We start from the raw sequence: 57671 nt of genomic DNA, 5'->3' as shown, positions 1-57671 counted from the left end.
GCGTTGACCACCAGCAGGTCGCAGCCCTTGCGGGCGAGCTTCGCGCGGCCGTGGTGCAGGACGTCGCCGTCGGCGTCGCCGGTCTCGGCGGCGAACCCGACGATCACCTGGCCGGGCCGCGGGGTGTCGTGCACCAGGCCGGCGAGGATGTCGGGGTTCTGCACCAGACGCAGCGGCGGCGGCTCGGCGCTCCCGCGCTTGATCTTGTCGGCGGCGGTGTCGACCGGCCGGAAGTCGGCGACGGCGGCCGCCATCACGACCGCGTCGGCGTCGGCTGCGGCCGACCGCACGGCGGCCTCCATGGCTCCGGCGGACCCGGCGGGCACGACCTCGACGCCGGCCGGCGCGACGAGATCGGCGGTGTGCCCGGCGACGAGGGTGACCCGCGCGCCACGCTGGGCCGCCACCCGGGCCAGGGCCCAGCCCTGCCGCCCGGACGACCGGTTGCCCAGGTAGCGGACCGGATCGAGGTTCTCGCGGGTGCCACCGGCGCTCACGACGACGTGCCTGCCCTCGAGATCACGGGGCAGCGCGTCGGGGCGCTCGAGCAGCAGCCGGGCGAGATCGAAGATCTCCGCCGGGTCGGGGAGCCGCCCCTTGCCGGTGTCGGCACCGGTCAGCCTGCCGGACGCGGGCTCCAGGACGACGGTGCCCCGGGACCGCAGCAGGGCCACGTTGTCCCGGGTGGCGGGGTGCTCCCACATCTCCGTGTGCATGGCCGGGGCGAGCAGCACCGGACATCGTGCGGTGAGCAGTGACGCGGTGAGCAGGTCGTCGGACCGGCCGTGCGCGAGGCGGGCCATCAGGTCCGCGGTGGCCGGCGCGACGACGACGAGATCGGCCCGCTGCCCCAGCGCGACGTGCGGGACCTCGTGCACGTCGGTGAACACACCGGTCGCGACCGGGCGCCCGGACAGCGCCTCGAACGTGGCTGCGCCGACGAACTCCAGCGCCGACTCGGTGGGGACCACGCGCACGGCGTGACCGGACTCGGTCAGCCGGCGCAGCAGCTCCGCGCTCTTGTAGGCGGCGATGCCGCCCGAGACGCCGAGCAGGACCTCCGGTGCCGTCTCGGGCATGGGTGGGTCTTACTCGCCCTCGGTGTGCTCGAGCATGCCGGCCTGGATCTCGCGCATGGCGATGGACAGCGGCTTCTCGCGGGCACCCGGCTCGACGAGCGGGCCGACGTACTCCAGCAGGCCCTCGCCGAGCTGGGAGTAGTACTCGTTGATCTGCCGGGCGCGCTTGGCCGCGTAGATGACCAGCGCGTACTTCGAGCTGACCTGGCCCAGCAGGTCGTCGATCGGCGGGTTGGTGATGCCCTCGGGGGCGGTGATGCCGGCGGTCGGCGTGCTCACAGAGAAGCTCCTGGAGAAGAGAGTGGTCCGGTGACGCCGTGGGACGTGCTCACGCCGCGTCTCGGTCGACCGCCAATGCTACCAACCGGCGGATCACGGCCTGCAGGTCGTCGTTCACGACGACCTCGTCGAACTCGTCCTGCGCGTCCATCTCCTCGATGGCGGTCCGCAGCCGGCGTTCCCGTTGCTCGGTGGTGTCGGTGCCGCGGTCGGTGAGCCGGCGGGCCAGCTCCTCCATCGACGGCGGCGCGACGAACACGGTGACGCACTCGGGCAGCACCCGCTTCACCGAGCGGGCGCCCTGCAGGTCGACCTCGACCAGCACCGGGCGCCCGCCGCCGAGTGCCTGCTCGACCGGCACCCGTGGCGTGCCGGAGCGCTGCAGCCCGCCGTGCACCTCGGCCCACTCGAGCAGGTCACCGCGCTCGATCAGCGCGTCGAACGTCTCGCGGGTGACGAAGTGGTAGTCACGGCCGTCGACCTCACCCGGCCGGGCCGGGCGGGTCGTCGCGGACACGCTGAACAGCAGCTCCGGCAGCGCCTCGCGCAGGCCCGCGACCACGCTGCTCTTCCCCACGCCGGACGGCCCGGCCAGCACGAGCAGGCGGCCACGGGCCGGCCGGTCGTCCTCGCCGGGGGGCGCGGTCGGCACGTCGGAGGAAGGTCCGGTCACGGGATGCGCCGGATCAGCTCGGGTAGCGCTCGAGGAGCGCCTTGCGCTGGCGGTCGCCGAGGCCACGCAGGCGACGGCTGCTCGCGATCTCCAGCTCCTCCATGATCTGCTGCGCGCGGACCTTGCCCACGTTCGGCAGGGCCTCGAGGAGCGCGGAGACCTTCATCTTGCCGAGGACCTCGTCGGTCTCGGCCTTCTTGAGCACCTCCTCCAGGGTGGTGCCCCCGCGCTTCAGGCGGTCCTTCAGCTCGGCCCGGGCCCGGCGGGCGGCCGCGGCCTTCTCCAGCGCTGCGGCGCGCTGTTCCTCGGTCAGCTGGGGAAGGGCCACGGTGTTCCTCCGTACGTACGTTTTCCGTGTCGTGCTGTGTTCTCGTCGCCGCCGCGGGGCGGCGACCGGGCGGTGGGACACCGACCCGTCCGGGGGACACCCCCGGATCCGAATCGAACGTACCCACGCCCTCCACAGCACCGTCAATGGGGGTCCCACCACCGGTTTCGCCGTCCCCGGGGTGATCATCGGCACGCTCTGTGACGCTTCTCGCGGTGCCGTCCGGCTCCCCCGGACGACGGGTCGGCGCAACGCACTCCCCCGGTCGGCCGAACCCGGCCCGCGGGGCTGCGCCCGAACGCCCGCCGGGTGCGCCCAGGACGCCGGCCGGGCGCGGGACGCCCGCGGCGCCCGGCCGGTCGGCACCGCGCCGGGTCGCCCACCGACGCGGAGGTGTCGTCCGGCTCGGGAGCGCCCGGGTCCCGGGCCGGTACGGGCCGTGGGGCCCGCGACGGCCTGTGCTCGGGCCCCGGACGCCCTGCACGGTGCCGGGAGCGCCGGTGGGCCGCTCAGCGCGATCCGGCGCGCCCCGGCGGCTCAGCGCGATCCCGGCGCGCCCCCGGCCCGCTCAGTGCGATCCGGCGCGCGCTGAGGCCAGCTCCTCCCCCAGCGTCCGTGCCGCGTCCTGCAGCGCCACCGGATCCGGACCGGCCCGCAGGACCGACCGTGCGGCGACCGGCAGGACCGGACCGGCGGTCCCGGCGAACCGGGCGACGACGTCGGCGGGGCTCGCGCCCTGCGCGCCGAGCCCGGGCACCAGCACCGGCCCGTTCACCCCGGACAGGTCCAGGCCGTGCTCCCTGGTCCCGCCGACGACGACGCCGACGTCCCCGCACGCCCCGGCCCCGGCCCCGGCCCCGGCGTTGCGGACACCGGCCGCGTCGACCACGGCCTGGGCGACCGTGCCGCCCCCGGGAGCGGTCGCCAGCTGCACCGGCGCCCCCTCCGGGTTGGAGGTGCGCGCCAGCACGAACACGCCGCGCGCGGCCTCCGCCGCCGCGACGAACGCCGGCTCCAGCGAGTCGAACCCGAGGTAGGGCGACAGGGTGAGCGCGTCCGCGCCGAGCGGGGCGCCGACCCGCAGGTAGGCGTCCGCGTAGCCGTCCATCGTGGACCCGATGTCACCGCGCTTGGCGTCGAGCAGGGTGAGTGTCGGTGTCCCGGCGAACCCCGCCAGCAGCCGTTCCAGGACCGCGACACCCGCCGCGCCGTGCCGCTCGAAGAACGCCGCCTGCGGCTTCACGACCGCGACCGTCCCGGCGAACCCGGCCAGGCAGGCGTCGGCGAAGGAGGCCAGCCCGTCGGCGTCGTCGGTCAGGCCCCACTGCGCGAGCAGCGCCGGGTGCGGGTCGATCCCCGCGCACAGCGGCCCGTGCGACGCGACGGCGTCGACGAGCCGCTGCCCGAACCCGGTCACTCGCCGGTCCGCAGGGCGGCGTGCGCCTGCTGCAGCGACCGCACGCCGAGCCCGCCGGAGGCGAGCGCCTCGATGCCCTGCACCGCCGCAGCGGCCCCCTGCACGGTGGTGACGCACGGGACACCGCGGGAGACCGCGGCGGCCCGGATCTCGTAGCCGTCGACACGCGGGCCCGGGTTCCCGACCGGGGTGTTGACGATCAGGTCGACGTCGCCCGCGAGGATCGTGTCGACGATCGTCGGATTCTCCGTGCTCGACCCCTCCGAGTGCTTGCGCACCACGGTGACCTCGATCCCGTTGCGGCGCAGCATCTCCGCCGTGCCCTCGGTGGCGAGCACCTCGAAGCCGATGTCGGCGAGCCGACGCACCGGGAACACCATGGCCCGCTTGTCGCGGTCGGCGATCGAGACGAACACCTTGCCCGAGGTAGGCAGCGAGCCGTAGGCGGCGGCCTGCGACTTCGCGAACGCCCGGCCGAACGCCGAGTCGAAGCCCATGACCTCACCGGTGGACTTCATCTCCGGGCCGAGCAGCGGGTCGACGCCCTGGCCCGCGGTGTTGCGGAACCGGTTGAAGGGCAGCACCGCCTCCTTGACCGCCACCGGCGAGTCGGCCGGGAGCGCCCCGCCGTCGCCGGCCGCCGGGAGCAGCCCCTCGGTGCGCAGCTCGGCGATCGTCGCGCCGAGCATGATCCGGGCCGCGGCCTTGGCCAGCGGCACCGAGGTCGCCTTCGACACGAACGGCACGGTCCGCGACGCCCGCGGGTTGGCCTCCAGCACGTAGAGCACGTCGCCGTGCAGGGCGTACTGCACGTTGAGCAGGCCCCGCACGCCGACGCCGTGCGCGATCGCCGCGGTCGCCTCCCGCACCTTCACCATCACCGAGGAGCCCAGGGTGATCGGCGGCAGCGTGCACGACGAGTCACCGGAGTGCACCCCGGCCTCCTCGATGTGCTCCATGACGCCGCCGAGGTAGACGTCCTCGCCGTCGCACAGGGCGTCGACGTCGATCTCGATGGCGTCGTCGAGGAACTTGTCGACCAGCACCGGGCGGTTCGACGAGATCGTGGTGGCGCGGGCGATGTAGCCGGCCAGCGACGACTCGTCGTAGACGATCTCCATGCCGCGCCCGCCGAGGACGTAGGACGGCCGCACCAGCACGGGGTAGCCGATCCGGGACGCGATCTCCCGGGCACCGTCGAAGCTGGTGGCCATCCCGAACTCCGGCGCGGGCAGGCCCGCCTTGCGGAGCACCTCGCCGAACTCGCCGCGGTCCTCGGCCAGGTCGATCGCCGCCGCCGACGTCCCGACGACCGGCACCCCGGCCTCGGTGAGCCGCTGCGCCAGCCCGAGCGGCGTCTGGCCGCCGAGCTGGACGATCACGCCCGCGACCGTGCCGGACTCCTGCTCGGCGTGCACGACCTCGAGGACGTCCTCGAAGGTCAGCGGCTCGAAGTAGAGACGGTCGGCGGTGTCGTAGTCGGTCGACACCGTCTCCGGGTTGCAGTTGACCATCACGGTCTCGAACCCGGCCTCGCGCAGCGCCATCACCGCGTGCACGCACGAGTAGTCGAACTCGATGCCCTGCCCGATCCGGTTCGGCCCGGAACCGAGGATGAGCACCTTCGGCCGCTCGGTCTGCGGGGCGATCTCCGACTCGGCCGCGGGATCGGTCTCGTAGGCCGAGTAGTGGTACGGGGTCTTCGCGGCGAACTCCGCGGCGCAGGTGTCGACGGTCTTGTAGACCGGCCGGATCCCGAGCCGGTGCCGCAGGCTCCGCACGCCGTCCTCGCCGGCGAACTCGGGCCGGACGGCGGCGAGCTGCCGGTCGGACAGGCCGTACCGCTTCGCCCGGCGCAGCAGCCCGGCGTCGAGCACCGGGGCCGCCTCCAGCTCGGCGCGGATCTCGCCGAGCAGCGCGATCTGGTCGACGAACCACGGGTCGATCCCGGACGCCTTGGCGACGTCGTCGACCGACTGGCCCGAGCGCAGCGCCCGCTCGACCTCGTAGATGCGGCCGTCGACCGGGGTCGTGTAGGAGGGCTCCCCCTCCGGGTCGGGCGTCGTCCAGAACCCGGCGCGGTCCCGCTCCATCGAGCGCAGCGCCTTGCCCAGCGCCTCGGGGAACGAGCGGCCGAGCGACATGGCCTCGCCGACCGACTTCATGGTCGTCGTCAGCTCGGGGTCGGCGCCGGGGAACTTCTCGAACGCGAACCGCGGGATCTTCACCGCGACGTAGTCCAGCGCGGGCTCGAACGCCGCGAGGGTCTCGCCGGTGATGTCGTTGCGGATCTCGTCGAGCGTGTAGCCGACGGCCAGCCGGGCGGCGATCTTCGCGATCGGGAACCCGGTGGCCTTCGACGCCAGCGCCGACGACCGGGACACCCGCGGGTTCATCTCGATCACGACCAGGCGCCCGGTCTCCGGGTGGATCGCGAACTGGATGTTGCAGCCGCCGGTGTCGACCCCGACCGCGCGCAGCACGGCGATGCCGACGTCGCGCATGTGCTGGTACTCGCGGTCGGTCAGCGTCATCGCGGGCGCGACGGTGATCGAGTCACCGGTGTGCACGCCCATCGGGTCGAGGTTCTCGATCGAGCAGACGACGACCACGTTGTCGTGGTGGTCGCGCATGAGCTCGAGCTCGTACTCCTTCCAGCCGAGCACCGATTCCTCGATGAGGACCTCGGTGACCGGGGAGGCGTCGAGCCCGGCACCGGCCAGGCGGTCCAGCTCGTCGGACGAGTGCGCCATGCCCGAGCCGAGCCCGCCCATGGTGAACGACGGCCGGATGACCACCGGCAGCCCGAGCTCGCCCGCGGCGGCCCGGACCTCGTCCATCGAGTGGCAGACCCGGGACCGCGGCACGTCGCCGCCGACCTGGGTGACGATGTCCTTGAACTTCAGCCGGTCCTCGCCGCGCTCGATGGCCTCGACGTCGGCGCCGATCAGCTCGACGCCGTAGCGCTCCAGGACGCCGTTCTCGTGCAGGGCGATCGCGGTGTTCAGCGCGGTCTGCCCGCCCAGGGTCGCGAGGATCGCGTCCGGGCGCTCGGTGGCGATGACCTTCTCGACGAACTCGGGGGTGATCGGCTCGACGTAGGTGGCGTCGGCGAACTCCGGGTCGGTCATGATCGTCGCCGGGTTGGAGTTGACCAGCGAGACGCGGATCCCCTCGGCCTGCAGGACCCGGCACGCCTGGGTGCCGGAGTAGTCGAACTCGCAGGCCTGGCCGATGACGATCGGACCGGAGCCGATCACCATCACGTGCTGGATGTCGTCGCGGCGGGGCATCAGCGGTCCTCCTGCCGGGCCTGCTGGTCGTCCTGGTCGGACGAGGTGGTCGGGTCGGCCGGGGGTGGTGGCCAGGGTCGGTCGTCGACGGGGCCGGACCGGCCGGTCACCGGGTCGGCGTCCTCGGACGACCCGCCGGCGGGCGGGTCGGCGTCGTGGCGCAGGGCGTTCTCGACGTCGGAGAACGGTGCGGTGAGGGGGTCCGGGGTGCCGGGCCGCCCCACGGCGGGCATCCGGCCGGTCTCCGGCTCGGGATCCCCGGCCCGGTCCGGCACGGCCCGCGCACCGGCGGGCGGGGTGACCGGGAGCCGGGTGGTGTGGTCGGACCCGTCCGCGGTCCCGGTGTGCGGGCCCTCGGGGCTGCCGGGCTCGATCGGCGCGGCCGGCACCGCGGTGGCGGCCGGACGGTCCGGGTTCAGCTCCACCGACGGGCCCGCCGTCGCCGACGGCGGCGCGGCAGGCGAGGGCTGCGCGGTCTGCCCGGGTGCGGGGGCCGCTGCGCCTCCGGCGCCGGCCCGGGCGTCCGCCTCGGCCTCGTCCTCGGGCAGCACCTCGACCTCGGGGTACGGCGCGGGCTCGACGCCCTCGGGCCGCTGGCCGGCGACGCCGGCGTAGCCGACCGGGTGCTCCGCCATCAGCTGCACGAACCGGTCGAACAGGTCCGCGGCGTCGTGCGGGCCGGCTGCGGCCTCCGGGTGGTACTGCACCGAGAACGCCGGGAAGTCCAGCCCGGCCATGCCCTCGACGCAGCCGTCGTTCGGGCAGGTGTGGGTGATCTGCGCGCGGCCGTACGGGGTGTCGAACTCCTCGCCCGCCTCGCCGGCGACGGCGAAGCCGTGGTTCTGCGAGGTGATAGCGACCCGCCCGGTGGCGTGCTCGACGACCGGGATGTTGATGCCGCGGTGGCCGTAGCGCAGCTTGTAGGTGGAGCGGCCCAGCGCGCGGCCGAGGATCTGGTTGCCGAAGCAGATCCCGAACAGCGGGATCCGGCGCTCCAGCACCTGCTTCGCCAGCTCGACCGGGCCGTCGGCGGTGGCGGGGTCACCCGGGCCGTTGGCCAGGAAGAATCCGTCCGGGCGCAGCGACTCGACGGTCTCGATGGTGCTGGAGGCGGGCAGCACGTGCACCTCGATGCCGCGCGCCGCCATCATCCGCGGGGTGTTGAACTTGATCCCGACGTCGAGCGCGGCCACGACGAACCGCTTCTCCCCGACCGCGGGGACCACGTAGGTCTCGGCGGTGGTGACGGCGCCGTAGAGGTCGGCGCCCTCCATCTGCGGGCTCCCCTTCACCCGCTCGACGAGCTCGTCGTCGGGCGCCAGGGCGTCACCGGAGAAGATCCCGGCGCGCATCGCGCCCCGCTCGCGCAGGTGCCGGACCGCGGCGCGGGTGTCGATCCCCGCGACCCCGACGATCCCCTGCCCGCGCAGCGCGTCCTCCAGCGAGCCGGTGGACCGCCAGTTCGACGCCCGCCGGGCGGGGTCGCGCACGACGTAGCCGGCGACCTGGATGCCGGACGACTCGTCGTCGTCGTCGTTCCAGCCGGTGTTGCCGATCTGCGGTGCGGTCTGCAGCACGATCTGACGGTGGTACGACGGATCGGTCAGGGTCTCCTGGTAGCCGGTCATCCCGGTGGTGAAGACGGCCTCGCCGAGCGTCTCCCCGGTGGCGCCGTACGCCTCCCCGCGGAAGATCCGCCCGTCCTCGAGCACCAGTAGCGCGGTCATTCCCGAACCTTCCCGTCCTGCGCCGTGATCCGGCCACGCAGAACCGTCGCGACCACCGCTCCGGGCAGCCGCATTCCCTCGTACGGCGTGTTCGCCGCCTTGCTCGCCAGGTTCGCCCCCCGGACCGTCCACACCGCGTCCGGGTCGACGAGCGCGAACGACGCCGGCTCCCCCTCCGCGATCGGACGGCCCTGGTCGGGCAGTCTCCCGATCTCCGCGGGGCGCTCGGAGAGCACCCGCGCCACGCCGTGCCAGTCCAGCAGACCCGGCTCGACCATGGTCTCGATCAGCACCGACAGCGCCGTCTGCAGGCCCAGCATGCCCGGCTTCGCGGCCTGCCACTCGGTGTCCTTGTACTGCTGCGCGTGCGGGGCGTGGTCGGTGGCGACGACGTCGATCACGCCCTCGGCCAGCGCCTCCCGCATCGCGCGGGTGTCGTCCGCGGTGCGCAGCGGCGGGTTCACCTTGTTGACCGGGTCGTAGCTCGACAGCCGGCTGTCGGTGAGCAGCAGGTGGTGCGGGGTGACCTCGGCGGACACCTGCACGCCCTGCGCCTTCGCTGCGCGCAGCACCTCGATGGTGCGGGCGGTCGAGATGTGGCAGACGTGCAGCCGGGCGCCGGCCTCACGGGCCAGCGCGCAGTCCCGGGCGACGATCGTCTCCTCGGCGGTGGCGGGCCAGCCGGTCAGGCCGAGCCGGGCCGCTGCCGCGCCCTCGTGCGCCTGCGCGCCGCCGGTGAGCCGGTGGTCCTCGGCGTGCTGGGCGATCACGACGTCGAGCGCGGAGGCGTACTCCAGCGCCCGGCGCATGATCAGCGGGTCGTTCACGCAGCGGCCGTCGTCGGAGAACATCCGGACGCCGGCCCGCGAGTCGGTCATCGTGCCCAGCTCGGCGAGCTTCTCGCCGCCCAGCCCGACGGTGACGGCGCCGACCGGGTGGACGTCGACCAGCCCGATCTCGGCGCCGCGCCGCCACACGTGCTCGACGACGACGTCGGAGTCGGCGACCGGGTCGGTGTTCGGCATCGCGAACACCGCGGTGAACCCGCCCAGTGCCGCGGCGCGGCTGCCGGTCTCGATCGTCTCGGACTCCTCGCCACCGGGCTCGCGCAGGTGGACGTGCAGGTCGACGAGCCCCGGCAGCAGGACGGCGCCCTTCGCGTCGAGCACCTCGACGCCGTCGGGGGCGGTCAGGCCGGTCCCGACGGCCGAGACGACACCGTCGGCGACGAGCACGTCGACCGGGTCCTCGCCGTAGGGCCGGGCGTTGGTGATCAGCAGGTCGGTCATTCGGGAGCTCCGGCGAGAAGGTGGTAGAGGACGGCCATCCGCACGTGCACGCCGTTGCGCACCTGGTGCAGCACCGCGGAGGACGGGGCGTCGGCGACCGCGGGGGCGATCTCCATGCCGCGGATCATCGGGCCGGGGTGCAGGACCACGGCGTCGTCGCGCAGGAGCCTCGAGCGGTCCTCGGAGAGCCCGTAGCGCACCGCGTACTCCCGCGAGGACGGGAAGAACCCGCCGTGCATCCGCTCCGCCTGCACGCGCAGCATCATCACCGCGTCCAGCGCGGGCAGCTCCGCGTCCAGCTCGTGCGAGACCCGGCACGGCCAGGACTCGACGCCGGCCGGCAGCAGCGTCGGCGGCGCCACCAGCACCACCTCGGCGCCGAGGGTGGCGAGCAGCAGCACGTTGGACCGCGCGACCCGGGAGTGCAGGACGTCGCCGACGATCGCGACCCGGCGCCCGGCGATGCCGCCGAGCCGGTCCCGCAGCGTCGCGGCGTCGAGCAGGGCCTGGGTGGGGTGCTCGTGGGTGCCGTCGCCGGCGTTGACGATCGCGGTGGGCGTGCCGGTGACCTCACGGTCGGCGTCCACCCAGTGCGCCAGCCGGTGCGCCGCGCCCGACGCCGGGTGCCGGGCCACCACGCAGTCGGCGCCCATCGACGACAGCGTGAGGGCGGTGTCGCGCAACGACTCGCCCTTCGAGACCGACGAGCCGGACGCCGACACGTTCACGGTGTCCGCGCTCATCCACTTGCCGGCGATCTCGAACGACACCCGGGTGCGGGTGGAGTTCTCGTAGAACATCGTGATGACCGTGCGGCCGCGCAGCGTCGGCAGCTTGCGGACCTCGCGGCCCAGCAGGGCCTGCCGCAGCCGGTCCGCGGTGTCGAGCAGCGCCGTGGCCTCGCTCGCGTCGAGGTCGGCGGCCGAGAGCAGGTGCCTCACGCGGACTCCCCCTGACCGATCCACACACCGTCGCTGCCGTCGATCTCGGTGAGCGACAGCAGGATCTGCTCCGAGCGCGAGGTCGGGACGTTCTTGCCGACGTAGTCGGCGCGGATCGGCAGCTCGCGGTGCCCGCGGTCGACGAGCACGGCCAGCTGGACGATCCGCGGACGGCCCTCGTCGCGCAGGGCGTCCAGCGCGGCGCGGGTGGTGCGCCCGGACATCAGGACGTCGTCGACGAGCACGACCAGCTTGTCGTCCACACCGCCCTCGGGCATCGCGGTGGACTCCAGCGCGCGGGCCGGGCCGCGCCGCAGGTCGTCGCGGTAGAGGGTGGCGTCGACCGAGCCGACGGCCGGGGCGACGCCGGCGAAGTCGGTGATGGCGGCGGCCAGCCGGTGGGCGAGATGGACCCCGCGGGTCGGGACGCCGAGCAGGACGAGGTCGTCCGGCCGGTCGGTGCCGAACGCGGTCTTCTCGATGATCTGGTGCGCGATGCGCGCGACGGTGCGGGTGACGTCGGCGGCCGAGAGCAGTTCCCTGCCCGGGTCCTGCGCGCCGATGTCCCCGCGGCGGTTCTGCGCCACGAGAGCTTCTCCTTCCCCGCCTCACCGGACGGGTCTTAAAGGACGGTGTTGCACGGCCAACCTAGCAACCGCACCGGTGTGACGCGGCTCCGGCCGATCGGCGTCACAGCGGTGTCCGTCACCCGTCGGAGGTCACGGTCCGGTGACGATCCGCATCGGTCACACCCGCTGTCGCTCCTGTCACTGCGATACCCGGTTCTGCCCTTGCGCACCCACAGGGGCGGGTGGTGCACACGCCCGCCCACACCCAGCGCTACCGCTGACGAGGGATGCGGACTGCCCCGTTCGTGTGGGAAACCGCTCGTCAACCCCCCGAGCAGGGGGTCGAACTTGACCGCGCCGGACCGGACCCGGAAGATTACTCTCCGTATCAATCAGGGAACGTGCAGCGGGCATCGTGCACGGCGCCGCGGCGAGCGCGACGGACGGGGAACCGGACGCGCGAGCAGCCGCCCCGACCGGGAACCACCCACAGGGGCGACGGCAGGGCCACCTGCCGGTGCACCGGCGGTGACGACCGGTGGGGCCGCACGGACCGTAGGAACGAGGGGATCGATGGGCGACTACGCCAAGGCGCTCGGGGGAAAGCTCCGGGCGATCAGGCAGCAGCAGGGGCTGTCGCTGCACGGCGTCGAGCAGAAGTCGGGCGGCCGCTGGAAGGCCGTGGTCGTGGGCTCCTACGAGCGCGGCGACCGTGCCGTGACCGTGCAGAAGCTCGCCGAGCTCGCCGACTTCTACGGCGTGCCGGTGGCCGAGCTGCTGCCGGAGGGCCGGATCCCGTCCGGGAGCGAGCCCGCCACCAAGATCGTGATCAACCTGGAGCGGCTGCAACAGCTCCCCGCGGACAAGGTGGGCCCGCTGGCCCGCTACGCCGCGGCCATCCAGAGCCAGCGCGGCGACTACAACGGCAAGGTGCTCTCCATCCGTGCCGAGGACCTGCGCTCGCTCGCGATCATCTACGACATGTCCCCGGGTGAGCTGACCGACCAGCTCATCGACTGGGGTGTCCTGCCTCCCGAGGCACGCCCCGGGAACCCGGTGGGATGATGGGTCTGCGCCCGGCGCGTCCCAGGGGAAGGGTGACGCGCCCGGCGCCTCCACCGGCGGTGGCGGCCGGTGATCTGCACAGTCTCCCGGCCGCCGCCGACCGGCCCGTACGACGCGAGAGCCCGCATCCCGGTCCGGGGTGCGGGCTCTCGTCGTCGGGGTGTCGCTACAGCGTGGCGCGCAGGTGCTCGGCGATGTCGGAGATCTGCCCGAGGACACCGTTGACGTAGCGCGGTGAGTCGTCGGTCGACAGCGTCCGCGCCAGCTCGACCGCCTCGGTGATGGCGACCGGGTCGTCGACGTCGTCCACCCACAGGAGCTCGTAGACGCCGATCCGCAGCAGGCCGCGGTCGACCGCCGGCATCCGGTCGACGGTCCAGCCCTCGGCGTGCTCGGCGAGCAGCTGGTCGATCCGCTCGCGGTGCGTCGCGACGCCCTCGACGAGCCGGGCGGCGTAGTCCTGGACCGGCGGGGCGTCGTCGGTCTCGCGGCGGGCGGTGAGCACCTCCAGGGGTGCATCACCGCGCGCCTCGGCCTCGAAGAGGATGTCCAGGGCCCGCTTGCGGGCCTTGGTCCGTGCCCGCATCTCAGCTCGTGCGGCCGAGGTACCGGCCGTCCCGGGTGTCGACCTTCACCTTGGTGCCGGTCTCGAGGAACAGCGGGACCTGGATCTCGGCGCCGGTCTCCAGGGTGGCCGGCTTGGTGCCGCCGGTGGAGCGGTCGCCCTGCAGGCCCGGGTCGGTGTGCTCGATGATCAGCTCGACCGAGGTCGGCAGCTCGACGAACAGCGGCTCGCCCTCGTGCAGCGACACCTGGGCCGACGCGTTCTCCAGCAGGTACTTCGCGGCGTCACCGACGGCCTTCGCCGAGATCGGGATCTGGTCGAAGGTGTCGCCGTCCATGAAGACGAAGTCGGAGCCGTCGCGGTACAGGTAGGTCATGTCGCGGCGGTCGACGGTCGCGGTGTCGACCTTGGTCCCGGCGTTGAAGGTCTTGTCGACGACCTTGCCGGACATCACGTTCTTGAGGGTGGTGCGCACGAACGCACCGCCCTTGCCGGGCTTGACGTGCTGGAACGCCGTCACGGTCCACAGCTGGCCCTCGAGGTTCAGCACCAGGCCGTTCTTCAGGTCGTTCGTGGTCGCCACGTGCGCGTTCTCCTGATCGGGTGTCGGGTCCTGCGGTCGGGCACCGCCGACGGCCCGCGCCGGCGCGCCCACGGCCCGGCCGGCGGGGCGGGCGGCGCGTCGCGGGGGACGTCCCGGGTGCCTCGGGCGCACCCTCCCGCGCGGGCGGTGCGCACCTGTGTTGTCAAGGGTACCGGCACGCTGTTCACCTGCCCGTTCCGGGCCGCCTGCCAGGATGTGCCCATGACGGTGCGGGTGGTGGTGGCCGACGACCAGGCCGTGGTGCGTGCGGGGCTGCGGACGGTGCTGGCGGCGGCGCCGGACATCGAGGTCGTCGGCGAGGCGTCCGACGGCGGCGCGGCGGCCGAGCTGGCCGAGTCGCTGACCCCGGACGTGGTGCTGATGGACGTCCGGATGCCCGGCACCGACGGCATCGAGGGCACCCGGCGGATCCGGGCCCTGCGCGACCCCGGCATCCGGGTGCTGGTCGTGACGACGTTCGACCTGGACCGGCACGTGTACGACGCGCTGCGGGCCGGGGCGTCCGGCTTCGTGCTCAAGGACGTCGAGCCGGAGGACCTGCAGGTCGCGGTCCGCACGGTGCACGCGGGCCACGAGCTGTTCGCACCCTCGGTCACCCGGCGGCTGGTCGGGTCGTTCGTGCCCGCCGACCCGGAGCCCGGCGCCGGGCCCGCCGGTGCGCTGACCGAGCGCGAGCGTCAGGTGCTCGGCCTGGTGGCCGCCGGTCTGTCGAACGCCGAGATCGCGGCCCGGCTCGTCCTGGGCGGGACGACGGTCAAGACGCACGTGTCGAACCTGCTCACCAAGCTGGACCTGCGCGACCGGGTGCAGCTGGTGGTGTTCGCCTACGAGCACGGGCTGGTGGGGGCCGCCGGTGACGACGGCTGAGCCGCGCGACGACCGGCCCGGCCCGCTGCCGGGTACCCGGGCCGGCGACGCGGCGCTGGCCTCGGCGGTCCTGCTCACCGCGCTGATGGAGGTGCTGTCGACGCGGGTGCCCGGGGCGCCCGTACTCCCCGGCCTGCTCCCCGGGGCGGCCGGCACGGTCGCGGGGACGCTGACCGCGACGGCGCTGGCCGCGATCGTCCTGGTGCGCCGGTACCGGCCGCGCCGGGCGTACGCGCTGGTGGCGATCGTGTCCGTGGTCCAGTTCGCGATGATCGCCACCCCGACGACGTACGTGTGGCCGGTGCTCGCGTTCGCGGTCGCGCGGGCCCCCGGGCGCGCCGCCGCCGTGCTGGTGCTCGGCTGGGCCGGAGCGGTCGCCGGGTTCACCGCGGCCGGTGTGCCGATGTTCGGCGACCTCGGCACCGCCGCGGGCGCCGCCGTCGGTGGCGGCCTGGTCATCGCCGTGCTGGTGCTGGCGGGCGGGGCGGCCGGGCGCTACACCCGGGCCGCGGCGCGGCGGGAGGACCGGATCCGGGAGGAGACCGAGCGGGCCCGGCGCTCGGCGGCGCTGCGCACCGAACGGGCCCGGATCGCCGAGGAGATCGGCAGCGGCGTGCTGTCCGGGCTGCACCGGCTGGTCGGGCTGACCCGGCGGTGGGAGCCGGCCGGTGCCGGTGGGACCGTCCCCGTGGCGTCCGAGGCGGAGCTGCGGGCGCTCCGCGACCAGGCCCGGTCGGTGCTCGCCGCGATGCGGCGGGTGCTGGGGATCCTGCGCTCCCCCGACTCACCCGACCCCACCGACCCTGCCGACCCGCCCGGCTCCTCGGACTCCGGGACCGGCTCACCGGGCCCCGGAACCGGCTCACCGGGCCCCGCCGGCCAGGAGCCGCGTGCCCCGGACCGGCGGCGCGGATGGCCGCTGCCGGACCGGGCCGGGCTGGCCGCGCAGGCCGCGTTCCTCGTCGTCGCACTGCCGGCGGCGGCGCTGCCCGTGCCGCCGTCGCTCGACCCGGATCTCGCACGGTTGCTGGGGACCTTCGGGCTGCCGTTCGAGTCGCTCCCCGGGTTGCTGGTGGTCGCGCTGCAGTTCGCGCTGATCGCCTGGTGGCGCACCGCGCCCGTCCCGGCGGTGCTGATCGCCGGGGTGTGCACGGTCGTCACCGCCGGGCTCGGTGCCACCAACCTGTTCGCCGACACGTCCTGGCTGCTGCTCGTGTGGGGTGCCGCGGCGTACACCCGGCCCCGGTGGTCCGGGCCCGCCGTCACGGTGTCGACGCTGACCTGGCTGGCCGGTGCGATGACGTTCGGCTACGCGAGCGCCGTCGGCGGCACGGCGTGGCTGCTGTTCGCCTGCCTCGGCACGGTGCCGGTGTGGGTCGCGGGCGTGCTGGTGCGGCGGCACCGGCTGGAGACCGAGCAGCGGCACCGGGACCGCGCGGAGGCCGGTGACCGCGACGCCGTCACCGGGGAGCGGCTGCGGGTCGCCCGCGACCTGCACGACGTCGTCGCCCACCACGTCAGCGCGATCGCGGTGCAGGCCGGGGCGGCACGGATGGCCGCGGACCCCGCCGTCCGCGCGGAGGCCGTCGCGCACGTCGCCGAGTCGGGGCGCCGGGTCGCCGAGGCGTTGCCCGAGCTCGAGGGCCTCACGCCGGACCCGCACGGCGTCCCGCTGGACGCGGCCGGTGTCGCGGAGCTCGTCGGCCCGTCGCGGGTCGCCGGCCTGCCGGTCACCGTCTCCGTCGAGGGCACGCCGCCCGCCGACACCGGCGACGCGGAGCTGTTCGCCCAGCGCATCCTCACCGAGTCGCTGACCAACGCGCTCCGGCACGCGGGCCGGTCCGGGACCCGGGTGCGGGTCGTGCACCGGGAGCCGGTGCTGGAGGTCGAGATCTCCGACGACGGCCCGGTCCCCGGCCACCGGCCCGACGGCCAGGGCTCCGGCCTGGGCCTGGTCGGCATGCGCGAACGGGTCGAGCTGCTCGGCGGCACGCTGCACGCGGGCCCCGGCGACGGGGCCGGCTGGACGGTGCACGCCGTGCTCCCCCGGGCGCCGCTCGTCCGCGGGGACGAGGCCGCGCCCGCCCCGATCTCGTCCTCCGCGCCGATCCGGAGCGACCCCCTCGCCACCTAGCGTCGGTGCCACCGACGGAGCAGCCGGGAGGGGCGATGACGGACCTGCGTGACGGGACCGACGGCGGGGCGGCGACGAGGGGTGCCGCCCCGCCTCCGGGGACCGGACGGCCGGGCGGCCCGTCGGTCGGCTGGACCGAGCTGCTGGTCGCGGCCCCGCTGTACCTCGTGCTCAGCGGGCTCGCCGGGTTCACCCTGTTCCTGGTGGGCGGCATGGCCGTGCTCGGCGCGGCCGTGCCGTTGCTCGCGCTCACCGGTGCCGCCACGCTCCTGACCGCGTTCGCCGTGCTCGCGATCCGGGTGCGGTGGATGCCCGCGATCGGCCTGCGCGCGACGACGGCGCGGTGGCTGCTGGTGGGCGTCGCCGCCGGCCTGGTGGCGCGCGGCCTCGCCTTCGGGGTCGGCTGGGCGTACCAGGAGATCACCGGCGACCTGTCGGACCCGCAGGCGTTCCTGGGCGAGGCACTGGCGGGCGACGACCTGCTCGTCCTCGCCGGAGTGATGCTCGCCGGGGCGGTGCTGGTGCCGTTCGCCGAGGAGGTGCTGTTCCGCGGGATCGGCTACGGCGCGCTGCGCCGCTACGGCGTGGGGGTCGCGGCGCCGGCGAGCGCCGCGGTCTTCGCGATCGCGCACGGCGTCAACGTCGTCCTGGTGATCGCGTTCCTGCTCGGCGTGGTCTGCGCGCTGCTCTACGAGCGGAGCCGCTCGATCTGGCCCGCCGTCGTGACGCACGCGGTGTTCAACGCGTCCGGCTTCGCGATCGCGACGCTGCTCCTGTGAGGGACACCGCTGCGGTGAGGGACACCGCGATGACCCTCGAGATCGACTCCCTGACCAAGCGGTACGGGTCGACCGTCGCGCTCGACGGCGTGACCCTCGACGTCCGCCCGGGCGAGATCCTGGGCTTCGTCGGGTCGAACGGCGCCGGCAAGACGACCACGATGCGGATCGCGCTCGGCGTGCTCGCCGCCGACGCCGGTGAGGTCCGCCTCGGCGGCAGGCCGGTGGACCTCGACGTCCGCCGCACCATCGGCTACATGCCCGAGGAGCGCGGGCTGTACCCGAAGATGAAGGTCGGCGAGCAGCTCGCCTACCTGGCCGAGCTGCACGGCGTCGGCCGGGCCGGCGCGCGGCGGGCCGTGCTCCGCTGGGCCGAACGGCTCGGGGTGGAGTCCCGCCTGGAGAGCACCGTCGACGCGCTCAGCCTCGGCAACCAGCAGCGGGTGCAGCTGGCGGCGGCGCTCGTCCACGATCCGGCCGTCCTCGTGCTGGACGAGCCGTTCTCCGGGCTGGACCCGGTGGCCGTCGACGTGATGAGCGAGGTGCTGCAGGAGAAGGCCCGGACGGGGGTGCCGGTGCTGTTCTCCAGCCACCAGCTCGACCTGGTGCAGCGCCTGTGCGACCGGGTCGGGATCATCGCGGCGGGCCGGATGCGGACGGTCGGGACGGTCGCGGCGGTACGCCGCGGCGGCGGGACCCGGCTGGAGGTCCACGCCCCGGCCGCCCCGCCGGGCTGGGCGGACGGCCTGCCCGGCGTCGTCGTCGACCGGTTCGCCGACGGCCGCACCACCCTGCTGCTCGACGACCGTGCGAACGACCAGGACGTCCTCGCCGCCGCGCTCGCCACCGGGCCGGTGCACGGGTTCACCGTCCGCACCCCGTCCCTGACCGATCTCTACCGGGAGGTCGTCGCATGAGGGGCCCGCTGCCCGCGTCCCGCGCCGTCGCGCTGGTCGCCCGTCGTGAGTTCCGCGCCCAGGTCGTGAAGAAGAGCTTCGTGATCAGCAACGTGATCGTGCTGCTGGTCATCGCCGGTGGCATCGTCGCGTTCGCCGTGTTCGGCGGCTCCGGCGACGACCGCCCGGCCGTCGGTGTGGCCGGCCCGCCGGCGCTCGCGGCGGCCGTCACCGCGGCCGGTGACCGGCTCGGGTTGCCGGTCGACGTGCGGCCGGTCGGCTCCGCCGACGCCGGGCGCGACGCCGTACTCGCCGGGGACCTCGACGTCGCGGTGGTCCCCACCGCCGACGGCGCCGTCGCGATCGTCACCGAGGAGGTGCCCGGACCGGTCCGGGCCGTGCTCGACGCCGCCCTGCAGCAGCAGGCCCGCGACACCGCGCTGACCGGGCTGGGCGTCGACCCGGCCGAGCTCGACCGGAGCACCGCACCGGCGGTGCTCACCGTCGACGCCGCGGACCCGCCCGACCCGGAGGCCGGGCAGCGGACCGCGCTGAGCTTCGTCGCGCTGTTCCTGCTGTTCGGGCAGATCCTCGGGTTCGGCACGTACGTGGCAATGGGCGTGGTCGAGGAGAAGTCCAGCCGCGTCGTCGAGCTGCTGCTGTCCACGATCAAGCCGCTGCACCTGCTGTGGGGGAAGATCGTCGGCATCGGCGCGGTCGGGCTGTTGCAGCTCGCGCTGTACGGCGTCGTCGGGCTGACCGCCGGGCTCGCCACCGGTGTGCTCACGCTGACGGCGACCGCGGTCGGGGTGTTCGCGAGCGTGCTCGGCTGGTTCGTGCTCGGGTTCGCGTTCTACTCGGTCCTCTACGCGGCCGCCGGGTCGATGGTCTCCCGCCAGGAGGACATCAACACGACCACCGGCCCGCTGATGCTGAGCCTGTTCCTGCTCTACGGCGCGGCGTTCTACTACGTGAGCTCGCCGGACGACACGCTGGTCACGGTGCTCTCCTGGATCCCACCGTTCTCGGCGATCCTGATGCCGCTGCGGATCGCCGACGGGTCGGCGACGGTCGTCCAGATCGTCGCGACCGTGCTGCTCATGCTGGCGGCGGTCGCCGCGCTGGCGTGGGCGAGCGCGCGGATCTACCACCGGTCGGTGCTGCGGATCGGCGCGGCGGTCCCGTGGCGGGAGGCGCTGGGCAGGAGCCGCTGATCAGACCTCGACGAGCTCGCGGGGCAGCGTCGTCAACGGTACGGCCGGCCCGCCGGCGACGACGTGCAGCGTGTCCTCGATCCGCACCCCGCCCCGGCCGTCCAGGTAGACCCCAGGCTCGACGGTGACGACCTGACCGGCGGCGATCCGGCCGGTCCCGGCCTTCGACAGCCAGGGCGGCTCGTGCACGGCGAGGCCGACGCCGTGCCCGAGCCCGTGCGGGAACTGCTCGCCGTACCCGGCCTTCCCGATCACCTCGCGGGCGGCGGCGTCGACGGCGGCGACGGACGCGCCGTCGGCCAGCGCGTCCCGCCCGGCCGCGGCGGCCGTGTCGACGAGTGCGTGCAGCTCGCGCTGCCACTCCGCGGCAGGGCCGAGGCAGAAGGTGCGGGTCGTGTCGGAGTGGTAGCCGTCCAGCGCCGCCCCGAAGTCGATCTTCACCAGATCCCCGCGCCGCATCGGCGTGCCGGTGGGCCGGTGGTGCGGGACGGCCGAGTGCGCCCCCGCGGCCAGGATCGTCTCGAACGACGGCCCGGCCGCACCGAGCCGCCGCATCCGGTCCTCCAGGTCGAGCGCCACCTCCCGCTCGGTGCGGCCGGCTGCCAGCCCGCCGGCGTCGAGCAGGTCGCGCAGGGCGGTGTCGGCCAGCTCGCAGGCGGCGCGGATCGCGGCGACCTCGCCGTCGTCCTTGACCGCGCGCAACCGCCCCGCCAGGCCGGGCGCGCGGCGCAGCAGGCGGCCGGGGACGGCGTCGCGGACGGCGGCGAGCCCGTCGACGGTCAGGGTCGCCGAGTCGTAGCCGAGCACCCGCCCGGCCGGGACCTGCGCCGCCGCGGCGGGCGCGCTCGGCCGGTCGATCACGACGGCGAGGCCCGGGCACTGCTCGGCCGCCTGGATCCGGTAGCGCCCGTCGGTGCAGAGCAGGTCCCCCGCAGGGTCGACGGCCACGACGGCGGCCGCGTTGGACCCGGTGAACCCGGTGAGGTGGCGGACGTCGAGCAGGTCGGTGACCAGCAGCGCGTCCAGCCCGGCGGTGCGCAGGAGCCCGCGCAGCGAGTCACGGCGGTCGGGGTGGCCCATGCGCCCGACCCTATGTCCTAGGGTCACGCGCATGGGCCTGTACTTCCGCCAGCTGCTCTCCGGGCAGGACTACGCCGTGGGCGACCCGGTGGCCACCCAGATGGTCAACTTCTCGTACCTCATCGGGGACACGGGGACGCGGGAGGCCGTCGTCGTCGACCCCGCCTACTCCCCCGACGAGCTGCTGGCCACCCTCGACGCCGACGGCATGCGGCTCACCGGAGTGCTGGCCACCCACCACCACCCCGACCACGTCGGCGGCTCGATGATGGGCTTCGACCTCGTCGGCGTCGCGGACCTGCTGGGGAAGAACCCGGTGCCGATCCACGTGCAGCGCCCGGAGGCCGACTACGTGACCCGGGTGACCGGACTGTCGGCGACCGACCTGACCGCGCACGACCACGACGACGTCATCGAGGTCGGCGACGTCGCGATCCGGCTGCTGCACACCCCCGGGCACACCCCGGGAAGCCAGTGCTTCCTGGTTCCCGACCCGGAGGGCGGCGACAAGCTCGTCGCCGGCGACACCCTGTTCCTCCAGGGCTGCGGGCGCACCGACTTCCCGGGCGGCGACGCCGCGCAGATGTACCACTCGTTGCAGCAGCTGGCGTCGCTCAAGGGCAACCCCACCGTCTACCCGGGGCACCGCTACTCGGACGCGCCGAGCGCCCCGCTCGACGACGTGCAGCGCACGAACATGGTCTACCGCGCCGGTTCGGCCGAGCAGTTCGTGGCGGCCTTCGGGCAGTGAGCCCCCGCGCGGTCGTGCTGGTCGAGGGGGCCAGCGACGCCGCCGCGATCGAGACCCTCGCCCGGCGGCGCGGGCGCCCGCCGGACGGCGTCGCGATCGTCGTGCTGCACGGCTACACGAACCTCCCGGCGGCGCTGCGGGCGCTCGCCCCGGCGGCCCCGGAGCGGGTCACCGTGCTGTGCGACGCCGGTGCCGAGGCGTGGGTGCAGCGCGCCCTCGCCCCCGGGATGCGCTGCCGGGTCTGCCGCGAGGACCTGGAGGACGAGATGATCCGCGCCCTCGGGGTGGAGCGGGTGCGTGGGCTGGTCGGTGAGCAGGGCGAGCTGCCCGGGCTGCGGACCCTGGAGCGCCAGCCCGCCCAGCGCGGACGGACCCCGGCGCAGCACCTGCACCGGTTCCTCGGGGTGCGGTCCGGGCGCAAGGCACGCTACGGGGCCGTGCTCGCGGCGGCACTGGACCTCGCCGCGCTGCCGGAGCCGCTGGGTGCGGCGCTGGACGACGTCGGTCTCTGAGGGCCCGCCCCGAGCCGCACCCGCCTCCCCTGGCCCTGCCACGACCAGGACTTTCGACCCGGTCGGGCGGATCGCCCGAGCGGGATCATCGGCGCCGACGGCGTCCGGCCACCCGCGCCGACGACCCGGGTGGCAGGACGACGACGAGCCGATGATCCCGAGCGGAGGAGCCGGACATGGTCGACGCGGCCGACAACACGGGTGGGGCGGCCCCGACCGCCCGCGGTACGGGGACCGAGACGTCGCGGCGGGTCCGCGCGCTGGTCGTGCTGCGCGGGGTGCTGCTCCTCGCGTTCGGCCTGGCGGTGCTGCTGATCCCGGGATTCGCACTGCTCGCCCTGATCTACGTCTTCGGCGCCTACGCGCTGGTCGACGGCATCACCGCGATCGTCCTGGGGATCCGGCACCGCGCGGAGCGCCCCGGCTGGGGCTGGACGGTGGCCCAGGGCGTCGTGTCGGTGCTCGCCGGTCTGATCGCGTTCGCGCTGCCCGCGGCCGCCGCGATGGCGATCCTGTTCGTGATCGCGTTCTGGGCGATCCTCGCCGGCATCGTCACCGCGATCTCGGCGAACGAGGTCCGCAAGCACGACGGACCGTGGGGCTGGATCGCGGTCCGGGCCGGGCTGAACGTGCTGATCGGCATCCTGCTGCTGGTGTGGCCGGCGACCGGCATCATGGCGCTGCTCTGGCTGTTCGGCCTGTTCGCGGTCGTCACCGGCATCGTGTTCGTGGTGCAGGCGTTCCGGTCGGAGTCGCACCCCGCGGTCGGCTGACGCGGTCCGGCCCGATGCTCGGCCGACCCGATGCTGCTCGGCCGGCCCGCCCTCGGTCGGCCTGCCCTCGGTCGGCCCGCGCTCGGCCGGCCCGCGCTCGGCCGGCCCGCGCTCGGCCGGCCCGCGCTCGGCCGGCCCGCGCTCGGCCGGCCCGCGCTCGGCCGGCCCGCGCTCGGCCGGCTCAGCCGGTGATCGCCGCGTAGGCGGTCTCCAGCAGGGCCGGGTCCGGGCCCTCCAGGCGGCCCGGCTTCGCCAGGCCGTCGAGCACGACGAACCGCAGCGTGCCCGCCCGGGACTTCTTGTCCCCGCGCATCGACGCGGTGAGCTCGGGCAGCACGCCCGGCTCGTACGCCGTCGGCAGGCCCACCAGCTCCAGCACCTCCCGGTGCAGGTCGGCGGTGGCGTCGTCGAGCCGCCCGGCCGCACGGGCGAGCTCGGCGGCGAAGACCAGGCCGACGGACACCGCGTTGCCGTGCCGCCACCGGTACTCCTCGCGCCGCTCGATCGCGTGGCCGAGGGTGTGGCCGTAGTTGAGGATCTCCCGCAGGTGGGACTCACGGAGGTCGGCGCCGACGACGTCGGCCTTCACCCGGATCGCCCGGCGCACCAGCTCGGTGAGCACCGGGCCGGCCGGGTCGAGCGCGGCGGCCGGGTCGGCTCGGACCCGGTCGAGGATCACGGGATCGGCGATGAAACCCGCCTTCCACACCTCGGCCGACCCCGCGACGAGCTCGGCGCGGGGCAGCGTCCGCAGCGTGTCGGTGTCCACGAGCACCGCCGACGGCTCGTGGAACGCCCCGACGAGGTTCTTCCCCGCCGCGGTGTTGATGCCGGTCTTGCCCCCGACCGCGGCGTCGACCATCGCGAGCAACGTGGTCGGGACGTGCACGACCGCGATGCCGCGCATCCAGGTCGCCGCGACGAACCCGGCGAGGTCGGTCACCGCTCCCCCGCCGAACCCGACGACGACGTCGGCGCGGGTCAGCGCAGCGTCGGCGCACGCCTGCCAGCAGGCGGCGAGCGAGTCGAGCGACTTGCCGGCCTCGGCGTCGGCGACCTCGATCGTGGTCGCGGTGATCCCGGCCGCGGCCAGCTCGTCGCGGGCGGCTCCGGCCCGGTCGGCCAGCGTCGGCGGGTGGACGACCAGCGCGCGGCCCGCCCCGGTCGCGGCGACGGTCCCCGCCAGGCGGGACGCCACGCCGGCACCGACGAGCACGGGGTAGCGCCGCTCGGCGTTCACGTCGATGCGGACGGCACCGTCGCTCTCGAGGACGCCGGAGGCGTCGGGGAGTTCGGTGGTCATCGGGCCTCCAGCCGGTCCTGCGGGCCGTCCGCCGTGTCGCCGGACCCGTCGTCGGGAGCGCCGAAGCCGGGGCTGGGCAGGGCGGAGTCCTGCCGCGGCGTCGGACGGTCGTGCGGGTCGGCCGAGGCCGGGTCGGCGTCGGCGGCCTCGCCGGGCAGCCCGAACGCCGTCAGCACCTCGGCCACGACCTGGTTCGGGCTGCGCCGCGCGGTCTGCACCCGGACGGTGGCGACCTCGGCGTAGAGCGGTGCCCGGTCGGCGAGCAGCGACCGGAACGTCGCCCGCGGGTTCACCCCGGCGAGCAGCGGCCGCGCCGTGGACATCCCGGTGCGGCGCATCCCGTCGGCGAGATCGACGTCCAGCGCGACGACCCGGTGCTCCCCCAGCAGTTCACGGGTCTCGGCCGCGAGAACCGATCCGCCGCCGAGGGCGAGCACCCCGTGCCCGGCGCGGAGCTGCTCGGCGACGACCTCGCGCTCCAGCGTCCGGAACGCGGCCTCGCCCTCCTGCACGAACATCTCGGCGATCGGCTTGCCGATGCGCTCGACGACGGCGGCGTCGGTGTCGGCGAACACCAGGCCGAGCCGCTCCGCGAGGAGGGTGCCGACGGTCGTCTTGCCCGAGCCGGGCGGGCCGACCAGGACGACCCAGGGGCGGCCCGCGTCGTCCGGGCCGGGGGCGCTCACCGGTCACCCGCCAGGTACGCGGCGACGTTGCGCCGGGTCTCGTCGATCGAGTCGCCGCCGAACTTCTCCAGCGCCGCCTGGGCCAGCACCAGCGCCACCATCGTCTCGACGACGACACCGGCCCGCGGGACGGCGCAGGCGTCGGAGCGCTGGTGGATGGCGGTGGCCTCCTCACCGGTCACGGTGTCGACGGTGCGCAGCGCGCGCGGCACGGTCGAGATCGGCTTCATCGCGACCCGGACGCGGACCGGCTCGCCGTTCGTCATGCCGCCCTCGATGCCCCCGGCGCGGTTGCTGAGCCGGGTGACGGGGACGGTGCCCGCGGGCCCCTCGCCGCGCGCTCCGGAGGGGACCATCTCGTCGTGCGCGACGGACCCGCGACGGTGGGCGGTGCGGAACCCGTCACCGATCTCGACGCCCTTCATGGCCTGGATCCCCATCAGGGCGGACGCGAGCCGGGCGTCGAGCCTGCGGTCCGCCTGCACGTAGGTACCGACGCCGACCGGCATCCCGTACGCGATGACCTCGATGACGCCGCCGAGGGTGTCGCCGTCGTCGTGGGCGGCGTCGATCTCGGCGGCCATGCGGGCGCCGGTCTCCTCGGTGAAGGCACGGACCGGGTTGGCGTCGATGCGCTCCAGGTCGTCGGGTCCGGGGAGCGGCTCGTCGTCGGGGGCGTCGACGGCGCCGATCCCGACGACGTGCGACACGATCCGGACACCGAGCGCCTGCTCGAGGAACGCCTTGGCGACGGTGCCGAGTACGACGCGGGCGGCCGTCTCCCGGGCGCTGGCGCGCTCCAGGACCGGGCGGGCCTCGTCGAAGCCGTACTTCGTCATGCCGGCGAGGTCGGCGTGCCCGGGGCGCGGCCGGGTGAGCGGCGCGTTGCGGGCACGGTGCGCGATGAGCTCCGGGTCGACCGGGTCGGCGGCCATCACCGTCTCCCACTTGGGCCACTCGGTGTTGGCGATCCGCACGGCGACCGGGCCGCCCTGGGTGAGACCGTGCCGGATCCCGCCGACGACCTCGAGCTCGTCGGCCTCGAACGCCATCCGCGGGCTCCGGCCGTAGCCGAGCTTCCGGCGGGCCAGCTCGGCCTGCAACTCCTTGGTGGTGACCCCGACACCGGCGACCATGCCCTCGAGCACGCCCACCAGCGCCGGACCGTGGGACTCCCCGGCGGTGATCCATCGCAGCACGGCGTCCATCCTCTCACCCGGGGTTCCGGGCCGACCGTCGGTACTCACGCCGCCGCACCCGCCCCGACCACCGCGAGTGCCGACGCGAGGAGGACCGGCCCGTGCGGGAGCCTGCTCCCCCAGCGGGCCCGCCCGACCGCCAGCGCGCACCCCGCCACGACGGCCGACAGGACCGCGGCGAGCAGGACCGCCGCCGGCAGCGCCGACCAGGCCGGACCGGTCACCGCGGCGCCGACCGGCAGCGCGAGCTTCACGTCACCGGCACCCATCGCCGGCGGTGAGACCAGGTGGACCGCCGCGTACGCGGCCCCGAGCAGCACCGCACCGGCCATGCCGCGCAGCACCGCGGCGGCACCGGCCGGCACGAGGGCGCCGACCACCAGCGGGAGCGCGGGCAGGGTCAGCGCGTTCGGCAGCCGCCTGCGCAGCAGGTCGGTCGCCGAGCCGGCGACGCCGAGCCAGGTCAGAGCCGCCAGCAGCGGCACCCACCGGGCCTCGACCAGGCCGGTGACGACGAGCGCCGCGACGACCGCCCACAGCGTGCCGGTCCCTGCCTCGCACCACGGCGGCTCGACCGGTGTGCCCCGGCGCATCCGCGAGAGCCCGAGGCGGGTGAGCGCTCCGGCGAGCGCACCGGCACCGGCGGCGAGGAGCGGGACGGTGAGGAGGGTGAGCAGGTCCATGCGTCCAGCCTGCGGGCTCCCGGCCGGATCGCACCCACGATCTCGTGGCCTGTGGACAACTCGGCCCGGGACCGGGCAGGCAGGATGGGGACCATGGGTTCCGGTGCGACGCAGGACGAGCGCGACGCGTCGGCGGTGATCCGCGCCGAGGTCGACCACGGCGTCGCCGAGCTGGTGCAGGACCCCGACCGCCCGCAGTCCTGGACGCTGCTGCTCGACGGGACGGCACAGTCGCACGTCGACCTGGCCGACCCGGAGCACCTGGAGTTCGAGTACGTCCGGCGGATCGCCCACGTCGTGGACCTGGCGGCGCCCCCGTCGGTGCCGCTGCGCGTGCTGCACCTCGGTGGTGGCGCGTGGACCCTGGCCCGGTACGTGGCGGCGACGCGTCCGGGGTCGGCACAGACGGTCGTCGAGCTCGACGCGGCGCTGGCCGAACTGGTCGCGCACCGCCTTCCCGGCCCCGGCGGGTCGGACGGCCTGGAGGTCGTCACCTCGGAGGCACGGGCGAGCCTGGCCCTGTTCCCCGCCGGCGGGTTCGACCTCGTCGTGCTCGACGTCTTCGCGGGTGCCCGCACACCCGCCCAGGTCACGACCGCGGAGTTCCTGCGGGAGGTGCGCCGGGTCCTGGCACCGACCGGGATCCATGTCGCCAACCTGGGCGACGGGGCACCGTGGCCGTTCCTGCCCGGGCAGGTCGCCACGGCCGGTGCGGCCTTCGCCGAGCTGGGCCTGATCGCGGCCCCGGACGTGCTGCGGGGTCGCCGGTTCGGCAACCTCGTGCTGGTCGGCTCGGACCGTGGTCTGCCGGTCCCCGGCCTGGTGCGCCGCGCCGCGGCGGACCCCTTCCCGGCCCGGGTCCTCGACGACGACGACACCCGCGCACTGGCCCGGGGCGTCGCCGTCGTCACGGACACGACGGCGACCCCGTCCCCGAAACCCCCCGCCGGCCTCTGGGGCCAGTGACCCCACAGACACACCGCGACCACCCACCGACCCCGCACCCGCCCCGCACCCGGCACCCGGCAGACGCTCACCAGATCCGGGGCCGCTCACCCGATCCGGCGAGCACCACCGCAATCGGCGAGCGTTCTCGCCCCGGGCCCGTGCCACCGGGTGAGCGAGTCCGCCGACCACTCTCACGGCCGAGCCAGGGCCCGGGCACCAGGCCGAGCGCTCACGGAATCCGAGCCCGCTCACCAGACCCGAGCCCGCTCACCCGATCCGGCAAGCACCACCGCAATCGGTGAGCGTCCTCGCCCCGAGGTCCGTGCCAGCGGGGGGAACGAATCCGCCGACCACCCACGGCCGGGCCGGACCGGCGCCCGGGCCAGGCGCTCACGGAACCCGAGCCCGCTCACCAGACCCGAGCCCGCTCACCCGATCCGGCGAGCACCACCGCAATCGGTGAGCGTCCTCGTTCCCCGGCCCGCGCCACCGGGTGAGCGAGTCCGCCGACCACCCACGGCTGGACCGGGGCCCGGCCCAGGCGCTCACGGAACCCGAGGTCGCTCACGAGATCCGCGCCCGCTCACCGGATCCGGTGAGCGTTCGCCGAATTCGTGAGCGTCCCTGGGCGGCCGGGGTGGGTGACGGAGCGGGGTGGTGACGGAGCGGCGGGGTCAGGCCACGGAGGGGTCGACCAGGACCTTCATCTTCCGGCCGGCGTGGAGGGCCTCGAACCCCTCCTCCACGACGTCGGCCATGGCGATCTTCTCCATCCAGCCGGTCGTGTCGTAGTGCCCGTTCGCCATGAGCTCGATGACGGCGCGGTAGTCCTCGTGGGTGTAGCAGAGCGAGCCCTGGATCCGGGACTCGCCCAGCACGAGGTTGAGCAGCGGCGTCACCAGCGGCGTCTCGTAGATCGCGACGCTGACCATCGGCCGTCCCGCGCCCAGGGAGTCGAGGGCGGTCGCGACGGCGGGGGCCACGCCGGCGGCGTCGTAGCAGGCGTCGGCGCCCCGCCCGTTCGTCAGGTCGGCGACGACCGCAGGCACGTCCACGGCGGTCGGGTCGAGGGTGTCGGCGCCGAGCCGCTCGATCGCCTGCCTGCGGGTCGGCGACGGCTCGACCACCCGGACGTTGTCGACGCCCGTCCCGCGCAGCGCGAACCACAGCCCGATCCCGATCGGGCCCGCGCCGAACACCAGTGCGGTCGCGCCCGGCTGCACGTCGCCGAGCTTCGCCGCGTGGTAGGCCACCGCCATCGGCTCGACGAGGGCGCCCATCTCCAGTGACACGTCGTCGGGGAGCTTGTGCAGCATGTGCGCCGGGACGACGGTCGACTCGGCCATGCCGCCGTCGGCCATCAGGCCGTGGAAGCCGATCGTCGCGCAGACGTTGTAGCGGCCCTCGCTGCACCGCGCGCAGGTCCCGCAGGTGTAGAGCGGCATCACCGCGACCCGGTCGCCGGTCTCGACGCCGTCGACCCCGGACCCGACCTCGACGACGGTGCCGGAGAACTCGTGGCCCAGGGTCAGCGGCAGCTCGCGGCCGGTCAGCGGGTGCTTCTCGCCGTTCGGGATGAAGATGGGGCCGGCGTAGTACTCGTGCAGGTCGGAACCGCAGATGCCGTTGAACCCGACCTTCAGCCGCACCTCCCCGGCGCCGACGGGTGCCTCGGGCACGTCGGTGATGTCGAGCTGTCCGGGGCCCCGGTAGACGACCGCACGCATGGCTGTTCCCTTCGCCGACGACTCTGTCGCCGACGGGTCTACCAACCCCCGAGGGTCCCGGTCACGGGTTGGGCGAGGGTTGCATGCGCATCCCGCGACCTGTCGGGCTCAGGACGGGGTCAGAACGCCCCGGCCGCCTGGGCCCGCGCGACGTTGCCGCGGTGCTCGTCGTAGGTGACGGCGAAGCAGGACGTGCCCTCGGTGGTGCACCGGACGAAGAACAGCCACTGCCCGGCCTCGGGGGCCTCCGCGGCGCGCAGGGCCGTCGTCGACACCGACGCGACGGGCGTCGGCGGCAGCCCGGTGTTGAGGTAGGTGTTGTAGGGGCCCGGCGTCCCGCGGGCCTCGGACGTGGTCCGCAGCGCCTGCACGTCCAGCGGGTAGTTGACCGTGGAGTCCATCTCCAGCCGCTGGTTCACCCCGAGCCGGTTCTCGATCACCCGGGCCACCTTCGGCATGTCCGGGGCGAGCGCCTCCTTCTCGACGATCGAGGCGAGGACCAGGGTGCGGTAGGCGTCCTCCCCGGTCAGGCCGCCCTCGTCGAGCCGCTGCCCGGAGATCGCGAGGACCTCCCGCAGCACGTCCTCGGGGCTGCCCCGCGGGTCGATGTCGTAGGGGCCCGGTGCGACGAGGCCCTCCATCCGGCGCTCCGGGGCGGCGGCGCGGAAACCGTCGTGCGCCCAGTCCGGGACGCCGATCGCCTCCGGGTCGGCCGACGCCATGGCGGCGCGCAGCTCGTCGACCCCGGTGCAGGTGGCCTCGCCGTCGGCCGCACCGAGACAGGTCGCTTGCGAGATCTGGGAGAGGACGCCCGGGCTCACCGCGCCGTTCGGGGCACGGGTGTCGTCGAGCTGCACCCCGCCCTTGACGTCCATGAAGCCGACCCGGCGGTCCGGGTCGACGAGCGCCTCCGCCGCGGCACCGCCCGACATCTGGGACCTCAGCTCGTAGTAGCCGGGCTGGACCCGCTGGACGGCCGGTTCGTCGGAGGCGGCGGAGACGAACGCCGCCCGCGACCGGACGACGTCCTGCTCGGCGAGGGACTCGCCGATGGCGCTGGTCGAGTCGCCCGCCTCCACCCGGACGACGACCGACCCGCTGCCACCGCCGGCGTAGTCGTCCGGCCCGAGCAGGTAGAGGGACCCGGCGACGAGCACGGCGCCCGCCAGGAGGGCCGAGGCGAGCAGTGCGAGCCGCCGCCTGCGGAAGTCCGACGGCGTCGGCCGGTGCCGGACGGGCGGGGTGGTCACCGGTGCGCTCACACCCGGTCCCGTGCCCGGGACCGTCGGTTCACGTCGTTCTCGCCGGCGCCGGTCACGTGCCCGAGGGTAACCGCCACGCTGCCCGGACGGGCACCCGCCCGGCGGTGTCGATCATGTGCCCGCGCAACCGTCAACGGTGCTGGTCGAGCCAGCCCTGCAGGATCTGCACCGCGGCGGCCTGGTCGACGACGGAACGCTGCTTGCGCCCCTTCACCCCCCGTCCGGAGAGCTGCCGGGCGGCGACCACGGTCGTCATCCGCTCGTCGGTCAGCTCCACCGGCACGTCGAGCCCGGCCTGCAGCGCGTCGGCGAACTCCCGCGCCGCGCGCGCGGCCGGGCCGTCCTCGCCCCGCAGGTTGCGGGGCAGGCCGAGCACGACGCCGACGACGTCGTGCTCGGCCACCAGCTCGGCGATCCGGCGGACGTCGGCCCCGTGCTCGGCGTCCCGCGGGACGGTCTCCACCGGTGTGGCGAGGATCCCGTCGGGATCGCACATCGCGACCCCGACGCGGACGGCGCCCACGTCGACGCCGAGCCGCCGGCCCCGCGTCCGGGTCACGCGCGCAGGGCGGAACGCAGCTTCTGGATGGCGGCGTCGATCCCGGCCGGGTCGGTGCCACCGCCCTGGGCCAGGTCGGGCTTGCCGCCCCCGCGCCCGCCGACGGCCGCGGCGAACTCCGGGATGAGCTTCCCGGCGGCCACGCCGTTGTCCCGGGCGGCCTTCGTGGTGGCGACGACGAACGAGACCTTGCCGTCGGCGACGGCGAACAGGGCGACCACACCGGGCCGGTCCCCGAGCTTGCCGCGGACGTCGGCGGCGAGGGTCCGCAGGTCGTTGCCCGCCACCCCGTCCGGGGCGGTGACGGCGACGAGCGCGGTCCCGTCGAGGTCCTCGGCCGCGTCGGCCAGGCTCCCCGCCGAGGCGAGGACGGCGTCGGCGCGGTGCTTCTCCAGGTCCCGCTCGGCGGTGCGCAGGCGCTCCACCAGGCCCTGGATCCGGTCCGGGAGCTCCTCGGGGCGGGCCTTGAGCTGCTCGGCGAGCTGATTGACCAGCAGGTGCTCGGTGGTCGCGTGCTGGAAGGCGTCGAGCCCGACCAGCGCCTCGACGCGGCGGACGCCGGACCCGATGGAGGCCTCGGACAGCACCCGGACCAGGCCAAGCTCGCCGGTGCGGCGCACGTGCGTGCCCCCGCACAGCTCGCGCGAGTAGTCGCCCATGTCGACCACGCGGACCCGGTCGCCGTACTTCTCGCCGAACAGCATCATGGCGCCGAGCTTGCGCGCGGAGTCCATCGACGTCTCGTAGGTCTGGATCTCCCGGTCCTGCTGCAGGACCGAGTTCACCTCCTCCTCGATCTCCACCAGCGCGGCCGGGTCGACGGCACCGGTCGGCGAGGTGAAGTCGAACCGCAGGCGGCCCGGGGCGTTGAGCGAACCGGCCTGCGCGGCCGAGCTGCCCAGCGCACCGCGGACACCGGCGTGCACGAGGTGGGTGGCGGTGTGCGCGCGGGAGATCGCGGACCGGCGGGCCGGGTCGACCTCGGCGACGATCTCGGCGTCGAGGGTGACGGTCCCGGCGGTGACGACGCCGCGGTGCACCCGCAGCCCGGCGACCGGGGACTGGACGTCGTCCACCCGGATCTCGAACGAGCCGCCCCGGAGCACACCGGTGTCGGCCTGCTGGCCGCCGGCCTCCGCGTAGAACGGGGTGCGGTCCAGCAGGACCTCGACCTGGTCGCCCTGCTCGGCGGCGGGCACGGTCTGCCCGTCGCGGAGCAGGCCGACGATCCGGGACTCGGAGTTCAGCGACTGGTAGCCGAGGAAGTCGGTCGCTCCGTGGGTGTCGAGGACGGCCCGGTACACCGAGGCGTCGACGAAGCCGACCTTCCGGCCGGCGGCGTCGGCCTTGGCGCGGGACCGCTGCTCGTCCATCAGCGCGGTGAACCGCTCCCGGTCCACCGCGAGCCCGGCCTCGTCGGCCATCTCCAGGGTCAGGTCGATCGGGAAGCCGTAGGTGTCGTGCAGCTGGAACGCCTGGTCACCGGGCAGCGTGGTGCGGCCGGTGGAGCGGGCCTCGGCGACGGCCCCCTCGAAGGTCTTCTCGCCGGCGGTGAGGGTGGCCCGGAAGGTGTCCTCCTCCGCCCGGATCACGGCGGAGATCCGCTCGAAGTCGGTGGCGAGCTCGGGGTAGGTCGGGGACATGGTGTCCCGGACGACGGCGGCGAACTCGCCCAGGCACGGCCCGGTCACGCCGAGCAGCCGGGCCGAGCGCACGATGCGGCGCAGCAGCCGGCGCAGCACGTAGCCGCGGCCCTCGTTGCCGGGGGTGACGCCGTCGCCGACGATCATCATGGACGACCGGGCGTGGTCGGCGATGACCCGGAACCGGACGTCGTCCTCCTCGTTCCGCCCGTACCGCCTGCCGGACAGCTCCTCGGCCTTGGCGATCACCGGCCGGACGAGGTCGGTCTCGTAGACGTTGTTGACCTCCTGCAGCAGGAAGGCCACGCGCTCGACGCCCATGCCGGTGTCGATGTTCTTGTGCGGCAGCGTCCCGATCGGCGGGTGCCCCTTCTTCGGGGACAGCTCGCCGCGCTCGTCCTGCATGAAGACGAGGTTCCAGATCTCGAGGTAGCGGTCCTCGTCGGCCTCCGGGCCACCCTCGGCGCCGAACTCGGGGCCCCGGTCGTAGTAGATCTCCGAGCACGGGCCGCCGGGACCGGGCACGCCCATGTCCCAGTAGTTGTCGTCCCCGCCGCGGCGCTGGATCCGCTGCTCCGGGAGCCCCGCGATGTCCTTCCAGAGCGCGATGGCCTCGTCGTCGTCGTTGTAGACGGTGACCCAGATCCGCTCCGGGCCGAAGCCGTAGCCGCCTTCGTCCTGGCTGTTCGTGATCAGCGACCAGGCGAACTCGATCGCGCCGCGCTTGAAGTAGTCGCCGAACGAGAAGTTGCCCGCCATCTGGAAGAAGGTGGTGTGCCGGGTCGTCTTGCCGACCTCGTCGATGTCCGGGGTGCGGACGCACTTCTGGATCGACGTGGCGCGCGGGTACGGCGCCGGTACGTCACCGAGGAAGTACGGCTTGAACTGCACCATGCCCGCATTGACGAACAACAGCTGCGGATCCTCGAGGATCAGCGAGGCGCTGGGCACGGGCGTGTGCCCGTTCCGCTCGAAGTGGGCGGTGAAACGGCGGACGATCTCGTGGGTCTGCACCGGAAGGTCTCTCGTGACGGGTACGGCGACGGCGGTGCGCAGCGGCGACGCTGCGCGGGGACACCGTACGGCGGCCCGGCGCGGGCGCGCCGGGGAGGCTCGGGTGACGCGGGGCCTCAGGCACCCGCGCCGGGCGCTCGGTCCCGGAACGGTTCGCGCGGCACGGGGAAGGGCACGCCGGTCCTGCTCACGCGGCACCCTCCCCTCGACACGCGGTCACCGGCCAGGCTACTCCCCGTGTGCGAGAGGGTTTCCGCCGGTCGACGACGGTGCCGGGGAGCCGGGAACGGGGTCGGCCGGCGCCGGAGTGCGCCCGAGCACTCCGGCACCGGCCGGTTGCGGCCCGTGCCGTGGTCACCGGTCCGGGGGTGTGACCGGTGACCGGTCCGGCCGGTCCGCCGTTCTCTCGCCGCCCCACGTGGTGGGCTCAGACGGCGACGCGCAGCTCCGGGCCGTCGGCCACGACGACCGGACGGCGCGGGGCGGGGATCGCACCCGGGGCCGGGTGCGGCACGGTCACCGGCGGGCGCACGGGGCGCGGCCCCGGCGCGCCGGCCACCCGCTCGCTCTCCCGCTCGGGGCCCGGCGCGCGGCACGGCCCTCGAGCTCGCGGCGCAGCCGCTGCAGCGCCCGGTGCTGGGCCACCCGCACCGCGCCCGGGGTCGAGCCGAGCGCCTGGGCGGTCTCCTCCGCTGTCATCCCGACGGCGATCCGCAGCGTGAGGATCTCGACCTGGCGCGATCCGAGGATGTCGAGCAGGTCACCGAGCCGCTCGTTGCGCTCGGCGTCGAGCACGACCTGCTCGGGGTCGTCGTCGCGGCTGATCCGCTCGGGGATCTCCTCGACGGCGTCGCAGCGGTTGCGGGCCATCGCCCGGAACGCGTCGGCGATCTTGTGCCGGGCGATGCCGAAGACGAACGCGCGGAACGACATGCCGGACAGCCGGTACTCCGGGAGGACGGCGAGGACGGCCATGCACACGTCCTGCGCGACGTCGTCGGCCGAGCCCAGGGTCGTCTCCCGGCGGCCGAGCCGGGCCCGGCAGAACCTCTCGACCTGCGGCTGGACCTTCGACAGCAGCAGCGCGACCGCCGCGGGCTCGCCGGCGACCGCGGCCCGGAGGAGCTCGGGTGGGAGGAGGTCGGGCCCGGCGCCCGTGGTGCGCTCGACCGGATCCGTGGGCCGCTCCTCGACGGTGTCGTCCTCGACGGGCGGATCGATCACCGCGGTTCCCTCGTGCATCGTGCCCAGCGCTCCTTCCGTGCGGCGCCCCCGCACCCCGTCGCCGCACCGCCGCGGGACCCTCCCCCGGGTCCTCGGCACGCTCGGTGGTCGTCACCGGGGTCGTCGGCTCTCCGGCGACTCCGCTCGGCCGCGCCCCGGTCTGCGATCAACCCTGGCCAGGCACCCGTTCGGGGTCAATCAACATGCTCAATTTGCGGTATACGACGACACGCGGTACGGGCGTTGGTCCCTACGAGGCAATCGAGCGGGGCGGGAAGCGCCGTTCGGGCGTCATCAGATCTGATGGCGTAGCGAAGCGTGACCCGCGTGGAGCAGCATCGTTGAGCCGGGTGTCACGGCCCGATCACTGCCCGAAGGACCCTCAGTGCCCCTGCGCCGCCCGCACCGACTGCTCCTCGCCGCCCTCGCCGGGACCGCCGCGATCGGGCTCGGTGTCGCCGTCCCCGCCACGGCCGCCCCGACGCTGCCGGTCGATCTCCCGATCCTGACCGAGGACGCCGCCGCCGGCCTGCTGCCGGCGGTGGGTGAGGCCGCGGGGACGTCGCTGGCGGGGAGCTGGTTCGAGGACGGCCGGCTGATGGTCGGCACCTGGGACCCGGCACTCGCGCCCGTGCTGACACGCCTCGGCGCCACCCCGGTCGTCCGGGACGAGCCCCGGCGCGACCCGGGTGCCGTGCTGGGCGAGCTCGCGGCCCGCACCGCGACGGCGATGCCGGCCGGGCTCGCGTCGTACGGGATCGACCCACGTACCGAGCAGGTCGTGCTCGAGGTCGTCGACGGCGCCGGGGCGGACGCACTCGCCGGTGCCCTGACCGCGGGACTGGACCCGTCGGCGGTGCGGGTGGAGCGGGTGCCGGCGGGCCCGCGGCAGCAGGCCGCCGTGGCGGGCGGCGACACGATCACCGACGGCAGCCGGCGCTGCACCGCGGGCTTCGCGGCGTCGGACTCGTCCGGCGACGACTGGGTGCTCACCGCCGGGCACTGCACCCGCGGCTCCTCGACCTGGTACGACTCGGAGCAGAGCACGATCGGGACGGGCGCCCGGTCGGCGGGCGGCGCCGTCGACGTCGGCGCGATCCCGGTCGCCGAGGGCAGCGCCTCGCCGACCGTCTCCGGCACCCGGGTGGCGGGCACGAGCGCGGCCCCGGTCGGCTCGACGGTGTGCCTCTACGGCTCGACCAGCGGCCGCTCCTGCGGCAGCGTCGAGCGCACCGACATGACGGTCAACTTCGACGGCCAGCAGCAGTCCGGCCTCACCGCCGTCGGCGCCTGCGCGCAGGAGGGCGACTCCGGCGCCCCCTACATCACGTCGAGCGGGCAGGCCCAGGGCGTGCACACCGGCGCGGGCGGCTCGGACAACTGCACGAGCTACTTCACCCCGATCGGCACCGCGACGAGCGCGCTCGGCCTGACGCTCACGACCGGCTGAGCAGGCGGGCCGGGGCCGTTCAGCCCCGCTCGCCCCGCACGACCCGGCGCAGCTTCGGGACCCGCTCGGCGAGCGTGCGCTCGAACCCGCGGCCGGACGGCGCGTAGTAGTCCGTCCCGACGACGTCGTCCGGCGGGTACTGCTGGCGCAGCACCCCGTCCGGGTCGTCGTGCGGGTACCGGTAGCCGACGGCGTTGCCGAGCTTCTGCGCCCCCGCGTAGTGCCCGTCGCGCAGGTGCGGGGGCACGCCGCCGACCTTGCCGGACCTCACGTCGGCCATCGCCGCGTCGATCGCGGTGATCACCGCGTTCGACTTCGGCGCGGTCGCGAGATGCACCGTGACCTGGGCGAGCGCGATCCGCGCCTCCGGCATGCCGACGAGCTGCACGACCTGGGCGGCGGCCGTCGCGGCCGGCAGCGCGGTCGGGTCGGCGAGGCCGATGTCCTCGGACGCGTGGACCATCAGCCGCCGCGCGATGAACCGGGCGTCCTCCCCCGCGACGATCATGCGGGCGAGGTAGTGCAGCGCGGCGTCCGGATCGGAGCCGCGGATCGACTTGATGAAGGCGCTGATGACGTCGTAGTGCTGGTCGCCCGCCCGGTCGTAGCGGACGGCGACCTCGGTGACGGCCCGCTCGACGGCGTCGAGGTCGACGACCGGCGGCCCGTCCCCGGCTGCGGCACCCGCGCCGAGGACACCGTCGGCGGCCGCCTCCAGCGCCGTCAGGGCCCGGCGGCCGTCGCCGGCGGAGAGCCGGATCAGCGCGTCCTCGCCGTCGGCGGCGAGGGTGACCGTCCCGGCGAGACCGCGCTCGGACGCGACGGCACGGCGCAGCAGTGCGCGGACGTCGTCCTCCCCCAGCGACTGCAGTTGCAGGACCAGCGAGCGGGACAGCAGCGGCGAGACGACCGAGAACGACGGGTTCTCGGTGGTGGCCGCGACCAGGAGGACGAGCCGGTCCTCGACGGCGCCGAGCAGCGCGTCCTGCTGGGTGCGGGAGAACCGGTGGACCTCGTCGATGAACAGCACCGTCGACGTGCCGCTGCGGTCACGGCGGCGGCGTGCCTCCTCGATGACGGCGCGCAGCTCCTTCACCCCGGCGGACAGCGCGGACAGGGCGACGAAGTGCCGCTCCGCGCCGCCCGCGCCGGCCATCAGCCGGGCGAGCGTCGTCTTCCCCGTCCCGGGTGGCCCGTAGAGCAGCACCGACGCCGCCGCGCCACCCTCGAGCAGCCGGCGCAGCGGCGCGCCCGGCTCGAGGAGCTCGGACTGCCCGACGACCTCGTCGAGGCTGCGCGGGCGCATCCGCGCGGCCAGCGGGGCGTCCGGGCGGGGCGCGGACCCGTCCCCCTCCCCGGGGGTGTCCCCCGGGGAGGGGTCGATGTCGAACAGGCCGTCGGTGCTCATCGCCGCCCAGCCTGCCAAATCCGGCGGGGCCGGACCCGCGTCAGGGTCGGTCGATCTCGTCGGCCAGGACCGGCGTGTGCACGGCGTGGTCCTCGTGGAACCGGTTCTCCGCGTAGAGCACCACGACGACCGCCGTGCCCACGACACCGATCGGCAGCGCCAGCACGAGGTTCACCAGCGCCCCGGCCAGCGGGCTCACGACGCCGACGGCCGCTCCGACCAGGCCGATCACGAAGCCGGCGACGCAGGCGGCGAGCCCGAACAGCGCGAACCGGCCGAGCGTCGGGAAGAACCGGCGGTGGACCAGGGTGACGACCCGCCCGATCCCGCCCCGCTCGACGCCGACGACGCCGGGCAGCGCGGTGAGCACGGTGCCCGCGTAGAGCGCGCCGGCGAGGATCGGCAGGACCGCGAGGAACGGGCCGAACGCGAGCACGAGCACCGCGACGGCTGCCCCTGCCGCCGCGGCGGCCGCGGCGGTCCAGCCGATCGCGGGCACGGCCCGGTTCCGCACGAACGCGATCACCTGGTCGCGGGTGTAGGGCCGCCGTGCCGCGTCGCGGACCGTGACGAACACGGCCGCCATCGCCCCGAGCGCGCTCACCGCGACCGAGAGGATCCCGAACAGCAGGACGAGCACGGCCGTCCCGGCCAGCGCCCCGCGCCCGGGCAGGACGAACCCGCCCCCGATCCCGGAGACCACCAGCACGACCTGCAGCAGCAGGGCCGGCACCAGGATCAGCGCCTGGACGACCAGCAGGGGCTTCCACGACCGCTGCACGGTGGCGATCACCTTCCCGAACCAGTCGCCCAGCGAGAACGGGACGAGCGGGTCCGGCGAGGTGCCGCCGGGCGGGCCGGGCCGGCCGGGGTACGCGCCGTGGGGCGGCGGGTACGGCGTGCCGTACTGCCCGGCGCCGTACTGCCCCGCGCCGTAAGGAGCAGCTCCGTACGGGGCGGGCCCGCCCCCGTACTGCGGGCCCGCGCCGTACGGCGGCGTGGCTCCGTACCGCGGACCGGCCCCGTGGTGGGGATCGCCGCCGTACTCCCGGCCGGCCGGGTACTCCTGGTGGCCGTACGGCGGGTGCCCGTGCACCTGCCCGTACCCGCCGGCGGGCTGCTGCGGGTACGGCGTCCCGTACGGCTGCTGCCCCGGCTGCGTCCCGGGCGCGTCGCTCTCCGGCCCCCCGTGGCCCGACCGGGCCGCACCACCCTCCGGCGGTTCGTCGCTCATGCGCGCGGACACTAGTCCCGACCGCCGACGACGGGGTGCGCCTGCGCCCCGCCGCCCCCGATTTCGTGACCGGCGCCGCATGATCGGCCGGGACCCCGGATCGTCGCCGGAACGCAACGCCGGCGACGCGCGGAGTCACCGCCCGGCAACAGTGCCGGTGCACCCTCACGGGGCATGGACACGATCCACGGTTGCCCGCTCTGCTCACGCCCCCGCACCACGGCCGACGCCCGTGGCCTGGCGTGGAGCAGCCACCACGGCCCGCACGGCGTCGTCTTCGTCTGCGGCCCCTGCACCCGGACCCACCTGTTCGACCTGGAGACGGGCCTGCTCGACCCGGCCCGGACCGACCGGACCGGACCGGGGCGCCTCCAGCGGGCGGCCTGAGCAGGCCCGGTTCAGAACCGGTTCAGGACCGGTTCGGCATCCGGTGGTGGATGTCCTCCGACATCCGCACCACGGCGTAGTAGAACTCCAGCGTCACGCGGATCAGGATCAGGTAGACCAGCGCCGCGACGGCTCCGCCGATCAGCGCGAGCAGGCCGCCGAACAGGCCGCCCCGGAGGAACGCGCCGACCACGACGACGACGTAGCCGACGGCCAGCACCACGGTCAGCAGGATGTAGGCGAACTTGACGATGTGCGGCGTCACGAACTGGTTGAACCCGAAGTCGAACAGCGCCGCCAGCGGGTTGGAGGGCGGGGCGGGCGGCGGCGTGGAACCACCGGGGTAGGCGCCGCCGGCGTACGGGTCGGAAGGTCCACCGGGTGGCGGTGTCTGCGTCATGGGGCCGCACGCTATGCCGCATGTGCGTGCCGGCACCCCCGGTGTCGCCTGATCAGGGGCGCGCCACGGCCCCGCGGCGCCGCCCGGCGGACCGCGGCCCCGCCGTCGTAGGGTCACGGCCGTGCGCGAGATCCTCGAGTTGCTCGAACGCGACGCGTCGCTGAGCCACGACACCGTCGCGACCATGGTCGGCCTGCCCGTCTCCGAGGTCGACGCCCGGATCGCCGAGTGGGAGCGCACCGGCGTGATCCGCCGGCACAAGGCGGTCGTCGACTGGGCCCGGTACGAGGACGGCACCGCCGCCCTCGAGGGAGCCGGCCGGTCCGGCGCGCAGGTCACGGCGTTCATCGACGTCGGCGTGGCGCCCGCCCGCGGTGTCGGGTTCGACGACGTCGCCGCCCGGATCTCCCGGTTCGACGAGGTCCGCGACTGCTTCCTCGTCTCCGGCGGGCACGACCTGCGGTGCACGGTCGTCGGCCCGGACATCCGCGCGGTGAGCGACTTCGTCTCCCAGAAGCTGTCGACGATCGACCGCGTCCGGTCGACCGCGACCCACTTCGTCCTGGCCACGCACAAGCGCGACGGCGACACGTTCGCCGAGCCCGAGCCGGACCACCGGCTCCCGGTGACCCCGTGAAGCCGCTGAACGAGACGATCACCGCGATCCCGCCGTCCGGGATCCGCCGGTTCTTCGACATCGCCGCGGAGATGGACGACGTCATCTCGCTCGGCGTCGGCGAACCCGACTTCGTGACGCCGTGGCGGATCCGCGAGGCCGGCATCTACGCCCTGGAGCACGGCTACACCACCTACACCGGCAACGCCGGGCTCCCGCGGCTGCGCGAGCTGATCTGCGCCGACCTGGCGTCGCGCTACGACGCCCACTACGACCCGGCCACCGAGTGCCTGGTCACCACCGGCGTCTCCGAGGGCCTCGACCTGGCGTTCCGGGTGATCCTCAACCCGGGCGAGGAGGTCATCGTCCCGGAGCCCTGCTACGTGGCCTACCAGCCGTGCGTGTCGTTCGCCGGTGGGACGCCGGTGGGGGTGCCGACGCGGGCCGAGGACGGGTTCGCGATCGACGTCGCCGCCGTCGAGGCCGCCGTCACGCCGCGGACGAAGGCGATCCTGATCGGCTCGCCGGCCAACCCGACCGGAGCGGTGCAGTCACCCGAGGTGCTGCGCGCGCTCGTCGCGCTCGCCGAGCGGCACGACCTCTACCTGCTCTCCGACGAGATCTACGACCGGCTGACCTACACCGGGGCGCACACCTGCCTCGGTGCGGTGCCGGGCGCCCGGGAGCGGACGGTGGTGCTGGGCGGTTTCTCGAAGGCCCAGGCGATGACCGGGTGGCGGGTCGGCTGGCTGGCCGCGCCGCGCGCGATCGCCGAGCTGTGCCTGCGGGTGCACCAGTACACGATGCTGTGCGCGCCGCACGTGTCGCAGGTGGCGGCCGTCGAGGCGCTGACCAATGCCGAGGGCGACGTCGCCGAGATGGTGGCCGACTACGACCGCCGTCGCCGGGTGTTCGTGAAGGGCCTGCGGGAGGCCGGGCTGGAGTGCCCGGAACCGGCCGGCGCGTTCTACGCCTTCCCGTCGATCCGCGCGTCCGGGCTGGATGCCGAGACGTTCGCGGAGCGGCTGCTGCGCGAGGAGTCGGTCGCCGTCGTCCCGGGGACCGTGTTCGGTCCCTCCGGAGAGGGACACATCCGCTGCTCGTACGCGACGGCGCTGCCGCAGCTGGAGCAGGCCGTCGAGCGGATCGGGAGCTTCCTGGGCCGGTTGTGACGCCGGTGGGCGCACGGCCGGGCACGCGCGGGGGCCCCGCGCCGCATCCCCTCCGCCAGGCCGCGGACCATCACCGGCCCCAGGTCGCGCCCACGGCGGCACAGCCACGGCACCCCCTTCCCGACCAGCCACGCCCCGCGCTCCCACGACCTCACGACCCGGCCGCCCGCGGCGTCGAGCGAGACCGTGCCGGGGACGGCCCAGCCTTCCGCCGCGAGGAGCTCGGCGAGCCCGCGGGCGAGCAGCCGGTGCCCGAGCTCGGACGGGTGCAGCCGGTCCACGCTCCATGCGGCCGGGTCGTACGGCGACGTCGTCTCCAGGTCGAGCACCCCGACGGTGACGGACAGCGCGGCCGCGGCGACGGCGTCGTCGAGCGCCGCGTTGAGGGCGAGGATCCGGGCGGTGAGTGCCCTGCGCAGCACGGCGGGCAACCGGAACACCCGGGTGTGGTCGTGGAACCGGACCAGCAGGACGGTCGCTCCGGCCCGGCCGAGCAGGTCGAGGGCCTCCGCGCAGTCGCGGCGGATCTCCTCGGGGTCGAAGTCGGAGCGCAGGGTGTCGTTCATCCCGGCGCAGAGGACGACGACGTCCGGGCGGGCGGCGGCCGCCGCGGGCACCTGCTCGTGCCGGGTGGCGGCCATCCGGGCACCGGTCCGGGCGTGGTTGTCGAGGCGCACCGGGTCGGGACGGCCAGGATCGGTCACGGCGTCGCGCAGGAGCGGTCCGAAACCGCGCCACCCGCCGCCGGGCCGGGGATCACCCAGCCCGACGGCGGTGGAGTCGCCCAGCACGGCGAGATGCCGGACGGGGCGCCCGGGCCCCGGCGGGGTGGCGCCGGTCCGGGCGGGTGCGGGGCGGGCGGGTACGTGTCGGGAGGCGGGATCGGCGACGGGCGAGGACGCGATCGTCGGGCGCACGACCCTCACGATCACCCGCGTGCGCACCGCCGCGGTGTGCACGCGGTGACGCGCCCCGGACCGGCACGCGAACTCTTACCGCTCGCCCGTCCGGAACGCGGGGAACACCGCCAGCTCGGACGGGGCGTCCGGGAACCGCTCGTCCAGCGCCTCGACGACGGCGCCGGCCAGCTCCGCGTTGCCGCGCCGGTCGGTCGCCGCCGCGGCGGCACCCAGCCCCCGCCAGTAGTGGCGCAGGGCCGTGGAGATCCGGGGTGAGCGGCCGGCGTCGTCGCCGATGGGGCCGTCGTGCTCCAGTACCCGCGGCAGCAGCATCCAGGTCGACCACCACACCCACAGCAGGTGCGCGTCGGTGAGGCGCGACTCCAGCACGTCGGGGTCGTCGAGCTCGGGCCAGACCGGCGCGACCTCGGCGCGCCAGGCCTCCAGCATCTGCGCGGACACCGCGGCCGGCAGCGCGTAGCTGCTGGCGCACCCGGGGAACGGGATGCGGACGTACGCGGCGTCGAGCACGACGTCGCGGAAACAGCCCCACTCGAAGTCGACGAACCGCACGCCGCGCGAGGTGACCAGGTTGTTGTCCGGGCAGGTGTCGGACGGGCTGAACGCCCGGAACCCGGTGCCGCCGAGCAGCCGCACCCCACCGCGTGCCTCCAGCACCGCCGTGTCCCCGGCGGTGACGCCGAGCGCGTCGGCGAGCAGCTGCGGCAGCCGGGCCAGCGCGGCGCGGGCCTGGTCGGCGATCGGGTCGCGGTGCGCCTTCTCCCCCAGCCGGCGCAGCAACGCCCCGAAGTCGCCCTCGCGGCCCGCGGTGGCAGCCTGCATCCGCCCGAGGCCGCGGGCCCAGCCGAGCAGGCAGTTGCGGGCGGCCTCCTTGTCGGGCCCGAACAACTTGTCGGCGAGGGTCATGCTGCGGCCGAGGTCCTCCAGGACGAGCAGCCGCTGCTCCGGGTCGTGCGCGATGATCGCCGGGCTGGGCCGGATCTCGGTCGGCAGCGCGGTGAACAGCTGGCACGAGGCGACCTCGTAGCGGAACGGGTCGGACGCGGCCTCCGCGTCGCCGTCGCCGGCCCGCGACGTGTACTGCTTGATCACGACGCTGCGGCGGTCGGAGAACGGGTTCTGCCCCATGCGTGCCCGGGCCACCACGGAGCGGCCGCTGCCACCGAGATCCTCCGGCTCGGAGAGCTCGACCTCGGACCCCGCCCGGCGGGACAGCAGCCGTGCGGCGCCGGCCACCGCCTCGACCGCGCCGGGGGTCGCCTGCGGATCGGTCATCGCCGGAAACCCTACCCTTCGGAGAGCGTGCGGTCTGCGCCCCGACGCCGGGACCGGTGCCGGGCGAGCAGCAGCACCACGGCCGCCGATCCGATCGCCCCGGCCAGGTTGAGACCGAGCTGCAGCACCGACAGCGCGGCCTCCACCCAGCGGCCCTCGATGGCCGCGACCGAGCCGTACGCGGCGGCGGGGACGGTCGTCACCGAGATGAACACGCCGACCAGCGCCGACGACCGCGCCGACGTCAGCGACAGCATCCCCGCGGCACCCGCGAGGACGGCCACGACCAGCGAGAACGGCCCGACCTCGTAGATGAAGTCCATCTGCTCGAGCCCGTCCAGCGACGCCGACGACAGCCAGCCGAACAGGTCGAACAGGACGGTCGCCAGTGCGGTGACGGCCATCGCGAACGGGAACCCGACCAGCAGCGCGGCCGCGCCCCGCCGGATCAGGTCGGCACGGCGCAGCACCAGCCCGACGGCCATCGCCGCCATCGGCCCGAACTCGGGGCCGAGGACCATCGCGCCGACGACCGTCACCGGGGAGTCGGTGACGGCGCCGACCGCGGCGAGCAGGCACGCGATCGTGAGGAACGTCAGGAAGGTGAGCGAGAGCCGGGACTCCTCGCCGGTCCGGTGGATCAGCTCGTCCCAGACGACGGCGTCCGCCCCGTCCCCGGGGGCGGCCTCCTCGGCGGCGTCGGCCCGGTCGGAGAGCACGGTGTCGAGCTGCTCGAGGGTGATCCCGCCGTCGTGATCGACGCCGAGATCGGCGAGCCGGCCGAGGAGGTCGTCGGTGCACTCGCGCGCGACGTCGGCCTCGACCAGGTCGCCGGGCGGGCGCACCGCCGCCCCGGGGTGGACCACCAGGTGGGCCACCCCGGGTTCGGCGGTGAGGACCTCGCAGACCTCGGTGGTCCGCCCGGACGGGCAGACCACCCGCAGGTGCAGCACCTACGCGGCCGGGCCGGGCTTCTCCGGTGCGCCGCCGCCGGTCTCGGCCGGCCTGCCGGGCGCGGAGCCGCCGGGCGCCGGCTGGGCCGGCTTCGCGTCGACCCCGGCCTCCTTGCGCTGGGCGGCGGTGATCGGCGCCGGGGCCTGGGTCAACGGGTCGAAGCCGCCGCCGGTCTTCGGGAACGCGATGACCTCGCGGATGGAGTCGACCCCGGCGAGCAGCGCGGTGATCCGGTCCCAGCCGAACGCGATCCCGCCGTGCGGCGGCGGGCCGTAGGAGAAGGCGTCCAGCAGGAAGCCGAACTTCTCCTTGGCCTCGGCCTCGGACAGGCCCATGATCTCGAAGACGCGCTTCTGCACGTCGGCGTCGTGGATACGGATCGAGCCGCCGCCGATCTCGTTGCCGTTGCAGACGATGTCGTAGGCGTAGGCCAGCGCCTCGCCCGGGCTCTGCTCGAAGGTGTCGATCCAGTCCGGGGTCGGCGAGGTGAAGGCGTGGTGCAGCGCGGTCCAGGCACCCCCGCCGACGGCGACGTCGTCGGTGTCGGCGGTGGACTCGAACAGCGGGGCGTCCACGATCCACACGAACGACCAGGCGGACTCGTCGATCGCGCCGACCCGCCGCGCGATCTCGCCGCGGGCGGCGCCGAGCAGGGCGCGGGCGTCGGACGGCGTCCCCGCCGCGAAGAAGATGCAGTCGCCGGGGTTCGCGCCGACGGCCGCGGCCAGGCCGGCCCGCTCGGTCTCGGACAGGTTCTTGACCACCGGGCCGCGCTCGTCGACCTGCCCGTCCTCGCCGATCAGCACGTAGGCCAGGCCGCGGGCACCGCGCTGCTTGGCCCACTCCTGCCAGCCGTCGAGCACCTTGCGCGGCTGCGAGGCGCCGCCCGGCATGACGACGGCGCCGACGTAGGGGTTCTGGAAGACCCGGAACCCGGTGTCCGCGAAGTACGACGTCAGCTCGGTCAGCTCGAAGCCGAACCGCAGGTCGGGCTTGTCCGAGCCGTAGCGGGACATCGCCTCGGCGTAGCTCATGCGCGGGATCGGCGCCGGGATGTCGTGGCCGACCAGCTTCCACAGCGCGACGAGCACCTTCTCGGCCAGCGCGATGACGTCGTCCTGCTCGACGAAGCTCATCTCGATGTCGAGCTGGGTGAACTCGGGCTGGCGGTCGGCGCGGAAGTCCTCGTCGCGGTAGCAGCGCGCGATCTGGTAGTAGCGCTCCAGGCCACCGACCATGAGCAGCTGCTTGAACAGCTGCGGGCTCTGCGGCAGCGCGTACCAGGAACCGGGACGCAGCCGGGCCGGGACGACGAAGTCGCGGGCGCCCTCCGGGGTGGACCGGGTCAGGGTCGGCGTCTCGACCTCGATGAAGTCCTCGGCGGCGAGCACGTCGCGGGCGGCCTTGTTGACGTCGCTGCGCAGCTTCATCGCCGACGCCGGGCCGGAGCGGCGCAGGTCCAGGTAGCGGTGGGTCAGCCGGATCTCCTCGCCGACCCCGGTGTGTTCGTCGATCGGGAACGGCAGCGGCGCGGCCTCGGACAGCACGGTCAGCCCGGTGACCGTGACCTCGATGTCGCCGGTGGGCAGCTCGGAGTTCTCGTTGCCCTCGGGGCGCCGGACGACCTCGCCGACGACCTGCACGCAGAACTCCGACCGCAGCCGGTGGGCCCGCTCGGCCATCTCGCCCTCGCGGAACACGACCTGCGCGGAACCGGACCGGTCCCGGAGGTCGATGAAGATCACGCCGCCGTGATCGCGGCGGCGGGCCACCCATCCGGCGAGGGTCACGGTCTGGCCGGCGTTCTCGGCACGCAGCGTGCCGACAGGGTGGGTTCGCATCACGGCGGACAAGGCTATCCGCCGCCCCCGACCGGCCCGTCACCAGGCTTGCCGTCGGGTCACAGCAGGCTGAGTTGCTCGTCGCGAGGCTCCCGTGGCGGGGGTGCGGCCGGTTCCTGACGGGTCCAGCCGGGGTCGCCCGGATCGGCCTCCGGACCGTCCAGGCCGTGCCGGGCCAGCAGTGGCGCGGCGCGGCTCCGGAGTGCGGCGCGGTACTCGCGGTCGGCCGTCGCCCCCCGGCGGTAGAGCTTCTCGTAGCGGGGCAGCAGGGCCGGGTACTCGCGGCCCAGCCACTGCAGGAACCACTCGCGGGTCCCGGGCCGCAGGTGCAGCGCGAGCACGGTGGCACGGCAGGCACCGGCCGCGGCGATCTCCCCGAGCAGCGCGTCGAGCGCCTCGGCCGAGTCCGTGAGCCACGGCAGGACGGGCGCGACCATCACCCCGCACGGCAGGCCCGCCTCCGTGATCCGCCGGACCAGGTCGAGCCGGGCCCGCGGGCTCGGCGTCCCCGGTTCCAGGCGCGCCTGCAGCTCCCGGTCGAGCAACGCGACCGAGACCCCGGTGCCGACCCGGACGTCCCGGTTCGCCGCGGCCAGGTCCGGCAGGTCCCGGGTCAGCACGGTGCCCTTGGTCAGGATCGAGAACGGTGTGCCGGACCGGGCGAGCGCCCCGATCACCCCGGGCATCAGCCGGTAGCGGCCCTCGGCCCGCTGGTACGGGTCGGTGTTGGTGCCCATCGCGACGTGCTCCCGCCGCCACGACGGCCGCGCCAGCTCACGCTCCAGCACCCGGGCGGCGTTCACCTTCACCACGATCTGGGAGTCGAAGTCCGCGCCCGCGTCGAGGTCGAGGTAGGTGTGGGTGTTGCGGGCGAAGCAGTTGTGGCTGACGACCCCGGCCGCGACGAAGTCACCCGTGCCGGTGGTGATGTCGTACATCGGGACCACCCGGCCGGTGTCGTGCACACCGGTGACCTGCGGGGCCCCTTCCGGCGGCTCCTCGACGAGGGCACCGGTGACGTCGCGGACCCGCGCGACGGCCGGGTCCGCGACCGCGACCAGCCGCAGCTGCTCCGCCGCGCCGCCGAGCACCCGCAACGCGCGCGCACCCGGCCGCCCGGACGGTTCGGACGCCACCCGGAACCCGAGCCGGCGCACCGCCGCGACCGTGGCCCGGGTGAGCTGCTCGTCGCCCGGGACGATCCGCAGCACCCCCGCCGAGACCTGGCCGCAGGCGTCGAGCACACCGCCGACGAATCCCGCCGACCAGCCCTGCCCGGGGTGCTCCGGCCACACCGTGGGCGACGGCCGCTGCGCCGCGGCCGGGGCCGCCGACGGTGCGGTCGCCCGTGCCGGTTCGCCGATCAGGTGGTGGGCGCGGGCGACCGCCTCCAGCTCCACCCACGCCGACGGGAACGCCTCGGCCGTCACCCGGGACCGGACCGCGTCGGCCCGGACCAGGCCGCAGAGGTAGCCCTCGTCGTAGCCGGGCGGCCGGGCGCCGCGGGGCATCGCCGCCGCGCCGGGCCCCACCAGCGCGGAGCCGGGCCGCAGGTGCGGACGGTCCGCCGAGGCCCGGCACCGCCCCGGCCGCACGTGGGCCCAGCCCTCGCCGGTCAGGAAGCGGTGCTCGGCCGAGGTGACCAGCACCGTGCCGTCGGTCAGGGACACCCGCTGGGCGCGGCGCCGGGTGGACCAGTGCGCGAGCACCGGGGTGCGGACGAACCGGCGGCGGCCCCGCCCGTCGGACGTCGTGCCGACCACCTCGTCGCCCGGGCGGAGCTCCCCGATCGGGCGGGACCGGCCGTCGGCCGTCAGCACCGGGGTGTCGCCCGCGAGGCAGTAGGTGCACGCGTGGGAGCAGCCGCGGTACGGGTTCACCGTCCACCCGAACGGCACCGGCGAGGACGACGCCACCCGGTTCAGCACCGACCGCGCCTCCACCTCGTGGAACACCGTCCCCGCGAACTCCGGCGTACGCACCGTGCGCAGCAACCCGCGCATCCCCGGCAGCGCCGCGTCCGCGCCGATCCCGTCGATCCCCACCTGCTGCCCGTTCCACCGCACGAGAGTCATTCGAACACAAGTTCGAACACCGGGCAACCGGTCGTCGCCCGGCGGCCGCCTCCGGGCGAGGACCGGTCGGCGGTGCGGTGATCGCTTGCGAGGATGCGGACGTGCATCCCGACGATCCCGGCCCGCGGCACCCGTACCCCGGGGACCCGCGGGGCGGGCAGCCGTCCGGCAGGCGGCGCCGCCCCGAGCCCGGCGACGGCCACGGGCACGGTGTCCCCCGGCCCCGTGCGACCCCGCCCGTGCCGGGGCGTCCCGGTCCCGGTGGCCCGCCGCCGGAGCGGGCCGCTCGTCGTCCCGACGCGCCGTGGGCCCCGGGAACGGAGGGCGCCGGGCAGGAGCACGGCGGCGGGTACGCCACCGGGCCGGTGCCCGCCGGCGCCCCGACCGGCACCGGGCGCCGTGCGGCGCGACGCCGGGCCGAGGAGGACCACGCCGGCACCGGGCACGGCCACGGGCACGGACACGGCGCCCCCTCCCCCGCCGGCCGACGGGTGCGGAACCTCCTCGTCGCGCTGCTCGTCCCCTGCGCCCTCGCGACCCTCACCGGTCTCGTCCTGCTGTGGCCGGGGCCGGTCCCGGCACCCGAGCTGCCGCCGACCGAGCAGGTGCACGGCGACGTGCAGTCCGTCCAGGTCGCGGACTGCTCCCCCGGCTCCGGCGACGGGGCCTGCACCGGCGTCACCGTCCGGATGACCGACGGCCCCCGGGCCGGACGCGACCTCGTGCAGCTCGTCCCGACCGAGCCGTCCAGCCCGCGGTTCGCCGTCGGCGACCCGGTGACGATGGCCTGGTCCGGCGGGAACCCGGACGAGGCGGGCTCGTACCAGCTCAACGACTTCCAGCGCGGGCCCGCGCTGGGCTGGCTGGCGGCGGCGTTCGCGGTGGCCGTCGTGCTGCTGGGGCGGCTGCGCGGGTTCGCCGCCCTGGTGGGCCTGCTGCTCAGCTTCGCCGTGCTGCTGTGGTTCGTCCTGCCGGCGATCCTGTCGGGCGGGTCACCGCTCGCGGTGGCCGTCACCGGGTCGTGCCTGATCATGTTCGTGGTGCTGTACCTGACCCACGGGTTCAGCGCCCGTACGTCGTGCGCGGTACTGGGGACGCTCGCGTCGCTGGCCCTGATCGGCGTGCTCGGCTACGCCTTCACCGCGGCCACCCGGCTCACCGGGCTGGACGACACGACGGCCAACCTGATCGGGACGCTCGGCCCCGGCGTCCCGATCGACCCGCGCGGCCTGGTCCTGGCCGGGCTCGTGATCGGCGCGCTCGGTGCGCTCGACGACGTGACGGTCACCCAGGCGTCGGCGGTCTGGGAGCTCGGTGCGGCGAACCCGCGGCTCGGGCCCCGCGAGCTGTTCGCCGCCGGGATGCGGATCGGCCGCGACCACGTGGCGTCCGCGGTGAACACCCTCGTGCTGGCCTACGCCGGCGCCGCGCTCCCGTTGCTGCTGCTGTTCTCGGTGGCGGCCGGCGGCGTGACGGAGGTCCTGACAAGCCAGGACGTCGCGACCGAGATCGTCCGGACGCTGGTCGGCAGCATCGGGCTGGTCGCCGCGGTGCCGGTGACGACCGGTCTCGCGGCGCTCGTCGCCGCCCGTCGCTGACTCAGGCGGGCCGGCGGACCACCAGGTGCGCCTCCCCGCCGCCCTCGTGGTGGGCGACGACCTCCAGCTCGCCGAACGCCGCCGGAAGCTCGCCGGGGGCGGCCCGGTACTGCCCGCCGGTGTCGCCGACCTCGGAGAGCACGGTGACCACCAGCAGCCCGCCGGGAGCGACGGCCGCGGCGAGCGCCGGGTAGAGCGCGGGGGCCCGGAACCGCTGGCAGACGACGACGTCGTACACGTCGTCGTCGGCGGGGAACCCGTGGTCGAGGTCCGCCTGGACCCAGCGGACCCGCCCGGGCGGCTGCTCGGCCGCGACGAGCGCCGCCCCGGCCGCGAGCCCGGCCGGCGAGACGTCCACCGCGACGACGTCGAGCCCCTGCGCGGCGAGCCACGCGGCGACGGACCCGCGGCCGCAGGCGACGTCGAGCGCCCGGCCGGTGGCCGGCAGCAGCCCGGTGTGCGGCCGCAGCGCGTCCGGTGGCTGCGGGGTGCCGACGCCGGCCGCGCGGTGCCGGGCGTCCCAACGCTCCTGGTCGTCGACGGCCACGGTCAGCTCGCGAGGGCCGTGACGACGGCTCCGGTGACGGCGTCGAGCGGGACGTCCTGCTGCTCGCCGGAGGCGAGGTCCTTGAGCCCGACGGTGCCGTTCTCGAGGTCGCGGTCGCCCAGGACCAGCGCGAACCGGGCGCCGGAGCGGTCCGCCGACTTCATCGCGCCCTTGAGGCCGCGCCCGCCGTAGGAGAGGTCGACCCGCACCCCGCGGGCCCGCAGCTCGGCCGCGACGACGACGAGCCTGCGCTTCGCGGCGTCGCCCAGCGGCACCCCGAACACCTCGGCCCGGGCGGTCGTCCACGGCTGCACGCCCTCGGCGGCGCAGGCCATCAGCGTCCGGTCGACGCCGATGCCGAACCCGACGCCGGACAGCTCCGGCCCGCCGAGGGTGGCCATCAGGCCGTCGTACCGGCCGCCGCCGCCGATCCCGGACTGGGCCCCGAGACCGTCGTGGACGAACTCGAAGGTCGTCTTCGTGTAGTAGTCCAGGCCGCGCACCATCCGCGGGTTCGCCGTGTAGGCGACGCCGAGGTCGTCGAGGTGCGCGAGGACCTGCGCGTGGTGCTCGGCCGACGCGTCGGACAGGTGGTCCATCAGCAGCGGGGCCCCCGCCATCGCCGCGCGCACCTCGGGTCGCTTGTCGTCGAGCACCCGCAGCGGGTTGATCGCGGCCCGCTCGCGGGTCGCCTCGTCGAGGTCCAGGCCGGACAGGAACTCCTGCAGCCGCTCGCGGTAGGCGGGACGGCACTCGGCGTCGCCGAGCGAGGTGAGCTCCAGCCGGTAGCCGGTCAGGCCGAGCGCCTTGAAGCCCTCGTCGGCGACCGCGATGACCTCGGCGTCGAGCGCGGGGTCGTCGACGCCGATCGCCTCGACGCCGACCTGCTGCAGCTGCCGGTACCGGCCGGCCTGCGGGCGCTCGTAGCGGAAGAACGGCCCGGCGTAACGCAGCTTGACCGGCAGCCCCTGCTTGTCGAGGTTGTGCTCGATCACCGACCGGACGACGCCTGCGGTGCCCTCCGGGCGCAGCGTCACCGACCGCTCGCCGCGGTCGGCGAAGGTGTACATCTCCTTGGAGACGACGTCGGTGGACTCCCCCACCCCGCGGGCGTACAGCCCGGTGTCCTCGAACACCGGGAGCTCGATGTAGCCGTACCCCGCCCGGGCGGCAGCCGCGGCGAGGGTGTCCCGGACATGGACGAAGCCCGCCGAATCCGTCGGAAGGTACTCCGGGATGCCCTTCGGCGCGGCGAACGGCTCGGGCTTGCGTGCCCGGGGCCCGTCCGCCCGCTGCTCGGTGGCGGTCACTGCAGGTCCACGTCCTCTCGTGCTGTCGTCCGGAAGCCCCTCCAGCCTAGGACCGCCGTCTCTCAGAATCCCTCTCAGGTCGCCCCGCTACCCTCCGTCGGAACGAATGATCAAGCAGGGAGTGGCGGAGCGTGGCGACGAACGAGCAGCGCCGGGAGGCGGCGAAGCGGAAGCTCGCTGCCCAGCAGGCCCACCGGGCCGAGCGGGCGGAGAAGCGGAAGCGGACGACGACGATCGCCGCCGTCGCGACGGTACTGGTCGTCGCGCTAGCCGCCGGGGGCGTCTACGCGCTGACCGCGGCGTGGGGCGGACCCGAGGAGGCCGCGCCGCCCGCCCAGGCGCAGGGTGACGGGCCGGACACCTCCGGCCTGCCCACGGTGCCGCTGCCGCAGCGGCCCACCGCGCTGCCCGCGTCGGTCGACTGCGCCTACGCGGCGTCGCCGGAGCCCGCCTCGAAGCCGGCCACCCCGCCCCCGGGCGGTCAGGTCTCCGCGGAGGGGCAGGTCCCCACGACGCTGCAGACCAGCGCGGGGACCATCGACCTCACCCTGGACCGGGCACTCGCGCCGTGCACCGTGAACAGCTTCGCGAACCTGGCGCAGCAGGGCTACTTCGACGGCACGTCGTGCCACCGGCTGACGACCAGCCCGGGCCTGCAGGTGCTGCAGTGCGGCGACCCGACCGGGCGCGGCAGCGGCGGCCCCGGCTACTCGTTCGCCGACGAGGTCTTCCCCGAGCTCACCTACGGCCGCGGGCTGCTCGCGATGGCCAACGCGGGCCCGGACACCAACGGCAGCCAGTTCTTCATGATCTACGGCGACGCCCAGCTCCCGCCGAACTACACCGTGTTCGGGTCCATCGGCCCGCAGGGGCTGTCGACCCTCGACACGGTCGCGAAGGGCGGCGAGTCGGTCGGGTCCGGTGACGGCACGCCGAACGTCCCGGTGGAGATCCAGGGCGCGACCGTCGGCTGAACGCCCACCCCCGCCCCGCACCGATGAGATCGCGGTGCGGGGGTGGTCCCTACCTGCGTCCGGGGGTCCACCCCGGGCGTGGTGGGGCCCGCTCGATGGCCGGGCGGGATCCGCCGCGACAGTCTGGGAACCGTCCGGAACGACCGCACGGCCCACCTGCCCCGCACCGAAAGGCGGCGATCATGTCCACCACCATCCGCCCCCTGCTCAGCCACCGGGACCGGGCCGTGCTGCGTGCGATCGCCGCGGACCGCTGCACCGTCACCGACGGCGAGTGCCACTCGCTCACGATCGACGGCGTGTGCTTCTGCGACCAGTTCGCCGGGGTGCGGCTGGCCGACGACGGGCTCGTCGAGGCGTCGGGCGCCGCCCCGCTGCGGCCGCACCTCACCGACGCGGGCCGCTCACTGCTCGCCGCCGCGTGACCGGTCAGGCCGCGCTGGTGACCCGGTAGACGTCGTACACGCCCTCGATGTTGCGCACCGCCTGCAACAGGTGCCCGAGGTGCTTCGGGTCGCCCATCTCGAACGAGAAACGGGAGACCGCCACCCGGTCCCGCGACGTCGTCGTCGACGCCGACAGGATGTTGACCTTCTCGTCGGCCAGGACCTTCGTGACGTCGGAGAGCAGCCGGTGCCGGTCCAGCGCCTCGACCTGGATCGCCACCAGGAACACCGACTCCGGCGACACCGACCAGGCGACGTCGACCAGCCGCTCCTCGCGGGCCGTGAGGTCACCCGCGTTGGTGCAGTCGGTGCGGTGCACGCTGATCCCGCCGCCGCGGGTCACGAAGCCGAGGATCTCGTCGCCCGGCACCGGGGTGCAGCAGCGGGCGAGCTTGACGTACAGGTCGCCCATCTCGTGGCCGTCGCCGTCCTGCACGACGACGCCGGCGTTCCCGGACGGCCGCCGGTGCCGGACCGTCGACGGCGTCGCCCGCTCGGCGAGCTCCTCCTCGGCCTCCTCCTCGCCGCCGAACCAGGCGACCAGGCGCTGCACCACGTGCTGGGCGCTGGCCTGGTGCTCGCCGACCGCGGCGTAGAGCGCGGAGACGTCGGAGTAGTGCATCTCCCGGGCGAGCGCGGACATGGCGTCGCCGGAGATGAGCCGCTGGAGCGGCATCCCGGTGCGGCGCGCCTCCCGGGTGATGGCCTCCTTGCCCTCCTCGACGGCCTCCTCGCGGCGCTCCTTCGCGAACCACTGCTTGATCTTCGCCTTGGCCCGCGGCGACTTGGCGATGGCGAGCCAGTCCCGGGACGGCCCCGCGTCCTCGGCCTTGGAGGTGAAGATCTCGACGACGTCGCCGGAGGAGAGCTGCCGTTCGAGCGCGACGAGCTTGCCGTTGACCCGCGAGCCGATGCAGCGGTGCCCGACCTCGGTGTGCACGGCGTAGGCCAGGTCGATCGGGGTGGACCCGGTGGGCAGGGTGACGACGTCGCCCTTCGGCGTGAAGACGAAGATCTCCCGGGCGGCGAGGTCGAAACGGAGCGAGTCGAGGAACTCGCCCGGGTCGGCGGCCTCCCGCTGCCAGTCGAGCAGCTGGCGCATCCACGCCATCTCCTCAACCTCGACCTCCTTGCTCTGGCCGCCCTTGATCTCCTTGTACCGCCAGTGCGCGGCGATGCCGTACTCCGCGGTGCGGTGCATCGCGTGCGTCCGGATCTGTACCTCGAGCGGCTTGCCGTCCGGGCCGATGACGGTGGTGTGCAGCGACTGGTAGACGCCGAACCGCGGCTGGGCGATGTAGTCCTTGAAGCGGCCGGGCATCGGCTGCCAGAGCGCGTGCACCATGCCGATCGCGGCGTAGCAGTCGCGGACCTCCTCGACCAGCACCCGCACGCCGACGAGGTCGTGGATGTCGTCGAAGTCGCGGCCCTTGACGATCATCTTGCGGTAGATCGAGTAGTAGTGCTTCGGCCGTCCCTCGACCTTCGCCGGGATCCGTGCCGAGTCGAGCTGGGAGGTCACCTCGTCGATGACCTGCCGCAGGTAGGTGTCCCGGGACGGCGCCCGGTCGGCGACCAGGCGGACGATCTCCTGGTACTTCTTCGGCTGCAGGATCGCGAACGACAGGTCCTCGAGCTCCAGCTTCACCGTGGCCATGCCGAGCCGGTGGGCGAGCGGGGCGAACACCTCGAGGGTCTCGTTCGCCTTCTTGACCTGCTTCTCCGGCCGCAGGAAGCGCATCGTGCGCATGTTGTGCAGCCGGTCGGACAGCTTGATGACCAGCACCCGCGGGTCCCGGGCCATCGCCACGACCATCTTGCGGATCGTCTCGGCCTCGGCCGCGGTGCCGAACTCGACCTTGTCCAGCTTCGTGACGCCGTCGACCAGGTGCGCGACCTCGTCGCCGAAGTCGGTGCGCAGCCGCTCCAGCGAGTAGTCGGTGTCCTCGACGGTGTCGTGCAGCAGGGCGGCGACCAGCGTCGTCGTGTCCATGCCCAGCTCGGCGAGGATCGTCGAGACGGCGAGCGGGTGGGTGATGTACGGGTCGCCGGACTTGCGGGTCTGGCCCTCGTGCTTCGACTCGGCGACGTCGTAGGCCCGCTGCAGGAGCATCAGGTCGGCCTTGGGGTGCAGCGAGCGGTGCACCGCGGCCAGCGGTTCCAGGACCGGCTTGACGATGGCGACCCGCTGCGGCGTCATCCGCCGGGCGATCCGGGCGCGGACCCGCCGGGTCGCGGACGGGCGGGGAGGCTCGTCGTCGGCGGGGGTCAGCGGCCGCGTCGCGGGATGGGCCGTCGTCCGGTCGACCTCGGTCACCGCACCTCCTGATCGTGCCGGTAGCGGGAGTGGTCCCGCCCCGAGGATAGTCCGCGGACCGTCCCGGGGCGGAACGTGTGCTCCTACGCGCTCAACAAGGCGTCCACCTGCAGGTCACCCAGCTTCGTGCGGCCGTTCAACGCGGTCAGCTCCATCAGCGTGCCGAAGCCGACGATGTCGGCCCCCGCGTCGGCGAGCAGCGCGCACGCCGCGGCGGCGGTGCCGCCGGTGGCCAGCACGTCGTCGACGACGTACACCCGGGTGCCCGGTTCGAGCACGCCGGCCGGGAGCTCCAGCGTCGCGGTGCCGTACTCCAGCTCGTAGCTGCGCGACGCGGCGACGGCGGGCAGCTTGCCTGCCTTGCGGACCGGCACCGTCCCGACGCCGGCGACGAGCGCGACCGCCGCCCCGAGCAGGAAGCCGCGCGCCTCGACCCCGACGACGACGTCGGCGTCGCCGGTGCGGGCGGCCAGCTCGGTGGTCACCGTCGCGAACGAGCCGCCGTGGGCGAGCACCGGGGTGATGTCGCGGAACAGCACCCCCGGCTGCGGGTAGTCGGGCACCGAGCGGACGAGGCCGGCGACCTGCAGCAGGTCCTCGGCGGACTCCCCGTCGATGCCGGGGCCGACCCGGATGCCGTCGACGGCGGTCACCGGCGCTTCCTGCCCGTCTTGCCGGTGGGGCGCACCCCGGGCCGCGGCGCGGCCGGGGCCGAGCGCGACGTGCTGCTCACCGCGGCGAACGTGTCGGTGGCGGGCTCGGCCGCGTCCGGCACCTCCTCACCGTCCCGGACGGCCGCGGCGCGGGCCCGGCGGGCGGCGACCCGCTCGGCCTGGTCGCGGAAGCGCCCGTCGCGCATCTTGATGTCGACCAGCACCGGGGTCGCCAGCAGGAGCGAGGAGACGACACCGGAGATCATGCCGACGAGCTGGACGAGCGCCAGGTCGGCGAGCGTGCCGACGCCGAGCAGCCCGACGCCGATCACCAGCAGGCCCAGTACCGGCAGGATCGCGATGAGCGAGGTGTTCATCGACCGCATCAGCGTCTGGTTGAGCGCCTGGTTCGCGGCCTCGGCGTAGCTGCGGCGGGTCAGCTTGAGCAGCCCGCGCGAGTTCTCCCGCACCTTGTCGAACACGACGACGGTGTCGTAGAGCGAGAACCCGAGGATCGTCAGGAGCCCGATCACCGTCGCCGGTGTGACCTCGAGGCCGATGATCGAGTAGACGCCCGCGGTGACGACGATGTCGTTGATCAGCGCCACCAGCGCCGCCGCGGCCATCGCCCGCTCGAAGTAGACCGCCAGGAAGATCGTGACCAGCACGATGAAGACCAGCAGCGCGATCAGTGCCTGGGTGGTGACCTCACCGCCCCAGGTGCCCGAGACCTGGGAGTCGCTGATCGCGGCCTCGCTCGGGACGCCGCCCCCGCCGATCGGCTGGAGCTGCTGGAACAGCGCCTCCCGCAGCGGGACGAGCTGCTCCGGGGTCAGCGGCTCGGACTGGATCACGATCGACGCCGAGTCCCCGGTCCCGACGGCCTGGCTGACCTCGGGGGCGGTCCCGACGACGTCGGTGTAGATCCGGTCGACCTGCTCGACGCTGATGGGCCCGTTCGCACCGGTGGCCGGCAGCTGGATCTGCGATCCGCCGGTGAAGTCGATGCCG

Annotated in this window: 50 protein-coding genes and 2 pseudogenes (2 of these 52 only partly in view); 17 read left to right on the top strand and 35 right to left on the bottom strand. The window is 74.8% G+C overall.

Annotation, left to right across the window (positions count from 1 at the left end):
• The 10 genes and pseudogenes from coaBC to pyrR form a co-directional block, all read right to left on the bottom strand.
• A protein-coding gene (gene coaBC, locus AD017_RS24660; RefSeq protein ID WP_060575715.1) for a bifunctional phosphopantothenoylcysteine decarboxylase/phosphopantothenate--cysteine ligase CoaBC crosses the window boundary here: on the bottom strand, positions 1-1079 show its 5' portion. 145 nt of this gene lie to the left of the window's left edge; only the first 1079 of its 1224 coding nucleotides appear in the window; it begins with the start codon at positions 1077-1079; the stop codon falls past the left edge of the window.
• A 9-nt stretch (positions 1080-1088) separates the two neighbouring features.
• Positions 1089-1358, bottom strand: coding sequence for a DNA-directed RNA polymerase subunit omega (gene rpoZ / locus AD017_RS24655; RefSeq protein WP_010234608.1), 270 nt, complete (start codon positions 1356-1358; stop codon positions 1089-1091).
• A gap of 49 nt (positions 1359-1407) precedes the next feature.
• Positions 1408-2010, bottom strand: a complete 603-nt coding sequence (gmk, locus tag AD017_RS24650; RefSeq protein WP_010234606.1) for a guanylate kinase — start codon at positions 2008-2010, stop codon at positions 1408-1410.
• Between the two features lie 34 nt (positions 2011-2044).
• Positions 2045-2359: an integration host factor, actinobacterial type gene (mihF, locus tag AD017_RS24645; RefSeq protein ID WP_010234602.1), complete on the bottom strand. Its 315-nt coding sequence runs from the start codon at positions 2357-2359 to the stop codon at positions 2045-2047.
• Positions 2360-2927: 568 nt separating this feature from the next.
• On the bottom strand, positions 2928-3776 hold the full coding sequence (gene pyrF / locus AD017_RS24640) for an orotidine-5'-phosphate decarboxylase (RefSeq protein ID WP_060575714.1): 849 nt from the start codon (positions 3774-3776) through the stop codon (positions 2928-2930).
• Positions 3773-7069: a carbamoyl-phosphate synthase large subunit gene (carB, locus tag AD017_RS24635; protein WP_060575713.1), complete on the bottom strand. Its 3297-nt coding sequence runs from the start codon at positions 7067-7069 to the stop codon at positions 3773-3775. Before carB ends, pyrF begins: the two co-directional genes overlap by 4 nt.
• Positions 7070-7701: 632 nt before the next feature.
• Positions 7702-8796, bottom strand: a pseudogene (gene carA / locus AD017_RS24630) (glutamine-hydrolyzing carbamoyl-phosphate synthase small subunit); the annotation flags it as partial.
• Positions 8793-10085, bottom strand: coding sequence for a dihydroorotase (locus AD017_RS24625; RefSeq protein WP_060575712.1), 1293 nt, complete (start codon positions 10083-10085; stop codon positions 8793-8795). The pseudogene carA and the gene AD017_RS24625, both read right to left, overlap by 4 nt.
• Positions 10082-11026 carry an aspartate carbamoyltransferase catalytic subunit gene (locus tag AD017_RS24620; RefSeq protein ID WP_060575711.1) on the bottom strand — a complete coding sequence of 315 codons (945 nt, stop codon included), beginning with the start codon at positions 11024-11026 and terminating at the stop codon, positions 10082-10084. The genes AD017_RS24625 and AD017_RS24620 overlap by 4 nt, the downstream gene beginning before the upstream one ends.
• On the bottom strand, positions 11023-11613 hold the full coding sequence (pyrR, locus tag AD017_RS24615) for a bifunctional pyr operon transcriptional regulator/uracil phosphoribosyltransferase PyrR (protein WP_010227098.1): 591 nt from the start codon (positions 11611-11613) through the stop codon (positions 11023-11025). The genes AD017_RS24620 and pyrR overlap by 4 nt, the downstream gene beginning before the upstream one ends.
• Positions 11614-12168: 555 nt before the next feature.
• On the opposite strand from pyrR, the gene AD017_RS24610 reads away from it, so the two are divergent.
• Entirely contained in the window at positions 12169-12660 is a 492-nt protein-coding gene (locus AD017_RS24610) for a transcriptional regulator (RefSeq protein ID WP_010227097.1), read from the top strand.
• 166 nt (positions 12661-12826) lie between these two features.
• Here the strand turns inward: AD017_RS24610 and nusB are convergent, their stop codons facing one another.
• A complete protein-coding gene (gene nusB, locus AD017_RS24605) occupies positions 12827-13246 on the bottom strand; it encodes a transcription antitermination factor NusB (RefSeq protein ID WP_060575710.1) in 420 nt (139 codons plus the stop codon).
• Position 13247: 1 nt separating this feature from the next.
• The gene (efp, locus tag AD017_RS24600) at positions 13248-13808 is read right to left on the bottom strand and encodes an elongation factor P (RefSeq protein ID WP_060576593.1); all 561 of its coding nucleotides are present in this window, start codon (positions 13806-13808) and stop codon (positions 13248-13250) included.
• 222 nt (positions 13809-14030) lie between these two features.
• Between efp and AD017_RS24595 the strand changes: the two genes are divergently transcribed.
• From AD017_RS24595 to AD017_RS24575, 5 genes are read left to right on the top strand one after another with little or no spacing between them, the layout of a single operon-like run.
• A complete protein-coding gene (locus AD017_RS24595) occupies positions 14031-14696 on the top strand; it encodes a response regulator transcription factor (RefSeq protein WP_029239141.1) in 666 nt (221 codons plus the stop codon).
• A complete protein-coding gene (locus AD017_RS24590; RefSeq protein WP_060575709.1) occupies positions 14683-16830 on the top strand; it encodes an ATP-binding protein in 2148 nt (715 codons plus the stop codon). The genes AD017_RS24595 and AD017_RS24590 overlap by 14 nt, the downstream gene beginning before the upstream one ends.
• A 35-nt stretch (positions 16831-16865) precedes the next feature.
• The gene (locus AD017_RS24585) at positions 16866-17609 is read left to right on the top strand and encodes a CPBP family intramembrane glutamic endopeptidase (protein ID WP_060575708.1); all 744 of its coding nucleotides are present in this window, start codon (positions 16866-16868) and stop codon (positions 17607-17609) included.
• A 29-nt stretch (positions 17610-17638) separates the two neighbouring features.
• Positions 17639-18526: an ABC transporter ATP-binding protein gene (locus tag AD017_RS24580; RefSeq protein WP_010229231.1), complete on the top strand. Its 888-nt coding sequence runs from the start codon at positions 17639-17641 to the stop codon at positions 18524-18526.
• Positions 18523-19719 carry an ABC transporter permease gene (locus AD017_RS24575; protein WP_060575707.1) on the top strand — a complete coding sequence of 399 codons (1197 nt, stop codon included), beginning with the start codon at positions 18523-18525 and terminating at the stop codon, positions 19717-19719. The genes AD017_RS24580 and AD017_RS24575 overlap by 4 nt, the downstream gene beginning before the upstream one ends.
• Here the strand turns inward: AD017_RS24575 and AD017_RS24570 are convergent, their stop codons facing one another.
• Entirely contained in the window at positions 19720-20799 is a 1080-nt protein-coding gene (locus tag AD017_RS24570) for a Xaa-Pro peptidase family protein (RefSeq protein ID WP_060575706.1), read from the bottom strand.
• A gap of 31 nt (positions 20800-20830) precedes the next feature.
• Between AD017_RS24570 and AD017_RS24565 the strand changes: the two genes are divergently transcribed.
• The 3 genes from AD017_RS24565 (at position 20831) to AD017_RS24555 (ending at position 22835) form a co-directional block, all read left to right on the top strand.
• On the top strand, positions 20831-21550 hold the full coding sequence (locus tag AD017_RS24565; protein WP_010228619.1) for an MBL fold metallo-hydrolase: 720 nt from the start codon (positions 20831-20833) through the stop codon (positions 21548-21550).
• Positions 21547-22062, top strand: a complete 516-nt coding sequence (locus AD017_RS24560) for a hypothetical protein (RefSeq protein ID WP_060575705.1) — start codon at positions 21547-21549, stop codon at positions 22060-22062. The genes AD017_RS24565 and AD017_RS24560 overlap by 4 nt, the downstream gene beginning before the upstream one ends.
• Positions 22063-22238: 176 nt before the next feature.
• On the top strand, positions 22239-22835 hold the full coding sequence (locus AD017_RS24555) for an HdeD family acid-resistance protein (RefSeq protein WP_010228621.1): 597 nt from the start codon (positions 22239-22241) through the stop codon (positions 22833-22835).
• 181 nt (positions 22836-23016) lie between these two features.
• Here AD017_RS24555 and aroB read toward each other — a convergent pair whose 3' ends face one another.
• Genes aroB through AD017_RS24535 form a run of 4 tightly spaced genes read right to left on the bottom strand, consistent with a single transcriptional unit; the run spans position 23017 to position 26706 of the window.
• Positions 23017-24138 (bottom strand): 3-dehydroquinate synthase, encoded by a 1122-nt coding sequence (aroB, locus tag AD017_RS24550; RefSeq protein WP_060575704.1) that lies wholly within the window; start codon positions 24136-24138, stop codon positions 23017-23019.
• Positions 24135-24824, bottom strand: a complete 690-nt coding sequence (locus AD017_RS24545; protein ID WP_060575703.1) for a shikimate kinase — start codon at positions 24822-24824, stop codon at positions 24135-24137. The genes aroB and AD017_RS24545 overlap by 4 nt, the downstream gene beginning before the upstream one ends.
• Entirely contained in the window at positions 24821-26023 is a 1203-nt protein-coding gene (gene aroC, locus AD017_RS24540; protein WP_060576592.1) for a chorismate synthase, read from the bottom strand. Before aroC ends, AD017_RS24545 begins: the two co-directional genes overlap by 4 nt.
• Positions 26024-26067: 44 nt before the next feature.
• A complete protein-coding gene (locus tag AD017_RS24535; RefSeq protein ID WP_060575702.1) occupies positions 26068-26706 on the bottom strand; it encodes an A24 family peptidase in 639 nt (212 codons plus the stop codon).
• A 93-nt stretch (positions 26707-26799) separates the two neighbouring features.
• On the opposite strand from AD017_RS24535, the gene AD017_RS24530 reads away from it, so the two are divergent.
• Complete coding sequence (locus AD017_RS24530; protein WP_060575701.1) at positions 26800-27672, top strand: spermidine synthase; 873 nt, start codon at positions 26800-26802, stop codon at positions 27670-27672.
• Between the two features lie 656 nt (positions 27673-28328).
• Here AD017_RS24530 and AD017_RS24525 read toward each other — a convergent pair.
• The 5 genes from AD017_RS24525 to shbA form a co-directional block, all read right to left on the bottom strand.
• A complete protein-coding gene (locus AD017_RS24525; RefSeq protein WP_010228633.1) occupies positions 28329-29381 on the bottom strand; it encodes a 2,3-butanediol dehydrogenase in 1053 nt (350 codons plus the stop codon).
• Between the two features lie 119 nt (positions 29382-29500).
• Positions 29501-30643, bottom strand: coding sequence for an endolytic transglycosylase MltG (gene mltG / locus AD017_RS24520; protein WP_060575700.1), 1143 nt, complete (start codon positions 30641-30643; stop codon positions 29501-29503).
• A gap of 130 nt (positions 30644-30773) precedes the next feature.
• A complete protein-coding gene (ruvX, locus tag AD017_RS24515) occupies positions 30774-31202 on the bottom strand; it encodes a Holliday junction resolvase RuvX (RefSeq protein WP_010228637.1) in 429 nt (142 codons plus the stop codon).
• The gene (gene alaS, locus AD017_RS24510; RefSeq protein WP_060575699.1) at positions 31199-33859 is read right to left on the bottom strand and encodes an alanine--tRNA ligase; all 2661 of its coding nucleotides are present in this window, start codon (positions 33857-33859) and stop codon (positions 31199-31201) included. Before alaS ends, ruvX begins: the two co-directional genes overlap by 4 nt.
• Before the next feature lie 516 nt (positions 33860-34375).
• Positions 34376-35101: an RNA polymerase sigma factor ShbA gene (shbA, locus tag AD017_RS24505; protein WP_082538299.1), complete on the bottom strand. Its 726-nt coding sequence runs from the start codon at positions 35099-35101 to the stop codon at positions 34376-34378.
• 367 nt (positions 35102-35468) lie between these two features.
• On the opposite strand from shbA, the gene AD017_RS24500 reads away from it, so the two are divergent.
• Positions 35469-36533, top strand: coding sequence for a S1 family peptidase (locus AD017_RS24500; RefSeq protein ID WP_060575698.1), 1065 nt, complete (start codon positions 35469-35471; stop codon positions 36531-36533).
• A 19-nt stretch (positions 36534-36552) separates the two neighbouring features.
• Here AD017_RS24500 and AD017_RS24495 read toward each other — a convergent pair whose 3' ends face one another.
• Entirely contained in the window at positions 36553-37941 is a 1389-nt protein-coding gene (locus tag AD017_RS24495; RefSeq protein ID WP_060575697.1) for a replication-associated recombination protein A, read from the bottom strand.
• A gap of 40 nt (positions 37942-37981) precedes the next feature.
• On the bottom strand, positions 37982-39175 hold the full coding sequence (locus tag AD017_RS24490) for a hypothetical protein (protein ID WP_060575696.1): 1194 nt from the start codon (positions 39173-39175) through the stop codon (positions 37982-37984).
• Between the two features lie 174 nt (positions 39176-39349).
• Between AD017_RS24490 and AD017_RS24485 the strand changes: the two genes are divergently transcribed.
• Positions 39350-39562, top strand: a complete 213-nt coding sequence (locus tag AD017_RS24485) for a hypothetical protein (RefSeq protein WP_060575695.1) — start codon at positions 39350-39352, stop codon at positions 39560-39562.
• Between the two features lie 22 nt (positions 39563-39584).
• On the opposite strand, the gene AD017_RS24480 is transcribed toward AD017_RS24485, so the two are convergent.
• A complete protein-coding gene (locus AD017_RS24480) occupies positions 39585-39962 on the bottom strand; it encodes a DUF4282 domain-containing protein (protein WP_010235453.1) in 378 nt (125 codons plus the stop codon).
• Between the two features lie 121 nt (positions 39963-40083).
• On the opposite strand from AD017_RS24480, the gene AD017_RS24475 reads away from it, so the two are divergent.
• Both AD017_RS24475 and AD017_RS24470 read left to right on the top strand, forming a co-directional pair.
• On the top strand, positions 40084-40599 hold the full coding sequence (locus tag AD017_RS24475; protein WP_010235450.1) for an Lrp/AsnC family transcriptional regulator: 516 nt from the start codon (positions 40084-40086) through the stop codon (positions 40597-40599).
• The gene (locus AD017_RS24470) at positions 40596-41750 is read left to right on the top strand and encodes an aminotransferase class I/II-fold pyridoxal phosphate-dependent enzyme (RefSeq protein WP_010235448.1); all 1155 of its coding nucleotides are present in this window, start codon (positions 40596-40598) and stop codon (positions 41748-41750) included. The genes AD017_RS24475 and AD017_RS24470 overlap by 4 nt, the downstream gene beginning before the upstream one ends.
• A gap of 293 nt (positions 41751-42043) precedes the next feature.
• Here the strand turns inward: AD017_RS24470 and AD017_RS33615 are convergent.
• The 5 genes and pseudogenes from AD017_RS33615 to AD017_RS35860 form a co-directional block, all read right to left on the bottom strand.
• Positions 42044-42541 (bottom strand): annotated as a pseudogene (locus AD017_RS33615) (GDSL-type esterase/lipase family protein); the annotation flags it as partial.
• Between the two features lie 201 nt (positions 42542-42742).
• Complete coding sequence (locus AD017_RS24465; RefSeq protein ID WP_010235439.1) at positions 42743-43945, bottom strand: hypothetical protein; 1203 nt, start codon at positions 43943-43945, stop codon at positions 42743-42745.
• Positions 43946-43956: 11 nt separating this feature from the next.
• On the bottom strand, positions 43957-44898 hold the full coding sequence (locus AD017_RS24460; protein WP_010235436.1) for a DUF389 domain-containing protein: 942 nt from the start codon (positions 44896-44898) through the stop codon (positions 43957-43959).
• Positions 44899-46743 carry an aspartate--tRNA ligase gene (gene aspS / locus AD017_RS24455; RefSeq protein WP_060575694.1) on the bottom strand — a complete coding sequence of 615 codons (1845 nt, stop codon included), beginning with the start codon at positions 46741-46743 and terminating at the stop codon, positions 44899-44901.
• Positions 46744-46799: 56 nt separating this feature from the next.
• The gene (locus tag AD017_RS35860; RefSeq protein WP_060575693.1) at positions 46800-48815 is read right to left on the bottom strand and encodes an intein-containing Rv2578c family radical SAM protein; all 2016 of its coding nucleotides are present in this window, start codon (positions 48813-48815) and stop codon (positions 46800-46802) included.
• A 101-nt stretch (positions 48816-48916) separates the two neighbouring features.
• Between AD017_RS35860 and AD017_RS24440 the strand changes: the two genes are divergently transcribed.
• Complete coding sequence (locus AD017_RS24440) at positions 48917-50413, top strand: YibE/F family protein (protein ID WP_227012574.1); 1497 nt, start codon at positions 48917-48919, stop codon at positions 50411-50413.
• A gap of 1 nt (position 50414) precedes the next feature.
• Here AD017_RS24440 and AD017_RS24435 read toward each other — a convergent pair whose 3' ends face one another.
• Positions 50415-50960: a bifunctional 2-polyprenyl-6-hydroxyphenol methylase/3-demethylubiquinol 3-O-methyltransferase UbiG gene (locus AD017_RS24435; RefSeq protein WP_060575690.1), complete on the bottom strand. Its 546-nt coding sequence runs from the start codon at positions 50958-50960 to the stop codon at positions 50415-50417.
• Positions 50961-50962: 2 nt separating this feature from the next.
• Positions 50963-52270 (bottom strand): histidine--tRNA ligase, encoded by a 1308-nt coding sequence (gene hisS, locus AD017_RS24430; protein WP_010228310.1) that lies wholly within the window; start codon positions 52268-52270, stop codon positions 50963-50965.
• Between the two features lie 131 nt (positions 52271-52401).
• On the opposite strand from hisS, the gene AD017_RS37270 reads away from it, so the two are divergent.
• Entirely contained in the window at positions 52402-53244 is an 843-nt protein-coding gene (locus AD017_RS37270) for a peptidylprolyl isomerase (RefSeq protein WP_060575689.1), read from the top strand.
• 182 nt (positions 53245-53426) lie between these two features.
• Positions 53427-53669, top strand: a complete 243-nt coding sequence (locus tag AD017_RS24420; protein ID WP_010228314.1) for a hypothetical protein — start codon at positions 53427-53429, stop codon at positions 53667-53669.
• A 4-nt stretch (positions 53670-53673) separates the two neighbouring features.
• On the opposite strand, the gene AD017_RS24415 is transcribed toward AD017_RS24420, so the two are convergent.
• The 3 genes from AD017_RS24415 to secF form a co-directional block, all read right to left on the bottom strand.
• Positions 53674-55962 carry a bifunctional (p)ppGpp synthetase/guanosine-3',5'-bis(diphosphate) 3'-pyrophosphohydrolase gene (locus AD017_RS24415; protein WP_029239437.1) on the bottom strand — a complete coding sequence of 763 codons (2289 nt, stop codon included), beginning with the start codon at positions 55960-55962 and terminating at the stop codon, positions 53674-53676.
• Positions 55963-56090: 128 nt separating this feature from the next.
• The gene (locus tag AD017_RS24410) at positions 56091-56660 is read right to left on the bottom strand and encodes an adenine phosphoribosyltransferase (RefSeq protein ID WP_010228317.1); all 570 of its coding nucleotides are present in this window, start codon (positions 56658-56660) and stop codon (positions 56091-56093) included.
• Positions 56657-57671 carry the 3' portion of a protein translocase subunit SecF gene (gene secF / locus AD017_RS24405; protein WP_060575688.1) on the bottom strand. It continues 152 nt past the right edge of the window, so only the last 1015 of its 1167 coding nucleotides appear in the window; its start codon lies off the right edge, out of view — the gene reads right to left on this strand; the stop codon is at positions 56657-56659. Before secF ends, AD017_RS24410 begins: the two co-directional genes overlap by 4 nt.

The organism is Pseudonocardia sp. EC080619-01, from assembly GCF_001420995.1.
GTDB lineage: Bacteria > Actinomycetota > Actinomycetes > Mycobacteriales > Pseudonocardiaceae > Pseudonocardia.
This window is presented reverse-complemented; position numbering and strand designations above follow the sequence as displayed.

Coding starts and splice junctions, on each gene's coding strand:
- carB (WP_060575713.1), bottom strand. CDS start 7,069: ATGCCCCGCCGCGACGACATCCAGCACGTGATGGTGATCGGCTCCGGT.
- AD017_RS24625 (WP_060575712.1), bottom strand. CDS start 10,085: ATGACCGACCTGCTGATCACCAACGCCCGGCCCTACGGCGAGGACCCG.
- AD017_RS24610 (WP_010227097.1), top strand. CDS start 12,169: ATGGGCGACTACGCCAAGGCGCTCGGGGGAAAGCTCCGGGCGATCAGG.
- nusB (WP_060575710.1), bottom strand. CDS start 13,246: ATGCGGGCACGGACCAAGGCCCGCAAGCGGGCCCTGGACATCCTCTTC.
- AD017_RS24595 (WP_029239141.1), top strand. CDS start 14,031: ATGACGGTGCGGGTGGTGGTGGCCGACGACCAGGCCGTGGTGCGTGCG.
- AD017_RS24585 (WP_060575708.1), top strand. CDS start 16,866: ATGACGGACCTGCGTGACGGGACCGACGGCGGGGCGGCGACGAGGGGT.
- AD017_RS24580 (WP_010229231.1), top strand. CDS start 17,639: ATGACCCTCGAGATCGACTCCCTGACCAAGCGGTACGGGTCGACCGTC.
- AD017_RS24575 (WP_060575707.1), top strand. CDS start 18,523: ATGAGGGGCCCGCTGCCCGCGTCCCGCGCCGTCGCGCTGGTCGCCCGT.
- AD017_RS24570 (WP_060575706.1), bottom strand. CDS start 20,799: ATGGGCCACCCCGACCGCCGTGACTCGCTGCGCGGGCTCCTGCGCACC.
- AD017_RS24565 (WP_010228619.1), top strand. CDS start 20,831: ATGGGCCTGTACTTCCGCCAGCTGCTCTCCGGGCAGGACTACGCCGTG.
- AD017_RS24555 (WP_010228621.1), top strand. CDS start 22,239: ATGGTCGACGCGGCCGACAACACGGGTGGGGCGGCCCCGACCGCCCGC.
- aroB (WP_060575704.1), bottom strand. CDS start 24,138: ATGACCACCGAACTCCCCGACGCCTCCGGCGTCCTCGAGAGCGACGGT.
- AD017_RS24535 (WP_060575702.1), bottom strand. CDS start 26,706: ATGGACCTGCTCACCCTCCTCACCGTCCCGCTCCTCGCCGCCGGTGCC.
- AD017_RS24530 (WP_060575701.1), top strand. CDS start 26,800: ATGGGTTCCGGTGCGACGCAGGACGAGCGCGACGCGTCGGCGGTGATC.
- AD017_RS24525 (WP_010228633.1), bottom strand. CDS start 29,381: ATGCGTGCGGTCGTCTACCGGGGCCCCGGACAGCTCGACATCACCGAC.
- shbA (WP_082538299.1), bottom strand. CDS start 35,101: ATGCACGAGGGAACCGCGGTGATCGATCCGCCCGTCGAGGACGACACC.
- AD017_RS24495 (WP_060575697.1), bottom strand. CDS start 37,941: ATGAGCACCGACGGCCTGTTCGACATCGACCCCTCCCCGGGGGACACC.
- AD017_RS24490 (WP_060575696.1), bottom strand. CDS start 39,175: ATGAGCGACGAACCGCCGGAGGGTGGTGCGGCCCGGTCGGGCCACGGG.
- AD017_RS24485 (WP_060575695.1), top strand. CDS start 39,350: ATGGACACGATCCACGGTTGCCCGCTCTGCTCACGCCCCCGCACCACG.
- AD017_RS24480 (WP_010235453.1), bottom strand. CDS start 39,962: ATGACGCAGACACCGCCACCCGGTGGACCTTCCGACCCGTACGCCGGC.
- AD017_RS24465 (WP_010235439.1), bottom strand. CDS start 43,945: ATGACCGATCCGCAGGCGACCCCCGGCGCGGTCGAGGCGGTGGCCGGC.
- AD017_RS35860 (WP_060575693.1), bottom strand. CDS start 48,815: ATGACTCTCGTGCGGTGGAACGGGCAGCAGGTGGGGATCGACGGGATC.
- AD017_RS24420 (WP_010228314.1), top strand. CDS start 53,427: ATGTCCACCACCATCCGCCCCCTGCTCAGCCACCGGGACCGGGCCGTG.